The following is a 40,456-nucleotide window of genomic DNA, read 5'->3' as shown; positions in this document are numbered from 1 at the left end:
TGGCGCCGCACGCAGTTCATCTCGCCGATGCTGGCCCCCGAGGCCAGCAGGGCGCGGTTGACGGCCTGCTTGTCCTCGAGGCTGATGCCGGGCAGCGGCAGCGGCAGCAGCGACGAGCCGCCGCCCGAAATCAGGCACAGCACCGTGTCGTCCGCCGTGAGGCCGCCGACCAGCCCGAGCATGCGCCTGGCCGCGTCCTCCCCGGCCCGGTCGGGGACCGGGTGCGCCGCCTCGACGATCTCGATGCGTTCGCACGGCACCGCATAGCCGTAGCGCGTCACCACCAGGCCTTCTAGCTTGCCCGGCCAGTTGTTCTCGACTGCCCGCGCCATTTCGGCGGAAGCCTTGCCTGCTCCCACGACGATCAGGCGGCCGGCGGGCGGCGCGGGCAGGTGCGGAGGGATGCACAACGCCGGCTGCGCAGCTGCGATGGCGGTCCTGAACAGCACTTCGAGCAGCTTCCGTTCGCGCCCGGGGTGTGCAGCGACGCTGCTGGCGGGCTGGCTGCCCCTGGAGGAAGCCGGCGCGACCGGCGCCGGCAGTGGTTCACTCTTACTTGACGATCTCATGCGGCCTCCCGAAAGGAGTGCCGATCATGCAGGAGAAGTGGCGTAAATGGAATTTCCGATTATTCCACCAGCTTTTCCGAATGAGCAAGGCTCAACTCGCATGCGCCTGGCGCAAGTGGTCCAGGAGCTTGGCCGCCTCCGGCACGAGGGAAGCCCGCGAGTTCACTCCCAGCCACAGCGAGCGGTGGGCCCATGGGTCGGTCAGGCGAATGGCGCGCAGGCCGGTGATTTCTGCGCGGACGGCGCCCTCGGGTAACACGCCGATCCCCAGCCCGGCTTCGATCATGCGGCAAATGGCGTCGAAGCTGCTGACCTGTATGCGCAGGCGCAGGGCTTTTTCAAGCGCGGCAGCCGCATCGTTCAATCGTTGCAGGAGGGAACTACCTTGATTGAGGCCGACGAAATCGTACTCCAGCGCCTCGCCGAAGCCGATCTCCGCCGCCCCGGCCAGGGGATGATCGGAGGGGACCAGCAGCACGAGGCGATCGTGTCTGTACAAGTATTTTTCCAGTCCCTGCGAAGGGACATTGTCGGCAAAAATACCCAGGTCCGCCTCCCCGGCGGCGACCGCTGCGATCACCTGCTCGCTCAACTTTTCCTCAAGGCTGATGCGGATAAGTGGTTGCTCCCGGACAAACACCGCCAGGTCCCGCGGAAGGAACTGGGTGATGGAAGAGGTATTCGCCCAGACCCGTACATGGCCACGCACGCCGATGGCGAAATCGCCCATGGCGTACGCCATCCGGTTGACGGAATCGAGCACCGCGCGCGCGTGCTGCACCAGTTCCCTCCCGGCCGGCGTCAGCTCCAGCCCGCGCGGATGCCGGACGAACAGGCTGCAGTCGGCCGTCCGCTCCAGTTCCGCAATGCGCTTGCTCAGCGCCGACAAGGTCATGTGGGATTTGTCGGCAGCCTTGGTCAGGCTACCGGTAAGCGCTACTTGCAGGAAAACACGTAGCGACTGGAGATCGAAGCGGCCAGGATTGATCACGCATGCACAAGGTAAGGGGTTGAAAAGCCGGGCCGGCCCGGAGTGCGCACGGCATCAGCTGCGAAGGCGGCGACCTCGCCACATCGTTTTTCCGAAATGGAAAGGGTACTTGAAGAATAACCGATTTTCAAAGCTCCCGGCCAGACCTACCATCGATTCCACAATGTGAACCACCTGAGGAGACAACGATGACGAAACCCCTGCGAGGCGTGCGGGTTATCGAGCTTGGGCAGCTGATCGCAGGCCCGTTTGCCGGGAAAATGCTGGCTGAGTTCGGCGCCGAAGTGATCAAGATCGAGCCGCCCGGTACCGGCGACCCGCTGCGCAAATGGCGCCTGCTGCACGAAGGCACCTCGGTCTGGTGGGCGGTACAGTCGCGCAACAAGCAATCCGTGTCGCTGGACCTGCGCACACCCGAAGGACAGGAAGTGATCCGCGCGCTGGTGAAGGAAAGCGATGTCCTGATCGAGAACTTCCGCCCTGGGACCATGGAAGCCTGGAACCTGGGTTGGGACGTGCTGCAGGAGATCAATCCGAAACTGGTGATGCTGCGCGTGTCCGGCTATGGACAGACCGGTCCGTACCGCGACCGGCCCGGTTTTGGCGTGGTGGGCGAGGCCATGGGCGGCTTGCGCCACCTGAGCGGCGAACCGGGACGCACGCCGGTGCGTGCCGGGGTGTCGATCGGCGACTCCCTCTCCGCCCTGCATGGCGTCATCGGCGTGCTGCTGGCATTGCGCCACCGCGACCAGCATGGCGGCCAGGGCCAGGTGATCGACGTGGCGCTGTATGAATCGGTGTTCAACATGATGGAAAGCCTGCTGCCGGAGTATTCCGTGTTCGGCACGGTGCGCCAGGCGGCCGGCAGCAGCCTGCCGGGCATCGCCCCGACCAACGCCTACCTGTGCGCGGACGGCAAATATGCGCTGATTGCCGGTAACGGCGACGGCATCTTCCGGCGCCTGATGGAAGTCATCCAGCGCTCCGACCTGCGCGACGACCCGGAACTGGCGCAGAACGATGGCCGGGTCAAGCACGTCGAGCGGCTGGATGCGGCCATCGGCGCCTGGGTGCGGCAGCGCACGCTGGACGAGGTACTGGACCAGCTGAACGAAGCGCGCATTCCCGCCGGCCGCATCTACGACATCGCCGATATCGCCGCCGATCCGCATTACCAGGCGCGCGACATGATCCTCGACACCCGGCTCCCCGACGGTACGCCGGTCCAGGTGCCCGGCATCGTTCCGAAGCTGAGCGCAACGCCCGGCGAGGTGCTGCGCCCGGCGCCCGCCCTGGGCGAACATACCGACGCGGTGCTGGACAACATCGGCATCGACTCCACCACCCGCCGCGCCTGGCGCGAGCGCGGCATCATCTAAGCGGAGAAACATCATGAGCAGGAAACGTTTATTCATCCAGGAAGTCGCCACCCGTGACGGCTTCCAGAACGAAGCGGTCTTCATCGAGACCGCGGCCAAGATCGCCCTGGTGAACCAGCTGAGCGAGTGCGGCTATGCCAAGATCGAAGTGACCTCGTTCACCTCGCCCAAGGCGATTCCGGCGCTGAAGGATGCCGAAGCCGTCATGCACCAGATCGTGCGCAAGGAAGGCGTCATCTACACCGTCCTGGTGCCGAACGTGCGCGGCGCCGAGCGCGCCCTGTCGTGCAAGGTGGACGAAGTGAACCTGGTGATGTCGGTCAGCGAGTCACATAACCGCCGCAACCTGCGCATGAGCCGTGAAGAGTCGTTTGCGCAACTAAGTGAAGTGATCCAGGTCGTCAGGCAGTCGCCGGTTGCCATCAACGTCTCGCTGTCGACCGCGATGGGTTGCCCGATGGAGGGGGATGTCCCGGAGACCGAGGTGCTGGACTGGATGCAGCGTTTCGCCGACCTCGGCGTACACGGCGTCACCTTGTGCGATACCACCGGCATGGCCTACCCGTCGCAGGTCGAGCAGCTGGGCAGGCGTGCCCGCGAGCGCTTCGGGGCGCTGGAACTGACCCTGCACTTCCACAATACGCGCGGCCTGGCGCTGGCCAACACGCTGGCCGCCCTGGCCGCCGGGATCGACCGCTTCGATTCTTCCCTGGGCGGGCTGGGCGGCTGCCCGTATGCGCCCGGCGCCACCGGCAACGTCTGCACCGAGGAGCTGGTCCATATGCTGGAACTGGAGGGCTACGACACCGGCGTGGACCTGCAAGGCATCCTGGCCGCCGCCGCGCAGTTGCCCGGCCTGATCGGCCACGACGTCCCCAGCCAGTTGCTCAAGGCCGGACGCCGCCTCGACCTGCATGGGATGCCGGACTGCGGCGCCGCCATGCCGGAACAACGCGCATTCGCCTGAGGACGAGCGGCCATGATCTCCCACCTCGACCACCTGGTGCTGACCTGCACCGACATCGACGCGACGAAGCATTTCTACACGCATGTCATGGGCATGCGGCTGGAGACCTTCGGCGCCGGCCGCATCGCTTTCCGCTTCGGCAACCAGAAGATCAACCTGCACCAGCGCGGCGCCGAATTCGAGCCGAAGGCTCACTTGCCGGTACCGGGTGCGCTGGACCTGTGCTTCATCGCCTCGGTGCCGCTGGACGAGGTGATTCGTCACCTGGGCGACAGCGGCTGGCCCATCAAGGAAGGACCGGTCGAGCGCACCGGGGCCACCGGCAGGATCCGGTCGATCTACATCCGCGATCCTGACCTGAACCTCATCGAGATCTCGGAAATGATCGACTGACCAGCGCCACACCAACATCATAAAATCAGGAGACAATCGCTTGGACACACTGACTCACACCGCCATGCCCATGCCGGCGGCGGCGCGCAACACGAAGTGGTATCGGCACCTGTACGTGCAGGTCCTGATCGCCGTCGCCCTGGGCATCCTGCTTGGCCATTACTCCCCGGAGCTCGCCACGGCCATGAAGCCGCTGGGCGACAATTTCCTGACGCTGATCAAGCTGATGGTCGCCCCGCTGATCTTCTGCACCGTGGTGCACGGCATCGCCAGCATGAGCGACATCAAGGCAGTCGGACGCATCGGCGCGAAATCACTCATCTACTTCGAGGTGATGACCACCCTGGCGCTGATCCTGGGCCTGGTGATGGTCAATCTGCTCAAGCCGGGCGTCGGCATGCACATCGATCCATCGACGCTGGACGCTTCTGCGATTTCCTCCTACACCAAGGCGGCGCACGACCAGAGCGTGGTGGGCTTCCTGTCCCACATCATTCCGAAGACGGTGTTCGGCGCCTTCGCCGACGGCGACCTGCTGCAAGTGCTGTTCATCTCCATCATCATGGCCTTCGGCCTGCAAATGCTGGGCGAACGCGGCAAGCCGCTGCTGAATGTGATCGACGTGACCGCGCACACCTTCTTCAACATGGTGCGCATCGTCATGTACCTGTCGCCGGTCGGCGCCTTCGGTGCGATCGCCTTCACCATCGGGAAGTACGGCGTGTCCTCGCTGGCCGCGTATGGCCAGCTGCTCGGCACCTACTACCTCACGGCGGTGCTGTTCGTGGTGCTGGTCCTGGGGACCACCTGCAGGCTGGCCGGCTTCAGCCTCTGGAAATTCCTGCGCTATATCCGCGAAGAGCTGCTGGTGGTGCTGGGCACCTCGTCGTCGGAGTCGGTGCTGCCGCGCATGATGGCCAAGCTGGAAAGGCTGGGCTGCAACAAGTCCGCCGTTGGCCTGGTCATCCCGGCCGGCTACTCCTTCAACCTGGACGGCAGCTGCATCAACATGACCGTGCTGGCGATCTTCATCGCCCAGGCCACCGACACCTACCTGTCGCTGGGACAGCAGGTCACCTTGCTGCTGATCCTGCTGCTGACCTCGAAAGGCGCGGCGAGCGTCAGTGGCGGCGCCTTCATCGTACTGGCCGCAACCCTGGGTTCGATGCCGGGCTTCCCGGTGGCCGGCCTGGTGCTGGTGCTCGGCGTCTACCGCTTCATTTCCGAGGGCGGCGCACTGGTCAACGTGATCGGCAACGGGGTCGCCACCATCGTCATCTCGAAGTGGGACAAGCAGTTCGACGACGCCACCTTCAGGCGCGAGCTGTCCCGCCCCGTGTGATTCAACCATCATTTCCAGACTGAGGAGAACTGAATGAAAGTCGTATTCCTGGATGCAGCCACGCTGCCCACTACCTTGCGCTTCCAGAACCCGGCGGTCGAGTACAGCGCGTACTCGTCGACGGCGCAGGCAGCGGTCATCGACCGGATCCGCGACGCGACGGTCGTCATCACCAACAAGGTCCGTCTCGGCGCCGAGGAGCTGCGCGCCGCCAGACAACTGCGCCTGGTCGCGGTAGCCGCCGCCGGCACCGACAACATCGACCAGGACACCGCGGCGCAATTGGGTATCCGGGTCGCCAATGTGCCCGATTACGGCTCGGACTCGGTGGCGGAGCATGTGATCGCCACCCTGTTCGCCCTGCGGCGCCACATCGTCACCTACGCCAGCGCGGCCCTCGACGGGCGCTGGACGGCATCGGAGCACTTCTGCTGGAACGGCCCGCGCATCCGCGACGTCGGCGGCAGCCTGTTCGGCGTGGTTGGCCGGGGCCGGATCGGCGAGGCGGCGGCGCGGCTGGCGCGCGGACTGGGCATGGAAGTGTTCTTTGCCCAGACCCCCGGCAAGCCCTGCCGCGGCGATGAACTGCCCCTGGACCAACTGCTGGCGCGCGCCGATGTGCTGACCCTGCACGTGCCCCTGACTCCCGACACGCGCGGCATGATCGGGAAGGAATCGCTGGCGCGGATGAAGCGCGACGCCGTCATCATCAACACCGGCCGGGGCGCGCTGGTCGATGCACCGGCGCTCGTGAGCGCCCTGCATGAAGGCCTCATCGCCGGCGCCGCCATCGATGTGCTGGACGTGGAGCCGCCACCGGCGGACCACCCGCTGCTGGCCGGCGGCGTGCCGAACCTGCTGGTGACGCCGCACGTCGCCTGGGCCAGCGAGAACGCACAGGCGCGCCTGGCGAGCAAACTCGAGCAGCTGGTGGAGAAGGAACTGTAGTACCGGCAGTGAGGCTGGTGCGTTCGTACGGCGCGCCGCAAGACACGACAACATGATTGGATGAGCGAGGAGACACCATGAAAACCACACCATTTCGACTGCTGCACACCTGCACACTCTTCACGCTGGGGATGGCCGTTGCAGCAGGCAGCGCACAGGCTCAGAACGGGTCCTACCCAACCCAGGCGGTCACACTCATCGTGTCATCGGCGCCGGGCGGCACCACCGACCTTGCCGCGCGCATGATTGCCGATCCGCTTTCGAAAGCCCTGGGAAAACCGGTCGTCGTCGACAACCGCCCGGGCGGTTCCGGCGCCATTGCGGCGTCGGCAATCAAGCGGGCAACTCCGGACGGGCATACCTTGCTGGTCCAGTACTCGGGGTACCAGGTCATTACCCCGCATCTGATGAAGGGATCCTTCGACCCGATCAAGGATTTCTCGCCGGTCGCCAACCTCATCGTTGCCCCTCAGGTCATCGTTGTCCGCCCGGATCTCCCGATCAAGACACTGCCTGAATTGATCAGCTATGCGAAGGCCCATCCCGGGAAATTGAACTACGCATCGTCGGGGAATGGTTCGCTCCAGCACGTTACCGGGGAAATGCTCAAGCGGCTCACCGGCATTGCAATCACCCACGTTCCCTATAAAGGCACCGGGCCGGCCATCACGGATTTGCTAAGCGGCAATGTTGACATGACTTTCACGACCGCGCCTCCCCTGCTTGGCCATATCAAGACCGGAAAGCTCCGTGCCATTGCCGTCACAGGCAGTGTCCCGTTGCCCAGCCTGCCCAATGTGCCGACCACCGCGACCATCAAGGGCTTCGGGACGCTCGACGTCAGCTCATGGTTCGCCGTGTATGCGCCCAAGGGAACGCCGCAGCCCGTCATCGACAGGCTGACTACCGAGATCAGCAGGATCATGCAAACGGCGGACTTCAAGAGCAAGGCGGAGGCCCAGGGCGCGTATGCGGTCTACATGAACTCCCAGGAACTGGCTGCCTATACCGATCGGGAATTGCAGAGCTGGGGCAAGTCCGTCAGGGACTTGAAGATCACCGCGGAGTGAGCGCGGTCCTGCACCTCGAAAGCGGGCTTCCTTGCGGAAGCCTGCTTTCCGTCCGCCGATGCTAAGGATCGCTGCGAACATGCACCGTGACCGGCCCGATCAGTCCCGACGGCCGGAGCGGCGCACCAGCGGAGTAGGTCGGCGCGGCGGTGAAGCTCACCTTCTTGATCCCGGCCTGCGCGTCGCCGATCAGGCGGTTGACCCAGAGGTTCGCGACCCGCACTTCCACGACGTTGGCGCCCTTGGCGACCAGCGCGCCTATATCGACCTCATACGGCTGCTTCCAGGCGATCCCGGCCACCTTGCCGTTGACCGACACTTCCGCGACATCGCCCACCTGGCCGAGATCGAGCTTCAGCGAAGCGCCTGGCGCGACGCCGGCCGGCAGGGTGAACTCGCTCCGATAGGTCGCGCTTCCCGAGAAGTATCTGACCGACGGATCGGCGCTGCTCGTCAGCGATCCCAGGGTATCGCTCTTGACAGGCGCGGGCGCGGCCAGTCCCTCGAAGCGGATGTTCCAGTCGCGCTCCAGGGTCGCGACCTTCGACCAGGTCGGCGCCTTCACCGTGACGGCCGGCGCGGCGGCCGGCCGCCGGAACACCACGAAGACGGATTCGTTCGCCGCCAGCGTGAGCGGAACCACGGTCCTGTTTCCGTCGCGACGGTAGCTCGCAGCCTCGATCTTCCCGGTGTCGGCATGCCACAAGTCCGCGGCCTTGCCGCGCACGTTGAAGCGCGCATCCGTCGTGACCGGGGCCTTGCCCCTGTTGGTGACGAAGTAGAGGTCTCCGTCGCCCAGGCGGCGATGGACGAACAGTAATGGCGTGTCGCCCGCCGCAGCGAATTCGGCATCGGGTTCCTGGCCGACCGCACCCAGTACCGATTCGACCTCGCCACCATTCACCACCTTGCCCTTCCCGACCCTGGTCTCGGCAGCGCCGCTCCACATGCGCTTGACCAGTGCGGTGAACTGCGCCGGATCGTCAGCCAGTCCGGGCGAAGCGACCGGCGCCTTGCCGACGATGGTCGCGCCATCGGCGGCCAGGGCATGCAGCCGGCGCAGCGTGGCCAGGGTCATGCGCTGGCTCGAACCGCCCAGATAGAGCACGCGATAACGCGCCCCGCTCTTCGCGACCAGATCGCCGTCCTTGACCGACAGCCTGTTCAGCAGGACGTCGGTGTTGACGAAGTCGTAGGCGTAGCGGCGCGGCGCGTCACTGGGCTGCCCTTCCTTGTACAGGGTGACCAGGGGCGCCTCCTCGCCGTAGAAATAGGCGACGTCGGCGTAGAAGCGGCCCTGCTGCAGCAGGTAGGCGCTGCGGGCGATATAGTCCACCCAGGGGCGCGCCATGTCGGCCCAGGTCTCGTTGCGGTTGAAGTACTGGCCAAAGATCGCCAGCGACAGGCCGGGCTTGCGGGCATCGTCCAGGGGCTGGTGGACCGAGGTGTGAATGACCGGAAGGTTGACGCCACTGGCGAATTCCATGTCGATCATCGGACGCAGGTCGGCGGGCGAGAAGGCCCAGGGCGACATCGCGCTGGTCAGGGATTCGGCCGCGACCAGGTTCTGGCCGTAGATGTGCGACACCGAGGCCGCCCCCCGCATGTCCGCGATCGCGGTCGGATTCGGGCCGTGTTCCGGGCGATAGGTCCACATCGCCGCCATCGGAACATCCGCATGGCTGCGCATCGCCATGTCGTCGCCCAGCGTCACGCGTGCGCTTTCCAGGGCCTCGCCATAGATCTTGATGCCCTTCTCGCGGCTGACTTTCGCCAGGGTGCCATAGTGCTCGCTCGCCATCAGCTCGGCCAGTGTGCGCCGGTAGTCGTAGAGGAAGGCGTCGGTGCGGGCGCGGGTGCCGATGATCACGCCCGTCAGCGCGGGCAACCATGGCCGCGCATCATAGCCGCGCAAGCGCTTGAACTGTTCCAGCAGCCGCGGAGTCCAGTTGGCCGCGCCCACCTCGGTACTGTCGGTCACCATGGCGCGGACGCCGCGGGCGCCGATCAGGTCCTTGCCGACGGCGGCCTGGTATTTCCCGAGGTAGGTTTCGAGATAGGCGCGCACTGCCTTGCCGTCGAACTTGTCGACTTCCAGGCCGGTGGCCTCCGGCGTCGCCGGATGGTTTTCCGTACCGGTCAGCGAATAGCCGATGCGCACGATGTTCCACTTGCCCGGGGGCGGCGTCCAGGCGAGGGTGCCGTCGCGCGCCACCTTGCCCGTCAAATCGATGACGGACGACGGCGCGATGCCGGCTTCGCCCGGATTGACGCCGGCGTCGAGCGCGTAATAGTCGTCGACGGTCGCGAAGCCCGCCTTGGCCTCGAACTGGTTGACCTTCGGCTGCGCCGACAGGGTCAGCTGGCTCAGGCGCAAGGGCTTCGGTTTCCCCATCGAGGCGAACGGTCCCGGGTCGGCACCGGCGACCGGCAGGAAGGTCGGCTTGAGGACCGGAGGATTCGCGGTCACGACGACCCGGAAGTGTGCGGCGGTCACAGGCGCAAAGCCGGCGGTGGCAGGCACCAGCGACAGTGGCAGGTCTGCGACCTTGCGCCAGGTTTTTCCATCCGAACTCGCTTCCAGGGTCGGCGTATAGGCTGCCCTGTCGAAGATCGAGGTGACACCGGGGAAGAAGATCGTGGCGGAGCGTATGGTGTGCGGCTCGGGATAATCCAGGGCGATCACGACGGACTGTTCGGCCGCCGGCGGCGCGAATTCCACGATGTCGCTTTCGTCCAGTGTGCTCAGGCCACGCGCATCCACGGCCTGGTCTCCCACGCGGATGGACGGTAATGGCAAAGGCTCGACCGGCGCCGGATAGGCATAGACGGCGATGTTCTCGCCGAACTGGGCGAGCGTCCTGGGGTCCGGACGCTTTCCGATGATGTCGGGCAGGACGAAGACCTCCTGGAACGGCCCCGTGGTCCGCGGCACTTGCGGCAACTTCAGCGTGAGCGGCTTGCCCCCGTCCACGACCGCTGTGCTCCACACCAGCTTTTTCATGCCGTCCCTGGGCGGAACCCAGGGGCCGCCGGTCTCGCTCCACCCCGGTGACGCGGCAATGCCGAATTCCAGGCCCTTCTGCTCGGCCAGCTGCGCCGAAAACTTGAAGGCATCCGACCACTCGGGGTCCATATAGACCAGGCGCTTCTCGACCAGTAGAGGCGTCATCATCTGCGCGTCGAAATTCTGCAATCCGCCCAGGCCGGAACGCGCCATCCACTCGAGGTCCTTCTGGATGCCGTCCTTGGTGACGTTCCCGTTCATCCAGTGCCACCAGACGCGCGGCCGCGCGCTCTGCGGTGGATTGGCGAATCCGCTTGCGACCGGATCGGGCGCGGCTGCCCATGCCGGCAGCGCTGTCGATGCTGCCAGCCAGGGGGCGGTCATGAGTAAGATGGCGAGACGAAGGGTGCGATCGCTTGCGCGCATGGGTGTTCCTCTTGGATTGTCGATGTTCATATCTCTACAGTACCACCGCCACCCATGCGCATTCCCGATATCGGCATGGGTGGCGGCGTGGGCCGGCCTCAGTAACGCAGTTCCAGCGTCACCCCGGCGTGGCGGCCGGCGCCTTCATACGTGGCCCAGTTCAGGGTGCCGCCCGGCGCGGCGAACGGCAAGCCGATCACGGCCGCATGGAAACGCTTGTCGAGGGCGTTGCGGACATACACGCCGAGACGCCAGCGGTCGTCCGCGCCCGCGTAGTGCGCCGCCAGGTTCAGCACGCCGTAGGCGTCCTGCGAGTTGGCCGGCACGCCGACCTGGTAGCTGGTCCTGGAGCGGTAGTTGTAGTTGACCGACGCGTCGAACAGGCCGGCGCCGATCTCGGTGCTGTAGTCCAGGCCCAGCACCGCGGTCAGCTTCGGCGCACCCGGCACCTGCTCGCCTGCCGCCTGGAAGAACAGCGGGCGTCCGCCCACGACGGCGCCGCTGCAGATCGATGCATCGGCGGCGCCGGGGCATGCGGTCAGGTAGTCGGTGAACTTGGCATCGGCATAGGTGGCAGAGGCGCGCAGGCGCAACTGGCTGTTGAGGCGCGCGGTCAGGTCCAGTTCGACGCCGCGGGTGCGGGCGCCGCCCGCGTTCTCGGTCAGGAATTCGGTGCCGTCGAAGACCGCGGTCTGCAGGTCGGTGTACTTGTCGTGGAAGATGCTGCCGTTCAGGGTGACCCAGCGGTCCAGGAACTGCGCCTTGAAGCCCAGCGTCACGTCGCGCACCTTCTGCGGCTTGACATCGGTACGGGTGCTGGTCAGGCCCGAGAATGCCACCGTCGGGCCGAGGAAGCCGGTGGCCGCGGTGCCGTACACCAGGAAATCCTTGTCCAGCCGGTGTTCGAGGCCGAGCCGGCCCGAGGTGCCGGTCTTGGACACGTCGCCGGTGCGCAGTGCCAGCGGCGTGTAGGGTGCGGCCGGCGCCGGGAAGTTGGGATCCCTCACCGAAAAGTTGCTGGCCTCGACTTCGTCGCGGTTGACGCGCACGCCGAACAGCGCCTTGGTATCGCCGCTCGCAGTCAGGCGCACCTTGCCGTCGGCGAACAGCGCGTTGCTGACCGATTCGGTGTTGGAGGTGGCGATGCCGTTGTTGAGGGCGACGTGGACCGGCGCGAAGGGCAGCGCCGGACGCAGGTAGGCCCAGGATTCCGTTTCGGTCGGCTGCCTGTAGTAATAGTAGCCGGCGACGTATTCCAGCGCGCCGCCCTTGGGCGAAGTGACGCGCAGCTCCTGCGTGGTCTGCGTCTTGTCGGTCAGGGTGGTGCCGCGGAAGATGTCGTACGGCGTGCCGTCGATCGAGAACGCGGTATCGGTCTTGTCGGTGCGGTAGGCGCTGATCGAGGTCAGCGTGTAGCCGCCCAGCTGGTAATTCAGTTCCAGCGACACGCCGCTGCGCTTGAAACGCACATGGCCGGGGGCATCCTCGAACGAGACCAGGTTGTCGCCGCCAAGCACGGCACTGGACGGCACCACATCGCCCAGCGGCCCGCCCCTGAACGGGTAGCCGGAGGTGATCGCGGGAGGCGGATTGCGCAGGGTCCAGGTCTGGCCCGGGCCTTTCTGGTCGTTCTTCGAATAGTCGGCGATCAGCAGCGCATCGAAATTGCTTGATGGCTTGAACAGCAGCTTGCCGCGGAAGCCCTTCTGGGTCTGGCCGCCCCAGGTCTCGTTGCGGCTCACGTTGTCGATGAAGCCGTCGTACTTGCGGTGATAGGCCGACAGGCGCGTCGCAACTGTCTGGCCAAGCGGAATGTTGAGCGTGGTGCGCACTTCGCTTTCGTTGTCGCTGCCATAGGACAGGAAGGTATCGCCCTTGATCCGGTCGAAGGACGGGCGCGGGGTGGTGATCGACACCACGCCGCTCGAGGCGTTCTTGCCGAACTGGGTGCCCTGCGGGCCTTTCAGCACCTCGACCCGTTCGATGTCGCCCAGGCTGTCCACGCCGGGCCCGAGGCCGAACACCACGTTGTCCACCACCACGCCGACCGGCGTCTCGGCCGCGCTCGAGAAACCGCCCATCTGGCCGGCGCCGCGGATGCGGAAGCCCGCGTCGTTCGGGCTGCTGCCGAAGCTGATGCCCGACATCGCACTGCCCAGTTCCGTCACGCTCTTGACGCCGCTGTTGCCGAGTTGCTCGGCGCTGACCGCGGTGACCGACAGCGGCACGTCCTGCAGGCGCTCCGAACGGCGCGAGGCGGTGATCACGACCTCCTGCATCTTCTCCTTGCGCGCCGCCGGTTTGGCGCTCTCCGGTGCGCTGTCAGCCGGTGCGGCTTCCTGCGCCAGCAGCGTGGCCGGCAGCGACGCCAGGCCCACCGACAGCAGCATGACATTCAGGGTCTTGAGCTTGCATGTCATTCCTGTCTCCCTAACTATTATTGTGGGAGTAACCATACTGAAACAGGGATGCCGCGAGAAAGCCGAAATCTCGATATCTGCTATTAGCTATCCTGATACATCGGCGATGTCGGGAGCGCAGAAAGCGGAAGATTCACGCCCCTTTTCAGAGTGAAAGCGGCTGAGTTTTCGCGCCTTTGCCGACGCTGTCGACGGGTTCACTCCCGCTCGCGAAGGCGGGCCGCGAAGCTCAAATAATCAGTTTCGTGAGTGGAGGTGACGCGTTTTGACGCGTCGGCGCAGGACTCGGGAATACTGCCTGTCACCGGGTCTGTTCGCATTGTCGAGATGTGCAGACATTAAGTCACGAACAAGGGATTCATACCAATCATCAGTTCCGATCCCCGGGTATCAGGAATTCCGGCTCCTCCACTTGGCGCAAATGCAATACAGTCGGCTTCCATCGTCAACCCGGCAGGGAAAGCCTGCGAGACGCGGGGCTTGATGAAGGTGGGCCGCGGTCTTTTGTATCCCGGGCGCGCATGCCCTTCGCGCACCCAGCGACTATTCGATTGGAGAAGTCAGTGTTCAGAAAATGTATCGCCATGCTGGTTGCGGCGCTGGCCGTGTCGTCGTCGCCGTCGAGCGCCGCGCCCTTGCCGCGACTCACGGAGACCGGCTCGACCAGGCAGCTCCATGTCGACGGCAAGCCGTTCCTGATGCTGGCCGGCGAATTGCACAATTCCAGTGCGTCCTCGGAAGCCTACATGGCCCCGATCTGGCCGAAACTGAAGGCGATGCACCTGAATACGGTGGTCAGCACGGTCAGCTGGGACATGGTCGAGCCCAGTGAAGGCGGCTTCGATTTCCGCTCGCTCGACAGCCAGGTGGCCGCCGCCCGCGCCAATGGCCTGCGCCTGGTCGTGATCTGGTTCGGCGCCTTCAAGAACGCGCGTTCGACCTATGCGCCGGGATGGATCCGGGCCGACCAGGCGCGTTTCCCGCGCGCCCTGCTGCGCCCGACCAAGCCGCAACGCTTCACCTACCCCGGGGCGATGCCCAATCCTGTGCTGTCGCCGTTTTCGGTCGCGCTCCAGGATGCGGAACGCAAGGCGTTCTCCGCCCTGCTGCGCCATCTGAAGAAGACCGACCCGGAGCACACCGTCATCATGCTTCAGGTCGACAACGAGATCGGCCTGCTCGGCGACAGCCGTGATCGTTCCGCGCTGGCGCAGCAGCACTGGGATGCGCAGGTACCCGCCGAGCTGATGGCCCACCTGACGCGCCATCGCGCCACCCTGCGGCCCGAACTGGCCGCGCTGTGGGGCCGGCAGCAATACCGCCAGCAGGGAAGCTGGGCCGAGGTCTTCGGCACCGACTGGCAGGCCGAAGAAGTGTTCATGGCCTGGGCCTACGGCCGCTTCATCAACGCCGTGGCACGGGATGCCGCGCAAATCCTGCCCTTGCCCCTGTATGTCAACGCCTGGCTGGGCCCCCAGCCGGGCCAGCCCGAGGCGGGCGACTATCCCAGTGGCGGGCCGGTGCCGCGCGTGGCGGACATCTGGAAAGCCGCCGCGCCGCCGATCGCCTTCCTGGCGCCCGACATCTACATCGACGATGTCAAGGGGACGCTGGCGAATTTCGACCGCGCCGACAACCCGATCTTCATCCCGGAAGCGCGCTTCCAGACCGGCAACGCCTTCTGGGCCATCGGCCGCCACAAGGCGCTGGGCTTTTCCGTGTTCGGCGTCGAGGATGGCTTCGCGGGCAACCAGCTGTCGCAGGCCTACGCCGCGCTGGGCTCGATGTCGTCGCTGATCACCGCCGCGCAGGCGAGCGACCGGGTGCGCGCGGTGCTGCTCGACGACGCAAGGCCCGTGACGGAACGCCTGGCCGGCTACGAGATCACGGTTCGCGGCACCGCCGCGACCACCGCCAAGATGCTGCTCGACGCAGGCATTCCGATTCCGCCGAAGGGCGCCACCGCGGTGGCGGAAACCGTCAACGCCGCCCATGGCCCGTCATTCTCGGACACCCGTCCGTTCGGCCTGGTCCTGGCCGGCAAGCCGGGCGAGTTCTTCCTGGTCGGGCATGACTTCACTGCGGATTTCTCCAGGGACGGCAAGCTGGCTGAGGTGGATTTCACCGAGGAAGGCCGGTTTGTCCGGGGAAGCTGGGTACCGGGTCGGCGCCTGAACGGCGACCAGCGCCTGGGCTTGCTTCCGCTGAACAAGATCAGCATCGTCCGCATCCAGCTGCTGGAGAAAGCCCGATGAAGATCGTCCTGGCCACGGCCCGCGTCCTTGCCGCACTGGCCCTGCCGGCCCTGCCGCTCGCGCCGCAGGCAGCCGCTCCGGAAACGCCCGCCGCGATATTCAAGGGACCATGGGCGGGGCCGTCGGTGATGAAGCTGCCCGGCAAGGGCCCCGCCCCGGGCCAATCGATCGAGGACTATTTCCTCAACCTGGAGACCGGCCCACGGTCTCCTTCCGTCAGGCGCGTGCTCGTGCTCGGCGGGGCGCGCAAGTTCCAGCATGATTCGATCTCCACCGCCATGGCCGGCGTGCATCGCTGGGGGCAGGACAACGGCTTGTGGGAAGCGGAGCTGCGCACCGACTTCACGCTCGTGTCTCCCGCCGGCGGCGGTCCCATGAATGCAGGCTTCCAGCCCAAGGGGCTGGGCGACTTCGACGCCGTCGTGGTTGCCAGCGCGGATGGCGACTGGCAGCTGTCGCCAGTCCAGAAGAAAGCCTTGCTGGACTTCGTCCGCGCGGGAAAAGGACTGGTCGTCATGCACGGCGGCCTGGACGCCAATCATGACTGGCCCGACTACATCGACATGGTCGGCGCGGAACAGGTCGGCCATCCGTTCAATACGCTGGAGCAGCCGGTCTACCCCTTCCCGCTCGTGACCGAGAACACGGCCTTCCCGGCCACGGCGTTCTTCCCGGCCCGCTTCGTCAAGCAGGACGAGTTGTACACGGTGCGCAACTGGTCGCGCCAGGACGTCGATGTGCTGCTGCGCATCGACGAATCGGCGGTCCCGGTGGCCGGCAAGGGAGACGAGCTGCCGCCCGACCACGACATGCCCGTCGCCTGGATCAAGTCATATGGCAAGGGCCGGGTGTTCGCATCGACGCTCGGGCATACCCGCGAAGCCTACCGGGACCCGGAGATCGTCCGGATGTACACCGAAGCCATCAAGTGGGCGCTCGGGCTGAGCGGCGGCCCGTTTCCGAGGCCGCACCCGCGCAAGTGATCGAAGTGCACCGGGGAATGCGCGGGGCCTGGACGCTCACCCCCGGAGGACGATCTGTTTCCCGCATCGTGCGCTGTCGGTCCCGGCTTCGATGAGATCCATCACCTCGCAGGCCGAAGCTGCGCTCACCGGGACGGGTCGGCTCAGCAGGATCGCATCGCGCATCTCCGCATAGTAGCGGCCATAGGCCCCGGAGCAGGTGGGATGCCGCGCTTCGATCAGCCCCTGTCCGGCGCGCAGTGTCAGCAAGCCTTCGCTCGGGTCATCGGCCCAGCCCTCTCCCTGGACTGTTCCAGCAAGCAGCGCCGCTTCCTGCAAGTCCAGGCCATGCTTGACGTAACTGCCTTCGGTGCCGTGGATGGTGAATCTCGGCGCCGCTTGGGCGGTGAGTGCGCTGGCGTGCAAGATGGCCCGCATGCCGCCATATTTGAGTACGGCATGAAACCAGTCGTCGGCCAGCGCTGCGTCGCGCTGCTGCGCGACGTCCAGCCAGATCGCGTCCGGCTTTCCAAACAGCTGCAAGGCCTGGTCAAGCAGATGCGGACCAAGGTCGTACCACAATCCCGCGCCCGCGGCCGCCGATTCGCGCCACCGGGTCCGGACAACCGGCCGGTAGCGGTCGAAGTGGGATTCGAAGTGCACCACACGGCCAAGCCGGCCTTCGGCAATCAAGTCCCTGACGGTCAGGAAATCGCCATCCCAGCGTCGGTTATGGAAGACCGATAGCCGGAGCGACTTTCGTTCGGCGAGTGCGGTCAGCTCCCGCGCCTGCGCCGCATCGAGGACGAATGGCTTGTCCACCACCACGTGCTTGCCGGCCTCGAGCGCCTCGCGGGCAAGTGGAAAATGCGTATCGTTGGGAGTGGCGATGACGACCAGGTCGATATCCGGCCGCTCGTACATGGCGGTCGGGGTGGCATGGATCTCGGCCTCCGGCACAGCCTGGCGTACCCGGTCTGGCGCGCTGCTTGCGACGGCGGCCAGGCACAGGCCGGGCGTCGCCCTGATCAGGGGTGCGTGAAACGTCGCCGACGCATACCCAAACCCGACAACGCCGACCTTGAGGCCTGGTGCGCGTTCCGGACATTCCTTGCTTGAATCCATCTGGACTACTGCCATGTTGTTCTTCCTCGTACCTGGGGACTCCATGTTACTGCGACGAGCGCCGCGCAGCGGTGATTGTGTATGATGACAGCAAGGCGATGGTCGACCGCCTGGAGAAGGCAAGCAGGCGGCCGCCCCTTTCAAGGAACGGATGGGATCCCATGCAAGACGCGCTCTTCCCCGGTTTTCGCAGCATTTCCGCCAAGGTCGACCAGGACGTGAACATCCATGCCATCGTCGGCGGCGAGGGACCGCCGCTGCTCCTGCTGCACGGGCATCCGCAGACCCACGCGATCTGGCACAAGGTGGCGCCCGCGCTCAGCGAACGGTTCACGGTCGTCGCCTGCGACCTGCGCGGCTACGGCGATTCCTCCAAGCCGGCCGGCACCGCCGACCACGGCAACTACAGCAAGCGCACCATGGCGAACGACGCGCTGCAGGTGATGCGGCAGCTGGGCTTCGCACGCTTCGGCGTCCTGGCCCATGACCGCGGGGCGCGGGTGGCGCACCGCCTGGCGGCGGACCATCCCGAGGCCGTGGAGCGCGCCGTGCTGCTGGATATCGCGCCCACGCTCGCCATGTACGAGCAGACCGGCGACGCCTTCGCGCGCGCCTACTGGCACTGGTTCTTCCTGATCCAGCCCGGGCCGCTGCCGGAACGCCTGATCGGCGCCGACCCGGCGGCCTATGTGCGCGACGTGATGGGCAGCCGCAGCGCCGGCCTCGCGCCCTTCGACCCGCGCGCGCTGGCCGAGTACCAGCGCTGCCTCGCCCTCCCCGGCGCCGCGCACGGCATCTGCGAGGACTACCGCGCCGCCGCCGGCATCGATCTCGACCACGACCGCGCCGACCGCGACGCCGGCCGCCGCCTGGCGACGCCGCTGCTGGTCTTGTGGGGCGAACGCGGCGTGGTGCACCGCTGCTTCGACCCGCTGCTGGAATGGCGCACACTGGCCGAGCGCGTCGACGGCAAGACGCTGCCTTGCGGACACTACATCCCCGAAGAGGCGCCGGAAGCATTGCTGGCCAGTGCATTGCCTTTCCTGGCTGGAACATAATCAATGTATCCCGGTGGTCACAGGGTTTGCTGCTTCGCAAACCCTGTGCCGTTCAATTGAAACGCGCTTGGTGTTGACGAGCAGTTCGCGTAGAGTCTTGCAAACCTGAATCAGACGAGGTCGCCATGCAAGCAACGGATTGGAATGTTTTCGGAACGTTCGGGGTCCAGGCCCTGAAGAACATGGACCGCAGCCGCCAGGCCCGCGGGAAGATGCTGGACCGCGCCGGCTACGGGCCGCAAGAGACTCCCTCGACCATCCTCCACGCCGAGCCCGGGCTCAACCTGCGCCGCTACGGACCGGAGCAGACCGAAGGCCCGGCGGTGCTGATCGTGCCGGCGCCGATCAAGCGCTCCTACATCTGGGACCTCGCTCCCGAGGTCAGCGTGGTGCGGCGCTGGCTCGAGCGCGGATACCGGGTGTACCAGGCGGAATGGGTGCCTTTGAGCGGCGACGAGCAGGACTTCGGCCTGGACGACTACGGCGATCGGCTGCTGGCCGTGTGCCAGCGCGTGATCGAGGAAGACGGCGCGCAAGGGAAGCTGGTGGTCGCCGGCCATTCGCTCGGCGGCCTGCTGGCCGCGATCTACAGCTGCCTGCACCCGGAGCGGCTGCGCGCGACGGTGCTGCTCGAAGCGCCCCTGCATTTCGAGCCGGCGTCGTGCTGCTTCACCCCGCTGGTCAGGGCCACCTCCGACGCGCGCCAGCTCGCCGCCAGCTTCCAGCAGGTGCCCGGCGTCTTCCTCAGCCTGATGAGCGTCCTGGCCGAGCCGCACGCCTTCCAGTGGGAGCGCATCATGGACCGCTACCTGTCGCTGGGCGATCCGCAGGCGCTGGCGACGCACATGCGCGTGGAACGCTGGACCCATGACGAATTCCCCCTGCCGGCCCGGCTGTTCGCCGAGATCATCGAGTCGCTGTACCGCGACGACCAGTTCATGCAAGGCAGGCTGGAGATCAAGGGGCGCAGTATCGGTCCGCGCGACCTGCGCACGCCGCTGCTCGGCGTCGTCGACCCGCGCAGCAAGGTCATCCCGGTGCAATCGGTCGAACCCTTCATCGAAGCCACGGCCAGCGAGCGCAAGCTGGTGCTGCACTACCAGGGCGATGTCGGCGTGAATCTCCAGCACGTCGGCGTGCTGGTCGGCCGCAATGCCCACGCGACGATCTGGCCCGCGATCTTCGACTGGCTGGAGGCCGCGGAGCGCTAGCAGGAGGCGGTGCGCAGGGAAACCGGCGGAGGCGCGCGCCCGCGACCAGGCGGGGTCTTCATCGTCAGCGCCTGCAACCGGCCGATGTCGAGCAATTCCACGTCGCGCTTGTCGAGCGCGATCAGGCCTTCGTCGCGAAAGCGCGCCAGCAGGCGGCTGACGCTTTCCAGCGTCAGTCCCAGGTGCTCGCTGATGTCGGCACGCGACATGTGCAGGCGGAAGCGCCGCGGCGACAGCCCGCGCCGGGCATAGCGCGCGGAGAGGTCCAGCAGCAGGCTGGCCAGGCGTTCGATGCCCTGCATGCCCGCGAATGCCATCGCGGACTGGTCGCGCACGATCTCGCGGCTCATGGCGCGATGAAAATGCAGCATCAGCTCGGGCATGTCCAGCAGCGCCGCTTGCAGGCGCGCGAAGGAGATTTCGCACACCTCGCTGTCCTCCAGTGCGACCGCGGTGCTCGAATGCCGGCCCGTGCAGATGGCTTCCATTCCCATCAGGTCGCCGGCCATGTGGAAGCCGGTGATATAGGAGTGGCCGCGATGGTCGCGCCGCGATGTCTTGAGATGGCCGAAGCGCACCGCGTACAGGGTGCAAAAGGCTTCGCCGCGCCTGAACAGCACCTCGTCGCGCGCGACCCTCCGCGCGCAGCCCAGGATGCCCATGAGCCGATCGACCTCGCCGTCATGCATGTCCATGGGCAGACACAGGTTACGTACTGCGCAACGGGAACATCTGGTCGGCGCCGGACGCGGCACTTCCAGGGTTCTGCACTGGAAAGACGTGTTGTTGGCCATGGGCTCCTCGCACAAGCGGCTGTCGGAGATCGTCGCCAATCCAGTATCTGGCAAAGGACCAGGCGCAGCAAGGCATGCACGCCGGTTTGCACGACAGTTTTCCCGCGCTTTCCGGTTTTTCGCGATTAACCACTAAGATTCAGTCACTTAGCATATATCGACAGGCTGTCTCAATCATCCCACAATGTCTTGTCACGGGGAATCGCCCATTCCTCGCGATTCTCATCGCCGGGATCGTCGCGCGGCCAGGCAGCCGACCTGAGCGGCCTGCGCCCGGACGGGCAGGCGTGCGCAAGACCTGGCGGGCGCGAACGTAGAATGGTCGCCAGATACCATCGGGGAGCGGCACATGAAGCGAACGGCACTGGTAGTGGGCATCACTGGAATCGGCGGCAATCATGTCGCGCGTGAATTGCTGGCGAACGGATGGGATGTCGTCGGCCTGTCGCGCCGGCCACCACAGGACTTGCCGTCGGTGCGGCATGTCGCCGCCGACCTGCTCGACCCGGCCGCACTCGCCTCCGCGCTGGCGCAGGTGGCGCCGACCCACGTCTTCATCACCACCTGGATGCGCCAGGACACCGAGGCCGGGAACATTCGCGTCAACGCCGCGCTGGTGCGCAACCTGCTCGACGCGCTGTCGCCCCGGAAGAGCGTGCGACACGTTGCGCTGGTGACCGGCCTGAAGCATTACCTGGGCCCCTTCGAGGCCTACGCGAGCTCGGGCACCCTGCCCGACACGCCGCTGCGCGAAAGCCAGCCCAGGCTGCCGCTGGAGAATTTCTACTATGCCCAGGAAGACGAGGTCCATGCCGCCGCCGAGCGCGACCGCTTCACCTGGACGGTACACCGGCCCCACACGGTCATCGGCCTGGCGGTCGGCAACGCGATGAACCTCGGCACCACGCTCGCCGTTTATGCGGCGATCTGCAGGGAGACCGGACGTCCATTCCAGTTCCCCGGCTCGGAGGCGCAGTGGAAGGGCCTGTCCGACGTCACCGATGCGCGCATGCTGGCCAGGCAGCTGGTGTGGGCGGCGGACACCGACGCCGCCCGCAACGAAGCCTTCAACATCGTCAACGGCGACGTGTTCCGCTGGAGCTGGCTGTGGCCGAAGCTGGCGGCATGGTTCGGCGTGCCGGCGTGCGGATACGGCGGGACGATGCAGCCGCTGGCGCCTGCGATGGCGAATGACCACGCGCTGTGGCGCGACATCGCCCTGCGTCATGGACTGGTCGAGCCTGACCTCGACCGCATGGCCTCGCCCTGGCACACGGATCTCGACCTGGGCCGGCCGCTCGAGGTGATGACCGACATGGCGAACAGCCGCCGGCTCGGCTTCAGCGCCTACCAGGCGACCGACGCGTCATTCTTCGACCTGTTCGCCCGCCTGCGCGCCGAGCGCTTGATTCCCTGAGCCGGACGGGCGCCCGGTCGCGCCTCGCTTCTTGCACTACAATGGCCGCCCGGCCGTGCATCCCCTTGCCACGGCAAACCGCAGCATTCACAGAAAGAGCGATGAGCATCACCGACCTGCCCTTCCGGGCCACCACCGACGAAGCCTGCGCCTGGCTGGCGCAGCAAACCGGCGCGCCCTGGACCCTGGCCCGCCTGCTCGAGCACGGACTGACGCCGTATGTCTGGCTGGACTACGACGCGGCCTATCCCGAGCTGTTCGGCGACGCCAATGGCGGCTACGCGGCGCCGATCTTCTTCGAGGGCGACATCGCCCGCCTGGCGGCCGGCAGCGACGATGTCGTGATCACGCTCACCAAGGACGCCTACAAGATCGTCGCGCGCCTGCCCGAGCCGGGCTTTCGCCGCCGCCTCGACGAGCTGCGCTTCCAGAAGAAAGACCTGGAGCGATTAGCGGGAAAACTGAAGCACGAGGCGCAAGCGGCGCCGGCGGAGCGGCCGGCGAAGGCCGCGGGCGCCAGCGAATCACAACTCGGCATCGGCAAGGCGGAAGTACTGGAAGCCTTCGCCCGCATCGTCAGGATGGACCTGGACAAGGCGCTGGATGAGGCGATCGGCATCTTCGGCGACGACGGCGCGCGCGTCAAGGCCAGCGCCCGCAAATCGAAGCGCAACGCGGTGTGGAACCCGGTGACCCTGGCGCTGGGGCTGCACGACGCCTACCGCGTGCCGCTCGGCCCCCTGAAGCGCGCCTTCAAGTCGCACGACTTCCTGCAGGCCTGGGAAGGCGACTGGGAGCAGTCGCTGCTGTTACTCGGCAAGTGAGCGCGCCAGCAGGCGGCGCAGCTGCGCCGCCTGGTAGGCGCCGAAGGTGTCGCTGAACAGGCAGCGGATCAGGGGGTCGTCGACCACGTCGGCCTGCGCCAGCTCGCGTTCGGTGTCGGCATCGAACACGGTGTCGTTGATGCGCATGTACATCGAGGTCAGCGACTCGCCCAGCTCCAGCGCCGCATACAGCTTCGCGGCCGGGATGTCGGTGGTCCAGCCCAGCGGCGCCGCGCTGTCGTCCGCGAGGGAGGCAAGCTCGCCCTCCAGGCGGTAGCGGAAACGGGTCGCCGCGCCCGCGTGGTCGTAGAGCGACAGCTGCCAGATGCGCACCCCGTCGAAGTACTCGGACGCGGCTTCCACGGCGCCGTATTTTTCCAGCAGGCCCGTGCGGCAGTAGTCCATCACGCGCGCATGCTGCTGCGCCGTCAGCGGCGCGAAGTGGCGCGCGATCTCGGCCGTGGACGGCGGCGTGGCATTGCCTTCGTACTCGTAGTCGACATCCTGCGCGCCGACCGGCAGCACCCAGTCCAGGGGCGGCGCCGGGCGCAGCGCGCCGGCGTCGAGCAGCACCGACACGCCCGGATCGAGGCGCACCACCTGCGCCCGCGGCAGCGCCGCCCTCGTTTCCTGCGCGAACCGGGCATAGGAGATCGGGAAGAAGGCGCGGTTGTACCAGGACCACGGCTCCTGCAGGAACTGGCAGGAGCTGGGCACCACGTAGCGGGGATCGAGGGCCTGCAGCTGCTCGATCCACTCTTCGGGCAGCGCCGGCGGGGCGGCGGCGGCGCGCGACGGCGCCAGCACTTCGATCTCGCGCATGGTCTGGAAGGGCCACAGCACCATGTCCCACGGCCCCTCCCGGATCAGCTGGGCCAGCGTGCCCTCGTCGATCCAGGAATCGACCACGTTCAGCACATTCAGCCCGGCCGCCTTCACCTGGAACATCGAGTCCACATCCGCATCCATGGCCTCGCGCGGAATCACCTGGAACGGGCCGGTCTCGACCGCCTGGTTCAGGCGCAGCGGATGGACCCGGGTGAAACCGAGTCGGCGCAGCATGTCGAACAGCGCGTCGAAGATGCAGTAGATGTACAGCGGGGTGGCCCGGTCCAGCAGGTCCAGGCTCTCGAGCGAGCAATGGTCGTCGTGGAAGTGGGAAATGAAGACCGCATCGAAGCGCTGGCGGCGGATCAGGTCGTGGTCGAAGCGCACGTCCGGGAAGGCGTGGCAATTGCGGCTGAACGGGTTCTCGAAGATGGTATCGAAGGCGATGCGCGTGTCCCCGCATTCGAACACATAGCCCGCATGCAGAATTCTCGATATCCTCAGTCCCGCCTCGGCCATGCTCGTCTCCCTGGAAGACGGCATTCTACAACGCGGGCGGGCCGCCCGGCGCGGCCTTCGCCCGCATCGTCAGGATTGCCCCCCGTGGCCGGCGTCCGGCCGCGGGAGAGCGGTCACCGGGTCAGAACGCCCCGACGTAGTTCTCGGCCAGCGCCGTCGCCAGCGCCCGCGAGTTGACGACGTTGTCAAGCTGGGCGCGCTGCATCTGGCGCTCGAACGGGGTCGCATCGGCGAAGGTGTGCAGCATGCTGGTCATGTACCACGAGAAGTACTCGGCGCGCCACACGCGCTTGAGCGCTTCGTCCGAGTAGGTGTCCAGGCCTTGCTCGCTGCCCTGGCGGTAGAACTGGCCGAGGGCCTTCGACAGGATGTTGACGTCGCTGATCGCCAGGTTCATGCCCTTGGCGCCGGTCGGCGGCACGATGTGGGCGGCGTCGCCGGCCAGGAACAGGCGGCCGCAGCGCATCGGCGCGGACACGAAGCTGCGCATGCCGATGATTCCCTTCTGGAAGATCTTGCCTTCGTTGAGGCGCCAGCCGTCGGTGTTTTCCACGCGGGTGTGCAGCTCGTTCCAGATGCGGTCATCCGACCAGTTGTCGACATGGTCGGTCGGATCGCACTGGAAGTACAGGCGCTGCACGGTCGGCGTGCGGGTGCTGATCAGGGCGAAGCCGCGGTCGTGCTGGGCGTAGATCAGTTCATCCGACGACGGCGCCGATTCCACCAGGATGCCGAACCAGCCGAACGGATAGATGCGCTGGTAATCCTCGCGCAGGCTGGCCGGGATCGCCGGGCGCGACACGCCATGGAAGCCGTCGCAGCCGACGACGAAGTCGGCCTCGATCTGGTGGCTCGCGCCCTGGTGGTCGAAGCGCACGATCGGATTGCTGCTGTCGATCCGGTCCACCGCCACGTTGCTCACCTCGAAGCGCAGGTCGCCGCCGGCCGCCAGCCTGGCCGCGACCAGGTCCTTGATGACTTCGTGCTGGGGATAGACGGTGATGGACTTGCCGGTCAGGCCCTGCAGGTCGATGCGGTGGCGGCGGCCGCCGAAGGCCAGTTCGAAGCCGTGGTGCAGGGCGCCCTCGGCGCGCATGCGTTCGCCCACGCCGGTCTCGGTCAGGAGGTCCATGGTGCCCTGTTCGAGCACGCCGGCGCGGATGGTCGCTTCGATATCGGCACGGCTGCGGATCTCGATCACGGTCGATTCGATGCCCTGCAGGTGCAGGAGGTGGGACAGGAACAGGCCGGCCGGGCCGGCGCCGATGATGGCAACTTGGGTACGCATGGCGGTCTCCGATATGTGTTGGTATGTGCACATCGTAGCCGCGGAAGGCCCAGGAAAAAATGGATGAAATCGGATAATACTTGTACTATTTTGACATACGCTCACATCCCGAGATTTTCCGCATGTCCACCAGCGCCGCCCTGAAGCCAGCCACCGTTCCCCAGTTTGCCCTCTACGGCGAGGAACTTCGCCCGGAAAATGGGGAATTCGTCCACGTCGAGCTGATCGAGACCCGCAGCCGCCTGCACGACTGGCACATCGGCATGCACACGCACGACGGCCTGTTCCAGGTACTTTTTTTACTTGCCGGCCAGGTCCGCGCCACCGTCGGCGGCGAGGTCTGGGACTGCGCCGGCCCGACCGTGATCACCCTGCATCCATCGGTCGTGCACGGCTTCGATTTTTCCGAGGAGGCGCAGGGCTACGTCCTGACGGTGGACCAGCAGGTGGTGCTGGCGGCCGGCGGAAATGGCAACGAGCTGTTCGCGTCGCTGTTCGTGCGGCCGCTGGCCATCGAGCTCGGCCCCATCCCCGAGATGCGCGCGCGCATCGAAGGACTGCTCAACAACCTGCTGGCCGAACTGTCCTGGCCCCAGTACGGGCATACGATGATGCTCGAGTGGCTGGCGCGCAGCGTGCTGCTGCTGCTGGCGCGGGTGCAGGCGGAAAACCGGATCGCGGTCCAGTCCGGGCACGGCGAGCTGGAATTGTTCACGCGCTTCCGCGCCGAGGTCGAACGCCGCTTCAGGGAGCAGTGGCAGGTCGGGCAGTATGCGGCGGCCCTGCACGTGACCCCGACCCGCCTGAACCGCCTGTGCCTGAAGGTCGCCGGCAAGAGCGCCTTCGATATCGGCCAGGACCGCCTGATGCTGGAAGCCTGCCGCAAGCTGACCTACACGCCCTCGCCCATCGCCAGCATCGCCTACGAACTCGGATTCCAGGATCCGGCCTATTTCAGCCGCCTGTTCCGCAAGCGCCTGGGGGTAACGCCGAAGCAGTTCCGGGAGCAGCCGTTCGCGCAGCCGGGCCAGGGATCGCCCCTGTAAATACGCACCCTGGGCCGTATCGCTGTAGAATCGCGCTTTTGCCCAGCGCTCGACAATGACTTCACCATCCCAGCCGCCGGCAGGCGCATCCCACACCTCGGAACTGATCCTGGGACTGGAGGACCGCCCTGCTCCCCTGATCGGCATCCTCGCAGCCCTGCAGCACCTGCTGGCCATCATCGTCCCGATCGTCACCCCGGGCCTGCTGATCTGCCAGGCGCTGGGCGTGTCGGCCCGGGATACCAACCTGATCGTGTCGATGTCGCTGGTGATTTCCGGGATCGCCACCTTCGTCCAGTGCCGCCGCTTCGGGCCCTTCGGCGCCGGACTGCTGATCGTGCAGGGCACCAGCTTCAACTTCGTCGGCCCGCTGATCGCCGGCGGCGCCTTGATGGTCAAGCAAGGCACGCCGGTCGAGGCGGTGATGGCGTCGATCTTCGGCGTCGTGGTCGCCGGCTCCTTCGTCGAAATGGGCGTCTCGCGCATCCTGCCGTTCATCAAGCGCCTGATCACGCCGCTGGTCACCGGGATCGTGGTGCTCATGATCGGCCTCACCCTGATCAAGGTCGGCCTGATCAGCATGGGCGGCGGCTTCTCGGCCATGGCCGACGGCAGCTTCGCCAACGGCGAGAACCTCCTGCTCTCGGGCGCGGTGCTGGGCATCATCGTGGCCATCAACCGCGTTCCGGTGGTGTGGATGCGCAGCGCCGCCATCGTCATCGCGCTGGCGGTGGGCTATGCGCTGGCGGCCTACCTGGGACGCCTGGATTTCAGCGGCATGCACGAGGCGCCATGGTTCCAGGTGCCGATGCCGCTGCACTTCGGCCTCGATTTCTCGTGGTCGCTGTTCATCCCCATGCTGGTGATCTACCTGGTCACCTCGCTCGAGGCCATCGGCGACGTGACCGCCACCAGCAAGGTCTCGCGCCAGCCTGTCGAAGGCCCGCTGTGGATGCAACGCATCAAGGGCGGCGTGCTGGTCAACGGCGCCAACTCCCTGCTGGCGGGGATCTTCAACACCTTCCCCAGCTCGATCTTCGCCCAGAACAACGGCGTGATCCAGCTGACCGGCATCGCCAGCCGCCATGTCGGGATGTGGATCGCCCTGTTCCTGGTCATCCTGGGCCTGTTCCCGGCCGTCGCCGGCGTGATCCAGGCGGTGCCGGAGCCGGTGCTGGGCGGCGCGGCCATGGTCATGTTCGGCGCGGTGGCCGCGGCCGGCATCAACATCCTCGCGAGCGTCGAGCTGGACCGGCGCGCGCTCCTGATCATCGCGGTGTCGCTGGCCCTGGGGCTGGGCGTGTCCCAGGTTCCCGAATTCCTGGCCCATATGCCCGCGGCCGTGCGCAACGTGCTGGAATCGGGCGTGGCGACCGGCGGCATCTGCGCCCTGGTGCTGAACTGGTTCCTGCCGGCGCAGCCGGTGGCGTCCCAGGCTGCCGCGGCTGCCTCCAAGAAGGGCCTGACGACGACCGACGCCGCATGACGCTGCCAATGCTGCTCGCGTAGCAGTGCGGAGGGCGGCCTGTCCATGGCCGCCCCGGCCCCGCAAGCATATTCATACCAAAGAGATATCGTGTAAGATATCAAGCCTGTTCCTGCGGCGTTCAGTTCTTCGACTTTTCTTCTTTGGGGAGAAAATGTTGTTGCTGCAAAGGCTCATTTCAGTGTCAGCGGCGATCGCACTGCTGCTGATCGCACTCCTGCCGCGCATTGCGTTCGGCGCCGCCGGCGTCGGCCTGCTGACGGTCGATGGCGCGATCGGCCCCGCCAGTGCGGACTATATCGCCCGCGGCATCGCCCGCTCCACCGAGGCGGGACACCAGCTCGTCATCCTCAAGATGGACACGCCCGGCGGACTCGACACGTCGATGCGCAGCGTGATCAAGGCGATCCTGACCTCCTCCGTCCCGGTCGCCACCTATGTCGCGCCCAGCGGCGCGCGCGCCGCCAGCGCCGGCACCTATCTCCTGTATGCGAGCCACGTCGCGGCCATGGCGCCGGGCACCAACCTGGGCGCGGCAACGCCGGTCGAGGTCGGCATCGCGCCGCAGCAGCCGGATCCGGACAAGGCGCCCCCACGCGGCGAGCCGGGCGCCGGGAAGAAGGGCGAGAAGGGAGAAAAGGGAGAGGATGGCGCCGACAAGCCGGACACGACGCCGGCGCTGACGCGCAAGCAGATCAACGACGCCGCCGCCTACCTGCGCGGCCTGGCGCAGATGCGCGGCCGCAATGCCGAGTGGGCGGAGCGCGCCGTGCGCGAGTCGGTCAGCCTCACCGCCGAGGAGGCGCTGGCGCAGAATGTCATCGAGTATGTCGCCCCGGACCTGCCCAGCCTGCTGGCCCAGATGGACGGCCGCACGGTCAGCGTCATGGGACAGGAGCGCCGCCTGGCCACGAAGGGCGCCGTGGTGGCCGAGTTCATCCCGGACTGGCGCACCAACGTGCTGGCGGCGATCACCAATCCCAGCGTCGCCCTGCTCCTGATGACCATCGGCATCTATGGCCTGGTGTTCGAGTTCATGAATCCCGGTGCCGTGGCGCCGGGCGTGATCGGCGCGATCTGCCTGCTGCTGGGCCTGTATGGCCTGCAACTGCTGCCGGTGAACTATGCGGGCCTGGCCCTGATCGTGCTCGGGCTGATGTTCATGGGCGCCGAGGCCTTCCTGCCCAGTTTCGGGATCCTGGGGCTGGGCGGCATCGTCGCCTTCGTCGCCGGGGCGCTCATGCTCATCGATACGGAATTGCCCGGCTACGGCATCCCGCCGGTGCTGGTCGGCACGCTGGCCGTCGCCAGCGCCCTGATCCTGATCGGGACCGCGCGCCTTGCCCTGAACACGCGCAGGCGTCCCGTGACCAGCGGCGCAGCCGGGCTCATCGGCGCGGTCTGCAAGGTGGAGAGCGTCGCGGACAAGAACGCGGGGGAAGCCTGGGTGCGGGTCGAAGGCGAGATCTGGCAGGCGGTCAGCAAGGCTCCCCTCAGCCCTGCCCAAGTCGTCCGGATCGTCGGCCGCAAGGGCCTGATCCTGGAAGTGGTCCCGCTGGACAAAGCACAAGGAGCGTAGCGATGTTTCTGAATATCGGTGTCGGCCTTGGCGGCCTCCTCATCCTCCTGATCCCGCTCGTGATCTCGGCGATCCGGGTCCTGCGCGAATACGAGCGCGGCGTCGTCTTCCAGCTCGGCCGCTTCTGGGGCGTCAAGGGACCGGGCCTGATCATCATCATCCCGATCCTCCAGCAGATGGTGCGCGTCGACCTGCGCACCATCGTGCTCGATGTGCCGACCCAGGACGTCATCTCGCGCGACAACGTCTCGGTCAAGGTGAACGCGGTGCTCTACTTCCGCGTCGTCGATCCGGAACGGGCCATCATCCAGGTGGCCAACTTCATGGAGGCGACCAGCCAGCTGGCGCAGACCACCCTGCGCGCCGTGCTGGGCAAGCACGAACTCGACGAGATGCTGGCGGAACGCGAGCGGCTGAACATGGATATCCAGCAGGTGCTCGACGCGCAGACCGACGCCTGGGGCATCAAGGTCGCCAACGTCGAGATCAAGCACGTCGACCTCGACGAATCGATGATACGCGCCATCGCCCGGCAGGCGGAAGCGGAGCGCGAGCGGCGCGCGAAAGTGATCCATGCGGAGGGCGAGCTGCAGGCATCGGAAAAGCTGCAGCAGGCCGCCTTCGTGCTGGCGCAGCAGCCCGGGGCCATGCAGCTGCGCTACATGCAGACGCTCGGTGCGATTGCCGGGGACAAGTCCTCGACGATCGTCTTCCCCATGCCGATCGATATACTGAACAACCTGACGGAAGCCGTGCGCAAGGAGCGTCCCTGATGGCCTAGCCTTCCTGATGCGCCGGGAAGTTGCGCGACAAGGCTTCCAGTCCGTCGCGGTAGATCCCGCCGAACAGGCGCGCGGCCTCGTCGTCGCTGACGCCGAGCGGCGTGAACTGCCCTGACCATTCGACCCGCGCGCCCCCTTCCGCATCGCGCACCCGCAAGGTCGACCGGTAGCCCGTGACCGGGAACGGCGCCTGCAGGATCGCGTAGCTGTAGCTGCGCCCCGCATCGTCGAAGGCCAGCAGGCGCTCGACGATCGCTTCGCCGCTGGGGTTGGCGAGGGTGCGCACCCGCCCGCCCTCGGACAGCGCGCTCTCCGGAATGTAGGGCAGCCAGTCCGGCAGCGAATCGAAGCCGCCGATCAGTTGCCACACCTGCTCCGGCGTGGCGGGGATGTCGATACTCTCAAATGCGTTTGCCATGCTGTCTCTCCTTGAAGTGTGGCGTGGATCAGCGGTCGATCGGCAGCGGCGCCGCGGCGGCCACCAGCTTCTCTTCGCGCATCTCTTCCCAGAAGCGGGCGGGAATGACGGTATTCAGCGCCGCATGGTCTTCCGCGATGCGTTCGGGCCGGCTGGCGCCGGGGATCACCGATGCGACGGCGGGATTGGCCAGGGCGAACTGCAGCGCGGCGGCCTTGACGGGCACGTGATGGCGCCGGGCGATGGCCTTGATGCGCTCGACCTTCGCGACGATGTCCGGCGCGGCCTGCTGGTACTCGAAGTGCGCGCCCCCGGCCAGGATGCCCGAGCTGTACGGACCGCCCACGACGATGTCGACACCGCGCGCCGCGGCGGCGGGCATCAGGCGCTGCAGGGCGCGCTCGTGGTCGAGCAGCGTGTAGCGCCCCGCCAGCAGGAAGCCGTCCGGTTGCGCTTCGCTCAGGTCGAGCGTGATTTCCAGCGGCTCGACCTTGTTGACGCCCAGGCCCCAGGCCTTGATCACGCCTTCCTCGCGCAGCCGGGTCAGCACCCGGAAGGCCCCGGTGCGGGCCGATTCGAACCGGGCCAGCCATTCGTCGCCGTAGAAGTCCTGGGCGATGTCGTGGACCCAGACGATGTCCAGGTAGTCGGTGCCCAGGCGCTTCAGGCTGTCCTCGATCGAACGCAGGGTGGCGTCGGCCGAGTAGTCGTTGACGATCCGGTTGGGGCGGCCGAACTCGAACAGCCCGCCCTTCTCGCCCAGGTTGCGGGCGGCGGCGTCTTCCGTCTCGTCGAGGATCAGGCGGCCGACCTTGGTGCTGAGCACGTAGTCGTCGCGTTGATAGACCGACAAGGCCTGGCCCAGCCGGATTTCCGACAGGCCGGCGCCGTAGAAGGGCGCGGTATCGAAATAGCGGGTGCCCTGGGCCCAGGCGGCGTGGACGGTCGCCGCCGCTTCCTCCTCCGGGATGTTGCGGAACATATTGCCCAGCGGGGCGGTGCCAAAACCGAGCAGACCTGCGCGGGAAAGTTGCCGTTTGAGACTCATGAATCACTCCTGTCTTGAAGCGTGGTGGGAATGAGGCCAGTCTAGGTTGCCAGGATCAGTCTGTCCAAGACATAATATGAACCACTTGAGTCCCAGGAGGTCTAATATGCTGGACATACGCCAGCTTCACTATTTCGTCGCGGTCGCCGAGGAAGAGCACGTCGGCCGCGCCGCCGAGCGCCTGCATATCTCGCAGTCGCCGCTGAGCCGGCAGATCGCGCAACTCGAAGAGAAACTGGGCCTGGCGCTGTTCGAGCGCTCCCAGCAACGCATCCGCCTGACGGCGGATGGCCGCACCTTCCTGGCCGAGACGCGCGCCTTCCTGACCCACGCCAACCGGCTCGAGTCGCTGGCGCGCCGGATGGGCAGGGGCGACGAGGGCGGCCTGTGCATCGGCTACCTGGAAAACGCGGTGCATTCCGGAGTGCTGCCGGCCGCGCTGCGGGTGCTGCGGGCGGCGCGCCCCGCCGTCCATATCGCGCTGTACAACTACCATTCGGCCGAGCAGCTCGAAGGCCTGCGCCAGCGCAGCCTCGACATCGCCCTGGTCTGCGAGCCGCCCGCGGGCGACGATCCGGAGCTGGACTGCCTGCAGGTGCTGAGCGATCCGATGCTGCTGGCCGTGCCCGAGGGCCATGCGCTGGCCGGCGCCCGCCAGGTGGCCCCGGCCGACCTGGACGGACAGAAGTGGATCAGCATCGTCAACCGCGCCAATGCGCTCAAGCACGACGACTTCATCGCCGCCTGCGCCAAGGCCGGCTTCACGCCGGAGATCACGATGGAAGCGGCCGAGCCGCAGGCGGCGCTGGGACTGGTGGCGGCCGGCCTGGGCATGGCCATGATCCAGCAGAGCCTGCGCTACCAGGCGCCGCGCGGCGTGGTCCTGCACGAATTGCCCTGGTTCGGGTACCGCACCCCGCTGTGGATCGCCTGGCACAGGGTCAACCTGCGGCCGCTGGTGGAGAACTTCCGGCTCACCCTGCTGGAGACCAGCGGCGCACAGGAGCAGCCCGGGAAGGCGGCCTGAATCAGGCCGGGCGCCGCAGCGAGGGATCGCCGTTCAGGGCCATCGGCAGCGCCCTGGCCCAGCGGTTGGCGGACAGGGAAAAGCTCAGCGAGCGCACCTGGTGATACCACCCGGCCGGCACATACAGCAGGTCGCCGGGATGGACGATGCATTCGATCGGCGTCGCCTGCCGCGCCAGGGGGAATTTCTCGAAATCGGGGGCCTTGGGGTCGAACGGAGAGCCGAACAGGATCGGATTCGCCTCGCGGGTGTACAGGAATTCGTCCTGGTGAGGCGGCGCCAGGAAAATGCGCTTCGAGCCCCACACCTGCGCGAAGATATTGTCGTCGTAGTCGCAGTGCAGCGGCGTGACCGTTCCCGCGGGCCCCAGCCAGAAGCGCGGCGGCCCCGCCCTGTCGAGATACGCGGGCCAGTAGCAGAACCTGTTCAATGCCCGCAGTTCCAGGTTGCCCAGGTAGGGCGGCAGGCCTTGCGTGCCGGCGGCGACGAGCTCCAGGTACTCGATCATCGACATGTCCTGCATGGCCCGGTCCGGAGCGAATGCCGTGTTGATGTAGTCGCCTACCCGCGCGCGCACCGGCAGGTCGCTGAAGCGTTCGCGCAGCGTTTGCGGTGTCAGGGCGCACAGCGGCCAGCGCTCGACCACCCCGTCGACCAGGAAAGGAAGGCCTTGCGCGGCCTGCGCGCGGAAGGCCGCGGCATCCAGCGCGCCCATGCGCGGCACCGCGGAGATGGCCGGCAGCCCGCGGCTGACGCGCTTGATCGCCTCGCGCATGTCCTGGACCGACGTGACGCCGCGGACTTGCGCATCCTTGCGCTCGCGCGCCAGCTTCGCGGCGAGCGCGTCCTCGGGCGAGGCCGGCACCCGCAAACGCGGCGGCAGCCCGGGCGCGACGCGCTGCTGCGGCGCCTGCGCCGGGGCTTCCGGATTACTCTTTGTTGACATGAAGCTTCACCACCATTCTCGATACCCGGACAGAGCATAGCGTATGCGGTGGCGAACTTCCAGCTTCGTCAGCGCGGCACGCTCAGAACTCGGCCTTCACGCGCAGGCCCGCATACCGCTCCGAGTTTCGCGGCAACATCTGGGTCAGCACATGCGCGCCGCCATGCAGGTCGGCGGTATCGTTGACGAAGGTGGCGTAGCTCTTGTCCAGCAGGTTATTGACGAACAAGGTGAGCTTGAAGGCATGCGATGGGCTGCTCAAGCCGATGCTGCCGTTCAGCACCCCATAGCCCTTCTGCACCTGGAGCGGATTGCCCTTCAGGTCGAAGTTGACCTCGGACTGGTACTGGTAATTCAGGTTGGCGACGCCGCTGTAGCCGGTCTCGAACAGCGGGAAGTTGCAGGTCGCGCCGAGGGTGGCCTTGTACCTGGGCGCGTTCGACAGGCGCTTGCCGCTCAGGTCCTGCACGAAGCCGTTGCCGAGCGGGATACAGCCTTGCGCCAGCGTTTGTCCCAGGTAGCAGCCCGCGCCGCGGTAGGACCTGATCCTGGCGTCGACATAGGCCAGCGAGCTTTCCAGCAGCAGCGGCTTGACCGGCCTGGCGGCGATTTCCAGCTCCACGCCCCTGGTGCGCAATGCGCCCACGTTATTGACGGCGTTCTGCAGCAGCTGGGTGGCCGGATCGATGACCGAGGACTGCGCCTGGAAATCCTCGTAGTCGGTCAGGAAGGCGGTGGCGTTGAGCTGCACGCGGTTTTGCAGGAAGCGGCTCTTGATCCCGAGTTCATAGGCCTTCGAGGTTTCCGGCGCCACCGGGCGGTCGATCCGGGACTGGTCGAAGCCGGTCGAGACATCGTAGCCGGCGCCCTTGTAGCCGGTGGCGAACGAGGCATACGCCATGACGGCTTTCCCCAGGTCGTGCTGCAGCGCCACCTTGCCGGTGACGACATCGTCGCTGCTCTCGCCGCTGAAGCGGGCCGCCGCACCCGGAACCAGGTTGGCGAAGTCGACATCGATGGTTTCGCGGTTGTAGCGCAAGCCGGCGCTGACGCGGGTGGCGTCGGTGAACCGGTAATCGCCCTGGGTAAAGGCAGCCACGGTACGGTTGCCGGTATCGGCGTCCCAGCGCGCGGCCAGCGGGAAGCCGGTGCGGCCGCGGGTGAAGCCGCGCTCGTTGTCGGAGTCCGAGTAGTAGAGACCGGCCAGGTAGTTGAAGCGGCCGTCGCCGCTCGAGGCCAGCCGCAGTTCCTGGGTCAGCATCGTGGAGTGGTAGGGACCGCCCATCGCAATGCCGCCCGCGACCGCGCCGCCCGAGAACACCGCCAGCAAGGGGATCTGGGTGCCGTCGAAATCGGCCAGGAACGCGTAGTTCCAGTCCTGGTAGGTGGTGACCGAGGTCAGTGTGTGGCCGTCCAGCCGGTAGTTCAGGCTGGCGCTGGCGCTGGAATTCCTGTTGTCGGTGAAGCCGGGGCTGTCCATCCGCACGCTGCGGTTCTCGGGACCCGGCACGATACCGGCGAGCGCCGGCGCCAGCGGCTGGCCGAACAGGCGGGCCCCGGCGGGCGCCGACAGCAGGCTCAGGACCGGGCCCTCGACGCGCCGGGTGCCATGGTCGGCAATGATCCTGCCGCGCAGGCGGCCGTTCGGCTTGAAGTCGAGGCGTGCGCGGATGCCCTTCGCGCTTTCGCCATTGAGGTCGGCGCCGGTCGTCAGGTTCGCGATCTCGCCGTCCCGTTCGACCTTGTACGCGTTAAGGCGGAAGCCCAGCGCGTCGCCGATCGGTCCCGAGATCGAGGCTTCCAGCTTGCGTTCATGGTCGGTGGTGGCGGTCGCCTGCACATGGCCCGACAGGCTGTCGCTCGATTCCCTGGTGACGATGTTGATGACGCCGGCGGACGAGTTCTTGCCGAACAGGGTGCCCTGCGGGCCACGCAGCACCTCGATGCGCTCGACGTCGCTCAGGTTCGAGAATGCCTGCATCTGCTGCACCACCGGGACGTCGTCGACGATCACCGAGACCGCCGATTCGATGCCGATGCTGAAGGCGAAGGTGCCGATGCCGCGCAGGGAAATCGTGTTGTTGCCCGGGTTCTGGTTGAGCGTCATCGAGGGCGCGACGCGCGTCAGGTCGCTGAACTCGACGATCTGCTGGTTCTCGATGGCCCGCGCGTCCACCATGTTGACGGCGACCGGCACCTTCTGCATCGGTTCGGCGCGCTTCTGGGCCGTCACCACCACGGTCTGCAAGCCCTCTTCCGGCCTGGCCGACGCCGCGGGATCCTGTTGCGCCGATGCCGGCGCGGCGAACGCGCCCATGGCCAGCATGGCGGCGGCAAGTGCGATCGCATTCGGACGCGGTCGGCGGGCGTGGGTGGCAATGGTTTTCATCTCGTCTCCTGGTAGTCGTTCTTATGGGCTGGCCGGCGACCCTGCGCCGGCCGGGGTGAAATCAGTCCTGGCGGCGCACCACGCGGATGTTCGAGGTGTCCGGGGCCGCCGGTTCGGTCGTGACGTGGACGCCGGAGCTGCCCAGGTCATCGAGGGCGATATGCGCGCGCGCCGGCGTGCCGACCAGCGAGACGGCGCGGTACAGGGCACCGGACATGTTGAAGTCGCCCGACAGCGGAGCGATGGCGGTCGGATCAAAGGCGCTCACGGCGGCGCGATCGTCCGCCTTCACCACCAGCACATTGGGGCCCTTGAGGAGGCGTCCGCTGACGTCGAAGCGGAAGGCGCCGAAGGCGCCGCGGTGGCGTCCCGGCTTCTGCCCGTTGAGCCAGGCATCGGCGGCGATGCTGGCGCCGTCGAACCGGAGCCAGGAATTCGCCGCGCCGGGCGCATGCGCGAACTGCAGCCGGTACCAGCCGAGTCCGCGCTTGTAATCCTTGCTCGCGGGCGTGGCTTGCGCGATGCCGGCCGCGTCGCGCGCATTCCAGGCATGCGGCAATTCGACCCGCGTCCAGCCGGCGCCGTTCGACGCCAGGGCGGCGTCGGACAGGCCGTCGTCCTGGACGAACTGCCAGCCGCCGGTCATGGGGGTTACGGTACGCGGCGTCCAGGCCTCGGCGGCGAGCGCGAGCGGGACGGCGCCAAGCGCCAGCGGCCATGCCGCAAGCAATCGACCCACCTGCCGCGGCGCCACCCAGCGCCGCTGAACCCGCCAAAACACCTTCATCGCTGCCCCTGTCGGAAACTATCCTGGGGTCAACTTTAGGGTGGCTGGCGCATCCGAGGTAGGGCGCGCTGCCGATAGCAGCTTTGTCGAAAATAGATAGCTCGGAGCCAGCCTATCCCACCTGTTACGAGCGCGGAGGCAGGCAGCCTGGCACGCGCACTCCGGTCAGCTTTCCTGCGGACTGCGCCTCGCCGCCGAGATCGCGTTCGAGATCGCACGGCGTGTAGGGCCGCAGGACAGGAGGCGGCGTAAAGTCGATGAAGCGCGACGGTCCTCCCTGCACGGCGCTCGCCGCCCGGTTCATCGCCGCTGCACTCGTGTCCGGCCACGATCCGCTGGCCAGCCTGTGCATCAGCGCCGAGACAGCGGCAACGCTTTCGGCCGGCGTGAAATTGCAATGCCCTGCGCTTGCCGTATATACCTGGCGCAGCAAGTCCTGTTTGCCGGCCGTCGCGACTGCGGCCGCGTAGGACTGCTGGGCGGCCACGACGGAAATCGCATCGCCGGTGCCGCTGAGTGTCAGCACCGGCGCCTGGAGCCGGCCATCGAATACGCCGGAGGCGACGTAGGCCAGCGCCGAGCGGTCGGCGGCGATCCGCGGCGCGCGCGCGAGCGCGGCCAGGTCGGCCTCCAGGTCGAGTCCGGCGGCCTGGTACAGCGCCCTCACCATGCCGTCGCCGTCGGCCTGGCGCAGCAGGCGGGCATAATCGACGCCGATATTGCCGGTGATGTTCCCGCCGCTCAGGGCCTCGATCTGCGAGCGGCTGCTGAGCCCCTGGTCGACCACGTTGCGCGCCCCCGCCAGGCTGTGGAACAGGCCTTGCTGGCGGGCCTGGAGGTCGCCCGGCGCCGGCGCCGGGATGGCGCTGTCGGACCATTCCGGCAGCTGGCCGATGCGCGCCGCCAGCGCGATCCGTGCGCGCCCTTGCGGCGTCTGCTGCGCCTTGTCGAGCACCGCGTGCCAGGCCGGCATGGCGGTGGTTTTGAAATCCTTCGGCAGTCCGGTGATCGGCAGCTTCCCGTCCGGCGCCAGCAGGGTGCGGGCGACGAACAGCGCGTCGAACTTCGCCTGCCACTGACCCACCGTTCCGGACAGGCCTCCGCACTGGATCACCGCCCCGTTCCAGCGCTCCGGATAGGCCTGGATGCCGACCGCGGCCGCATGGCCGCCCTGCGAGCTGCCGAACTGGATGGCGTACTTCGGCTTGCCGTATTTTGCCGTGAACAGGTCCAGGGTCCGCACCGCGTTCGCCGCGGCGAGGTGGATCGCCCAGCCCGTGACGGCGCGCGTCGTGCCGGCCATCGCGTAGCCCTGCTCGAGCAGCTTGCGGCTGGTGCGGCTGGCATCGGTCTCGGCCATGGGGTCGCGCGCGGCGTAATCGAGGCCGATCAGGACCGTGCCGTTCCAGTTGTCGGGGACGTCGATGCGGTATGCCGTCCCATCCGGCAGCACGCCGCTCGTCGTGTCGGGTGCGGCGCCAGCCGGACCGGCAAGGCAGCATGCGATCGCCACGCCGGCACAGGCGATGCGTGACGAAAGGACGCGCGCAGTGGCGCGGACCGGCGAATTCCCAATACCCTTCATTCCCATTCCCCCTGTCAGAACTACGGCAGCCAATGCCTTTGATTATGATTGAGAACTGTTTTAAAACATAATCAGAATGCACAAGCGGGGATCAAAAGTCAACCCATGTCCGGCAAGGGAGAGACTCGAAGCGCGGCAGCAACTCGACTATACTGGCCCGATCTTCTCGGCTTCGAACACTGGAAAGGATAACCATGCTTGATCTCATCAGGTTCACTGCTCCTTCATGCGCGGGAGACGCGGCATGAGCGGAACGCTGGACGCCCGGGCCACCGGCGGCCGCATCGTCTGTTTCGGCGAACTGCTGCTGCGCCTGTCGGCCCCCGAAGGCCGCATGCTGCAGCAATCCCCGGCATTGAACCTGTGCACGGGCGGAGCGGAGGCGAATGTCGCGGTGTCGCTGGCATGCCTGGGACATCGCAGCGCGATGGTCAGCGTCCTTCCCGACAATGCACTCGGCCAGGTCGCCGTCGACGCGCTGCGCACGCACGGCGTCGATGTGTCGGGCGTGCAGCGTCGGGATGGCCGCATGGGCCTGTATTTCCTGACCCCGGGCGCGGTAGTGCGTCCATCCGACATCGTGTACGACCGTGCCGGTTCCGCCTTCGCGGACGCCGACCCGGCATGCTACGACTGGGAAGCGCTACTGGATGGCGCCAGCTGGCTGCACGTCTCCGGCATCTCGCCGGCAGTCGGCGAGCGGCCCGGCCAGGCGGTGCTGGACGCCATGCGGACCGCGCGCGCGCTCGGCGTACGGGTCTCGTTCGATGGCAACTACCGCGCCTCGCTCTGGCAGGCGCGTGGAACCGACGGCGCCGCTACGCTGCGCGAAGTGCTGGGCCATGCCGACCTCGCCTTCGCCAGCGAGCGCGACTTCGCGCTCGTGCTGGGCCAGCCGGAGCTCGCACAGGACGGGCGCGAAGACGACGCGGTGGCGGCGGCCTTCGCGGCGTTTCCCCGGCTGGGCTACCTTGCGGCCACCCGGCGCCGGCAGCACGGCGTACAGCGACACGATCTCGACGCCTTCCTGCATACACGGGAAGGCAGCTACTCGGCCGGCACCTACAGCCTGCACCAGATCGTCGACCGGATCGGCACCGGAGACGCATTCGCTGCGGGCATCCTCGATGGCTTGCTGCGGTCCCTGGACCTGGACAAGGTCGTCGAATTCGGACTCGCCGCCGCGGCGATGAAGCACTCGCTGTCCGGAGACTTCAATCCCGCGTCGCGGTCGCAGATCGCAGCCCTGGTCGACGGAATGCTGGATGTGCGGCGCTGACGGCAGCCATTGTTCGCCCGCGGATCAGCCCAGTTCCTTGACCAGTTGCGGCACGACCTCGAACAGGTCGCCCACCAGGCCGTAGTCCGCCACCGAGAAGATCGGCGCTTCCGGATCCTTGTTGATGGCGACGATGGTCTTCGAATCCTTCATGCCGGCCAAATGCTGGATCGCGCCCGAGATGCCGACCGCGATGTACAGGGTCGGGGCGACGATCTTGCCGGTCTGGCCCACCTGCCAGTCGTTCGGCACGAAGCCCGCGTCGACCGCTGCGCGCGAGGCGCCCATGGC

The 40,456-nt window shown here is 66.9% G+C and carries 33 protein-coding genes; 18 read left to right on the top strand and 15 right to left on the bottom strand.

Features of this window, described 5'->3' with window-relative positions:
• Positions 1-569: glycerate-2-kinase family protein (locus H162_RS0123440; protein ID WP_156885772.1), on the bottom strand; the 569-nt coding region annotated here is incomplete at its 3' end.
• A 91-nt stretch (positions 570-660) separates the two neighbouring features.
• Positions 661-1,560: a LysR family transcriptional regulator gene (locus H162_RS0123435; protein WP_020655925.1), complete on the bottom strand. Its 900-nt coding sequence runs from the start codon at positions 1,558-1,560 to the stop codon at positions 661-663.
• Between the two features lie 188 nt (positions 1,561-1,748).
• On the opposite strand from H162_RS0123435, the gene H162_RS0123430 reads away from it, so the two are divergent.
• From H162_RS0123430 to H162_RS0123405, 6 genes are all read left to right on the top strand, one after another.
• Positions 1,749-2,939 carry a CaiB/BaiF CoA transferase family protein gene (locus H162_RS0123430; RefSeq protein ID WP_026354992.1) on the top strand — a complete coding sequence of 397 codons (1,191 nt, stop codon included), beginning with the start codon at positions 1,749-1,751 and terminating at the stop codon, positions 2,937-2,939.
• Positions 2,940-2,952: 13 nt separating this feature from the next.
• The gene (locus H162_RS0123425; protein ID WP_020655923.1) at positions 2,953-3,906 is read left to right on the top strand and encodes a hydroxymethylglutaryl-CoA lyase; all 954 of its coding nucleotides are present in this window, start codon (positions 2,953-2,955) and stop codon (positions 3,904-3,906) included.
• A 12-nt stretch (positions 3,907-3,918) separates the two neighbouring features.
• A complete protein-coding gene (locus H162_RS0123420; RefSeq protein ID WP_020655922.1) occupies positions 3,919-4,299 on the top strand; it encodes a VOC family protein in 381 nt (126 codons plus the stop codon).
• A gap of 64 nt (positions 4,300-4,363) precedes the next feature.
• A complete protein-coding gene (locus tag H162_RS0123415; RefSeq protein ID WP_020655921.1) occupies positions 4,364-5,641 on the top strand; it encodes a dicarboxylate/amino acid:cation symporter in 1,278 nt (425 codons plus the stop codon).
• A 33-nt stretch (positions 5,642-5,674) separates the two neighbouring features.
• Positions 5,675-6,589, top strand: coding sequence for an NAD(P)-dependent oxidoreductase (locus tag H162_RS31715; protein ID WP_020655920.1), 915 nt, complete (start codon positions 5,675-5,677; stop codon positions 6,587-6,589).
• 77 nt (positions 6,590-6,666) lie between these two features.
• A complete protein-coding gene (locus H162_RS0123405) occupies positions 6,667-7,659 on the top strand; it encodes a Bug family tripartite tricarboxylate transporter substrate binding protein (RefSeq protein ID WP_020655919.1) in 993 nt (330 codons plus the stop codon).
• Positions 7,660-7,720: 61 nt separating this feature from the next.
• Here H162_RS0123405 and H162_RS0123400 read toward each other — a convergent pair whose 3' ends face one another.
• Positions 7,721-11,092 (bottom strand): glycosyl hydrolase, encoded by a 3,372-nt coding sequence (locus tag H162_RS0123400; protein ID WP_026354990.1) that lies wholly within the window; start codon positions 11,090-11,092, stop codon positions 7,721-7,723.
• Between the two features lie 98 nt (positions 11,093-11,190).
• Positions 11,191-13,512 (bottom strand): TonB-dependent receptor, encoded by a 2,322-nt coding sequence (locus H162_RS0123395; protein WP_020655917.1) that lies wholly within the window; start codon positions 13,510-13,512, stop codon positions 11,191-11,193.
• Positions 13,513-14,075: 563 nt separating this feature from the next.
• On the opposite strand from H162_RS0123395, the gene H162_RS0123390 reads away from it, so the two are divergent.
• Positions 14,076-15,767 carry a GH35 family beta-galactosidase gene (locus H162_RS0123390; RefSeq protein WP_211223739.1) on the top strand — a complete coding sequence of 564 codons (1,692 nt, stop codon included), beginning with the start codon at positions 14,076-14,078 and terminating at the stop codon, positions 15,765-15,767.
• Positions 15,764-16,750, top strand: coding sequence for a ThuA domain-containing protein (locus H162_RS31710; protein WP_020655915.1), 987 nt, complete (start codon positions 15,764-15,766; stop codon positions 16,748-16,750). Before H162_RS0123390 ends, H162_RS31710 begins: the two co-directional genes overlap by 4 nt.
• A gap of 36 nt (positions 16,751-16,786) precedes the next feature.
• Here the strand turns inward: H162_RS31710 and H162_RS31705 are convergent, their stop codons facing one another.
• Complete coding sequence (locus tag H162_RS31705) at positions 16,787-17,869, bottom strand: oxidoreductase (protein ID WP_020655914.1); 1,083 nt, start codon at positions 17,867-17,869, stop codon at positions 16,787-16,789.
• Between the two features lie 146 nt (positions 17,870-18,015).
• On the opposite strand from H162_RS31705, the gene H162_RS0123375 reads away from it, so the two are divergent.
• The gene (locus H162_RS0123375; RefSeq protein WP_020655913.1) at positions 18,016-18,912 is read left to right on the top strand and encodes an alpha/beta fold hydrolase; all 897 of its coding nucleotides are present in this window, start codon (positions 18,016-18,018) and stop codon (positions 18,910-18,912) included.
• 125 nt (positions 18,913-19,037) lie between these two features.
• Positions 19,038-20,123, top strand: a complete 1,086-nt coding sequence (locus H162_RS0123370) for an alpha/beta fold hydrolase (RefSeq protein ID WP_156885771.1) — start codon at positions 19,038-19,040, stop codon at positions 20,121-20,123.
• Here H162_RS0123370 and H162_RS31700 read toward each other — a convergent pair.
• The gene (locus H162_RS31700) at positions 20,120-20,818 is read right to left on the bottom strand and encodes a helix-turn-helix domain-containing protein (RefSeq protein WP_020655911.1); all 699 of its coding nucleotides are present in this window, start codon (positions 20,816-20,818) and stop codon (positions 20,120-20,122) included. The genes H162_RS0123370 and H162_RS31700 overlap by 4 nt on opposite strands.
• Positions 20,819-21,266: 448 nt before the next feature.
• Between H162_RS31700 and H162_RS0123360 the strand changes: the two genes are divergently transcribed.
• Positions 21,267-22,334, top strand: coding sequence for an SDR family oxidoreductase (locus H162_RS0123360; RefSeq protein WP_026354989.1), 1,068 nt, complete (start codon positions 21,267-21,269; stop codon positions 22,332-22,334).
• 101 nt (positions 22,335-22,435) lie between these two features.
• Entirely contained in the window at positions 22,436-23,158 is a 723-nt protein-coding gene (locus H162_RS0123355) for a hypothetical protein (protein WP_020655909.1), read from the top strand.
• On the opposite strand, the gene H162_RS0123350 is transcribed toward H162_RS0123355, so the two are convergent.
• Positions 23,144-24,505 (bottom strand): MBL fold metallo-hydrolase, encoded by a 1,362-nt coding sequence (locus tag H162_RS0123350; RefSeq protein WP_026354988.1) that lies wholly within the window; start codon positions 24,503-24,505, stop codon positions 23,144-23,146. The genes H162_RS0123355 and H162_RS0123350 overlap by 15 nt on opposite strands.
• Before the next feature lie 121 nt (positions 24,506-24,626).
• On the bottom strand, positions 24,627-25,793 hold the full coding sequence (locus H162_RS0123345; protein WP_020655907.1) for a 4-hydroxybenzoate 3-monooxygenase: 1,167 nt from the start codon (positions 25,791-25,793) through the stop codon (positions 24,627-24,629).
• Between the two features lie 122 nt (positions 25,794-25,915).
• Between H162_RS0123345 and H162_RS0123340 the strand changes: the two genes are divergently transcribed.
• The 4 genes from H162_RS0123340 to H162_RS0123325 all read left to right on the top strand — a co-directional run bounded on the left by H162_RS0123340 (position 25,916) and on the right by H162_RS0123325 (position 30,677).
• Positions 25,916-26,839 carry a helix-turn-helix domain-containing protein gene (locus H162_RS0123340; RefSeq protein WP_020655906.1) on the top strand — a complete coding sequence of 308 codons (924 nt, stop codon included), beginning with the start codon at positions 25,916-25,918 and terminating at the stop codon, positions 26,837-26,839.
• Positions 26,840-26,894: 55 nt separating this feature from the next.
• Positions 26,895-28,325, top strand: a complete 1,431-nt coding sequence (locus tag H162_RS0123335; RefSeq protein ID WP_020655905.1) for a nucleobase:cation symporter-2 family protein — start codon at positions 26,895-26,897, stop codon at positions 28,323-28,325.
• 181 nt (positions 28,326-28,506) lie between these two features.
• The gene (locus tag H162_RS0123330; protein WP_020655904.1) at positions 28,507-29,904 is read left to right on the top strand and encodes an NfeD family protein; all 1,398 of its coding nucleotides are present in this window, start codon (positions 28,507-28,509) and stop codon (positions 29,902-29,904) included.
• 2 nt (positions 29,905-29,906) lie between these two features.
• On the top strand, positions 29,907-30,677 hold the full coding sequence (locus tag H162_RS0123325; protein ID WP_020655903.1) for a slipin family protein: 771 nt from the start codon (positions 29,907-29,909) through the stop codon (positions 30,675-30,677).
• Positions 30,678-30,681: 4 nt separating this feature from the next.
• On the opposite strand, the gene H162_RS0123320 is transcribed toward H162_RS0123325, so the two are convergent.
• Both H162_RS0123320 and H162_RS0123315 read right to left on the bottom strand, forming a co-directional pair.
• A complete protein-coding gene (locus H162_RS0123320) occupies positions 30,682-31,104 on the bottom strand; it encodes an SRPBCC family protein (protein WP_020655902.1) in 423 nt (140 codons plus the stop codon).
• A gap of 28 nt (positions 31,105-31,132) precedes the next feature.
• Positions 31,133-32,152 carry an aldo/keto reductase gene (locus tag H162_RS0123315; RefSeq protein WP_026354987.1) on the bottom strand — a complete coding sequence of 340 codons (1,020 nt, stop codon included), beginning with the start codon at positions 32,150-32,152 and terminating at the stop codon, positions 31,133-31,135.
• Positions 32,153-32,258: 106 nt separating this feature from the next.
• On the opposite strand from H162_RS0123315, the gene H162_RS0123310 reads away from it, so the two are divergent.
• The gene (locus H162_RS0123310; protein ID WP_020655900.1) at positions 32,259-33,179 is read left to right on the top strand and encodes a LysR substrate-binding domain-containing protein; all 921 of its coding nucleotides are present in this window, start codon (positions 32,259-32,261) and stop codon (positions 33,177-33,179) included.
• A 1-nt stretch (position 33,180) separates the two neighbouring features.
• On the opposite strand, the gene H162_RS0123305 is transcribed toward H162_RS0123310, so the two are convergent.
• The 4 genes from H162_RS0123305 to H162_RS31695 form a co-directional block, all read right to left on the bottom strand.
• Positions 33,181-34,125 (bottom strand): cupin-like domain-containing protein, encoded by a 945-nt coding sequence (locus H162_RS0123305; protein WP_020655899.1) that lies wholly within the window; start codon positions 34,123-34,125, stop codon positions 33,181-33,183.
• Positions 34,126-34,207: 82 nt separating this feature from the next.
• A complete protein-coding gene (locus H162_RS0123300; RefSeq protein ID WP_020655898.1) occupies positions 34,208-36,514 on the bottom strand; it encodes a TonB-dependent receptor in 2,307 nt (768 codons plus the stop codon).
• Between the two features lie 61 nt (positions 36,515-36,575).
• A complete protein-coding gene (locus tag H162_RS0123295; protein ID WP_020655897.1) occupies positions 36,576-37,244 on the bottom strand; it encodes a sugar-binding domain-containing protein in 669 nt (222 codons plus the stop codon).
• A gap of 181 nt (positions 37,245-37,425) precedes the next feature.
• Complete coding sequence (locus H162_RS31695) at positions 37,426-38,886, bottom strand: DUF6351 family protein (protein WP_156885770.1); 1,461 nt, start codon at positions 38,884-38,886, stop codon at positions 37,426-37,428.
• A 244-nt stretch (positions 38,887-39,130) separates the two neighbouring features.
• Between H162_RS31695 and H162_RS0123285 the strand changes: the two genes are divergently transcribed.
• Positions 39,131-40,165, top strand: a complete 1,035-nt coding sequence (locus tag H162_RS0123285; RefSeq protein ID WP_020655895.1) for a sugar kinase — start codon at positions 39,131-39,133, stop codon at positions 40,163-40,165.
• A gap of 24 nt (positions 40,166-40,189) precedes the next feature.
• Here H162_RS0123285 and H162_RS31690 read toward each other — a convergent pair.
• A partial coding sequence (locus tag H162_RS31690) for an electron transfer flavoprotein subunit alpha/FixB family protein (RefSeq protein WP_040786560.1) occupies positions 40,190-40,456 on the bottom strand: 267 nt, incomplete at its 5' end.

Source organism: Massilia niastensis DSM 21313 (assembly GCF_000382345.1).
GTDB classification, from domain to species: domain Bacteria; phylum Pseudomonadota; class Gammaproteobacteria; order Burkholderiales; family Burkholderiaceae_D; genus Telluria; species Telluria niastensis.
The sequence above is the reverse complement of the archived record's forward strand: the minus strand, read 5'-3'. Positions and strand labels throughout refer to the sequence as shown.

Bases quoted from the DNA above. Each gene is read 5' to 3' on its own strand.
- H162_RS0123430 (WP_026354992.1), top strand. From the start codon at position 1,749: ATGACGAAACCCCTGCGAGGCGTGCGGGTTATCGAGCTTGGGCAGCTG.
- H162_RS0123425 (WP_020655923.1), top strand. From the start codon at position 2,953: ATGAGCAGGAAACGTTTATTCATCCAGGAAGTCGCCACCCGTGACGGC.
- H162_RS0123420 (WP_020655922.1), top strand. From the start codon at position 3,919: ATGATCTCCCACCTCGACCACCTGGTGCTGACCTGCACCGACATCGAC.
- H162_RS0123415 (WP_020655921.1), top strand. From the start codon at position 4,364: ATGCCCATGCCGGCGGCGGCGCGCAACACGAAGTGGTATCGGCACCTG.
- H162_RS31715 (WP_020655920.1), top strand. From the start codon at position 5,675: ATGAAAGTCGTATTCCTGGATGCAGCCACGCTGCCCACTACCTTGCGC.
- H162_RS0123405 (WP_020655919.1), top strand. From the start codon at position 6,667: ATGAAAACCACACCATTTCGACTGCTGCACACCTGCACACTCTTCACG.
- H162_RS0123400 (WP_026354990.1), bottom strand. From the start codon at position 11,092: ATGCGCGCAAGCGATCGCACCCTTCGTCTCGCCATCTTACTCATGACC.
- H162_RS0123395 (WP_020655917.1), bottom strand. From the start codon at position 13,512: ATGACATGCAAGCTCAAGACCCTGAATGTCATGCTGCTGTCGGTGGGC.
- H162_RS31710 (WP_020655915.1), top strand. From the start codon at position 15,764: ATGAAGATCGTCCTGGCCACGGCCCGCGTCCTTGCCGCACTGGCCCTG.
- H162_RS31705 (WP_020655914.1), bottom strand. From the start codon at position 17,869: ATGGCAGTAGTCCAGATGGATTCAAGCAAGGAATGTCCGGAACGCGCA.
- H162_RS0123375 (WP_020655913.1), top strand. From the start codon at position 18,016: ATGCAAGACGCGCTCTTCCCCGGTTTTCGCAGCATTTCCGCCAAGGTC.
- H162_RS0123370 (WP_156885771.1), top strand. From the start codon at position 19,038: ATGCAAGCAACGGATTGGAATGTTTTCGGAACGTTCGGGGTCCAGGCC.
- H162_RS31700 (WP_020655911.1), bottom strand. From the start codon at position 20,818: ATGGACATGCATGACGGCGAGGTCGATCGGCTCATGGGCATCCTGGGC.
- H162_RS0123360 (WP_026354989.1), top strand. From the start codon at position 21,267: ATGAAGCGAACGGCACTGGTAGTGGGCATCACTGGAATCGGCGGCAAT.
- H162_RS0123355 (WP_020655909.1), top strand. From the start codon at position 22,436: ATGAGCATCACCGACCTGCCCTTCCGGGCCACCACCGACGAAGCCTGC.
- H162_RS0123350 (WP_026354988.1), bottom strand. From the start codon at position 24,505: ATGGCCGAGGCGGGACTGAGGATATCGAGAATTCTGCATGCGGGCTAT.
- H162_RS0123345 (WP_020655907.1), bottom strand. From the start codon at position 25,793: ATGCGTACCCAAGTTGCCATCATCGGCGCCGGCCCGGCCGGCCTGTTC.
- H162_RS0123340 (WP_020655906.1), top strand. From the start codon at position 25,916: ATGTCCACCAGCGCCGCCCTGAAGCCAGCCACCGTTCCCCAGTTTGCC.
- H162_RS0123335 (WP_020655905.1), top strand. From the start codon at position 26,895: ATGACTTCACCATCCCAGCCGCCGGCAGGCGCATCCCACACCTCGGAA.
- H162_RS0123325 (WP_020655903.1), top strand. From the start codon at position 29,907: ATGTTTCTGAATATCGGTGTCGGCCTTGGCGGCCTCCTCATCCTCCTG.
- H162_RS0123320 (WP_020655902.1), bottom strand. From the start codon at position 31,104: ATGGCAAACGCATTTGAGAGTATCGACATCCCCGCCACGCCGGAGCAG.
- H162_RS0123315 (WP_026354987.1), bottom strand. From the start codon at position 32,152: ATGAGTCTCAAACGGCAACTTTCCCGCGCAGGTCTGCTCGGTTTTGGC.
- H162_RS0123310 (WP_020655900.1), top strand. From the start codon at position 32,259: ATGCTGGACATACGCCAGCTTCACTATTTCGTCGCGGTCGCCGAGGAA.
- H162_RS0123305 (WP_020655899.1), bottom strand. From the start codon at position 34,125: ATGTCAACAAAGAGTAATCCGGAAGCCCCGGCGCAGGCGCCGCAGCAG.
- H162_RS0123300 (WP_020655898.1), bottom strand. From the start codon at position 36,514: ATGAAAACCATTGCCACCCACGCCCGCCGACCGCGTCCGAATGCGATC.
- H162_RS31695 (WP_156885770.1), bottom strand. From the start codon at position 38,886: ATGAAGGGTATTGGGAATTCGCCGGTCCGCGCCACTGCGCGCGTCCTT.
- H162_RS0123285 (WP_020655895.1), top strand. From the start codon at position 39,131: ATGAGCGGAACGCTGGACGCCCGGGCCACCGGCGGCCGCATCGTCTGT.